This is a genomic window from Streptomyces sp. NRRL F-5126, assembly GCF_000721265.1.
GTDB lineage: Bacteria > Actinomycetota > Actinomycetes > Streptomycetales > Streptomycetaceae > Streptomyces.
The window spans coordinates 1-57671 of the sequence record NZ_JOFZ01000005.1 but is presented as its reverse complement, the minus strand read 5'-3'; the positions used below and the strand labels follow the sequence as shown (position 1 = coordinate 57671).

General features: G+C 72.4%; 42 protein-coding genes (1 of these 42 running past the window's edge). 14 read left to right on the top strand and 28 right to left on the bottom strand.

The features are described 5' to 3' along the window. The 3 genes from IH48_RS0111485 to nrdR all read right to left on the bottom strand — a co-directional run. Positions 1 to 508, bottom strand: the beginning of a protein-coding gene (locus tag IH48_RS0111485) for a tyrosine-type recombinase/integrase (RefSeq protein WP_030902560.1). 620 nt of this gene lie to the left of the window's left edge; 508 of the gene's 1128 nt are visible here — the first part of the coding sequence; its start codon is at positions 506 to 508; the stop codon falls past the left edge of the window. Between the two features lie 176 nt (positions 509 to 684). Next, positions 685 to 3588 carry a vitamin B12-dependent ribonucleotide reductase gene (locus tag IH48_RS0111480; protein ID WP_030902559.1) on the bottom strand — a complete coding sequence of 968 codons (2904 nt, stop codon included), beginning with the start codon at positions 3586 to 3588 and terminating at the stop codon, positions 685 to 687. Between the two features lie 148 nt (positions 3589 to 3736). Next, entirely contained in the window at positions 3737 to 4255 is a 519-nt protein-coding gene (gene nrdR, locus IH48_RS0111475) for a transcriptional regulator NrdR (RefSeq protein ID WP_030902558.1), read from the bottom strand. A gap of 467 nt (positions 4256 to 4722) precedes the next feature. Here nrdR and lexA point away from each other — a divergent pair, with 467 nt between their 5' ends. Next, a complete protein-coding gene (gene lexA, locus IH48_RS0111470) occupies positions 4723 to 5511 on the top strand; it encodes a transcriptional repressor LexA (RefSeq protein WP_030902556.1) in 789 nt (262 codons plus the stop codon). A gap of 164 nt (positions 5512 to 5675) precedes the next feature. On the opposite strand, the gene IH48_RS0111465 is transcribed toward lexA, so the two are convergent. The 5 genes from IH48_RS0111465 to IH48_RS0111445 all read right to left on the bottom strand — a co-directional run bounded on the left by IH48_RS0111465 (position 5676) and on the right by IH48_RS0111445 (position 13613). Beyond that, positions 5676 to 7646, bottom strand: coding sequence for an ATP-dependent DNA helicase (locus IH48_RS0111465; RefSeq protein WP_030902555.1), 1971 nt, complete (start codon positions 7644 to 7646; stop codon positions 5676 to 5678). 38 nt (positions 7647 to 7684) lie between these two features. After that, the gene (locus IH48_RS0111460) at positions 7685 to 9631 is read right to left on the bottom strand and encodes an IucA/IucC family protein (RefSeq protein ID WP_078849638.1); all 1947 of its coding nucleotides are present in this window, start codon (positions 9629 to 9631) and stop codon (positions 7685 to 7687) included. A gap of 133 nt (positions 9632 to 9764) precedes the next feature. After that, positions 9765 to 10475 carry a GNAT family N-acetyltransferase gene (locus IH48_RS0111455; protein ID WP_234434229.1) on the bottom strand — a complete coding sequence of 237 codons (711 nt, stop codon included), beginning with the start codon at positions 10473 to 10475 and terminating at the stop codon, positions 9765 to 9767. After that, positions 10370 to 12214 (bottom strand): IucA/IucC family protein, encoded by a 1845-nt coding sequence (locus IH48_RS0111450; protein ID WP_030902549.1) that lies wholly within the window; start codon positions 12212 to 12214, stop codon positions 10370 to 10372. Before IH48_RS0111450 ends, IH48_RS0111455 begins: the two co-directional genes overlap by 106 nt. Positions 12215 to 12245: 31 nt before the next feature. Beyond that, the gene (locus tag IH48_RS0111445) at positions 12246 to 13613 is read right to left on the bottom strand and encodes a diaminobutyrate--2-oxoglutarate transaminase family protein (protein WP_030902546.1); all 1368 of its coding nucleotides are present in this window, start codon (positions 13611 to 13613) and stop codon (positions 12246 to 12248) included. A gap of 262 nt (positions 13614 to 13875) precedes the next feature. On the opposite strand from IH48_RS0111445, the gene IH48_RS0111440 reads away from it, so the two are divergent. After that, positions 13876 to 15072, top strand: a complete 1197-nt coding sequence (locus tag IH48_RS0111440; RefSeq protein WP_420705472.1) for a trypsin-like serine peptidase — start codon at positions 13876 to 13878, stop codon at positions 15070 to 15072. A 346-nt stretch (positions 15073 to 15418) separates the two neighbouring features. On the opposite strand, the gene hflX is transcribed toward IH48_RS0111440, so the two are convergent. The 6 genes from hflX to miaA form a co-directional block, all read right to left on the bottom strand. Continuing rightward, on the bottom strand, positions 15419 to 16927 hold the full coding sequence (gene hflX, locus IH48_RS0111435; RefSeq protein WP_030902540.1) for a GTPase HflX: 1509 nt from the start codon (positions 16925 to 16927) through the stop codon (positions 15419 to 15421). Positions 16928 to 17053: 126 nt separating this feature from the next. Further along, positions 17054 to 18607 carry a M1 family metallopeptidase gene (locus tag IH48_RS0111430; RefSeq protein WP_078849637.1) on the bottom strand — a complete coding sequence of 518 codons (1554 nt, stop codon included), beginning with the start codon at positions 18605 to 18607 and terminating at the stop codon, positions 17054 to 17056. Positions 18608 to 18733: 126 nt separating this feature from the next. Continuing rightward, positions 18734 to 20827, bottom strand: coding sequence for a RelA/SpoT family protein (locus tag IH48_RS0111425; protein ID WP_030902536.1), 2094 nt, complete (start codon positions 20825 to 20827; stop codon positions 18734 to 18736). Between the two features lie 152 nt (positions 20828 to 20979). Continuing rightward, positions 20980 to 21858: a diaminopimelate epimerase gene (gene dapF, locus IH48_RS0111420; protein ID WP_030902535.1), complete on the bottom strand. Its 879-nt coding sequence runs from the start codon at positions 21856 to 21858 to the stop codon at positions 20980 to 20982. A gap of 57 nt (positions 21859 to 21915) precedes the next feature. Beyond that, on the bottom strand, positions 21916 to 22467 hold the full coding sequence (locus IH48_RS0111415; RefSeq protein WP_030902534.1) for a hypothetical protein: 552 nt from the start codon (positions 22465 to 22467) through the stop codon (positions 21916 to 21918). 107 nt (positions 22468 to 22574) lie between these two features. Beyond that, entirely contained in the window at positions 22575 to 23513 is a 939-nt protein-coding gene (gene miaA / locus IH48_RS0111410; RefSeq protein ID WP_030902533.1) for a tRNA (adenosine(37)-N6)-dimethylallyltransferase MiaA, read from the bottom strand. Positions 23514 to 23636: 123 nt separating this feature from the next. Here miaA and IH48_RS0111405 point away from each other — a divergent pair, with 123 nt between their 5' ends. Further along, positions 23637 to 23876, top strand: a complete 240-nt coding sequence (locus tag IH48_RS0111405; protein ID WP_030902532.1) for an antitoxin — start codon at positions 23637 to 23639, stop codon at positions 23874 to 23876. Between the two features lie 337 nt (positions 23877 to 24213). Here IH48_RS0111405 and miaB read toward each other — a convergent pair whose 3' ends face one another. Beyond that, positions 24214 to 25722, bottom strand: a complete 1509-nt coding sequence (miaB, locus tag IH48_RS0111400) for a tRNA (N6-isopentenyl adenosine(37)-C2)-methylthiotransferase MiaB (protein WP_078849635.1) — start codon at positions 25720 to 25722, stop codon at positions 24214 to 24216. A 199-nt stretch (positions 25723 to 25921) separates the two neighbouring features. Between miaB and IH48_RS0111395 the strand changes: the two genes are divergently transcribed. From IH48_RS0111395 to IH48_RS0111380, 5 genes are all read left to right on the top strand, one after another. Continuing rightward, on the top strand, positions 25922 to 26704 hold the full coding sequence (locus IH48_RS0111395) for an amino acid ABC transporter ATP-binding protein (RefSeq protein ID WP_030902529.1): 783 nt from the start codon (positions 25922 to 25924) through the stop codon (positions 26702 to 26704). 223 nt (positions 26705 to 26927) lie between these two features. Continuing rightward, positions 26928 to 28532 (top strand): FAD-dependent monooxygenase, encoded by a 1605-nt coding sequence (locus tag IH48_RS0111390; RefSeq protein ID WP_030902527.1) that lies wholly within the window; start codon positions 26928 to 26930, stop codon positions 28530 to 28532. Between the two features lie 32 nt (positions 28533 to 28564). After that, positions 28565 to 28651 (top strand): putative leader peptide, encoded by an 87-nt coding sequence (locus IH48_RS37620; protein ID WP_372449243.1) that lies wholly within the window; start codon positions 28565 to 28567, stop codon positions 28649 to 28651. 115 nt (positions 28652 to 28766) lie between these two features. After that, entirely contained in the window at positions 28767 to 29339 is a 573-nt protein-coding gene (locus tag IH48_RS0111385; protein WP_030902526.1) for a cysteine dioxygenase, read from the top strand. After that, positions 29336 to 29731 carry a rhodanese-like domain-containing protein gene (locus tag IH48_RS0111380; RefSeq protein ID WP_030902525.1) on the top strand — a complete coding sequence of 132 codons (396 nt, stop codon included), beginning with the start codon at positions 29336 to 29338 and terminating at the stop codon, positions 29729 to 29731. The genes IH48_RS0111385 and IH48_RS0111380 overlap by 4 nt, the downstream gene beginning before the upstream one ends. Positions 29732 to 29774: 43 nt before the next feature. On the opposite strand, the gene recX is transcribed toward IH48_RS0111380, so the two are convergent. Together recX and recA are read right to left on the bottom strand one after the other, a co-directional pair. Next, positions 29775 to 30395 carry a recombination regulator RecX gene (gene recX, locus IH48_RS0111375; RefSeq protein WP_030902523.1) on the bottom strand — a complete coding sequence of 207 codons (621 nt, stop codon included), beginning with the start codon at positions 30393 to 30395 and terminating at the stop codon, positions 29775 to 29777. Positions 30396 to 30401: 6 nt separating this feature from the next. Further along, entirely contained in the window at positions 30402 to 31550 is a 1149-nt protein-coding gene (recA, locus tag IH48_RS0111370; protein ID WP_030902521.1) for a recombinase RecA, read from the bottom strand. Between the two features lie 129 nt (positions 31551 to 31679). Between recA and IH48_RS0111365 the strand changes: the two genes are divergently transcribed. Continuing rightward, on the top strand, positions 31680 to 32552 hold the full coding sequence (locus IH48_RS0111365) for an oxidoreductase (RefSeq protein ID WP_030902519.1): 873 nt from the start codon (positions 31680 to 31682) through the stop codon (positions 32550 to 32552). An 82-nt stretch (positions 32553 to 32634) separates the two neighbouring features. Then, positions 32635 to 32943 carry a hypothetical protein gene (locus tag IH48_RS36980; RefSeq protein ID WP_037841703.1) on the top strand — a complete coding sequence of 103 codons (309 nt, stop codon included), beginning with the start codon at positions 32635 to 32637 and terminating at the stop codon, positions 32941 to 32943. 95 nt (positions 32944 to 33038) lie between these two features. On the opposite strand, the gene IH48_RS0111355 is transcribed toward IH48_RS36980, so the two are convergent. Further along, positions 33039 to 33233, bottom strand: a complete 195-nt coding sequence (locus IH48_RS0111355; RefSeq protein WP_030902515.1) for a DUF3046 domain-containing protein — start codon at positions 33231 to 33233, stop codon at positions 33039 to 33041. Between the two features lie 63 nt (positions 33234 to 33296). On the opposite strand from IH48_RS0111355, the gene IH48_RS0111350 reads away from it, so the two are divergent. Together IH48_RS0111350 and IH48_RS0111345 are read left to right on the top strand one after the other, a co-directional pair. Next, positions 33297 to 37925 (top strand): ATP-dependent helicase, encoded by a 4629-nt coding sequence (locus IH48_RS0111350; protein ID WP_030902513.1) that lies wholly within the window; start codon positions 33297 to 33299, stop codon positions 37923 to 37925. Between the two features lie 4 nt (positions 37926 to 37929). Continuing rightward, on the top strand, positions 37930 to 38688 hold the full coding sequence (locus IH48_RS0111345; protein WP_030902511.1) for an Fpg/Nei family DNA glycosylase: 759 nt from the start codon (positions 37930 to 37932) through the stop codon (positions 38686 to 38688). Positions 38689 to 38704: 16 nt separating this feature from the next. On the opposite strand, the gene IH48_RS0111340 is transcribed toward IH48_RS0111345, so the two are convergent. The 9 genes from IH48_RS0111340 to IH48_RS0111300 form a co-directional block, all read right to left on the bottom strand. Next, positions 38705 to 39184, bottom strand: coding sequence for a Dps family protein (locus IH48_RS0111340; RefSeq protein WP_030902508.1), 480 nt, complete (start codon positions 39182 to 39184; stop codon positions 38705 to 38707). Between the two features lie 102 nt (positions 39185 to 39286). Beyond that, positions 39287 to 39670 carry a helix-turn-helix domain-containing protein gene (locus IH48_RS0111335; protein ID WP_030902506.1) on the bottom strand — a complete coding sequence of 128 codons (384 nt, stop codon included), beginning with the start codon at positions 39668 to 39670 and terminating at the stop codon, positions 39287 to 39289. 109 nt (positions 39671 to 39779) lie between these two features. Beyond that, positions 39780 to 40310 (bottom strand): CinA family protein, encoded by a 531-nt coding sequence (locus IH48_RS0111330; RefSeq protein WP_030902503.1) that lies wholly within the window; start codon positions 40308 to 40310, stop codon positions 39780 to 39782. Next, entirely contained in the window at positions 40307 to 41008 is a 702-nt protein-coding gene (pgsA, locus tag IH48_RS0111325; protein ID WP_030902500.1) for a CDP-diacylglycerol--glycerol-3-phosphate 3-phosphatidyltransferase, read from the bottom strand. The genes IH48_RS0111330 and pgsA overlap by 4 nt, the downstream gene beginning before the upstream one ends. Next, the gene (gene rimO, locus IH48_RS0111320; protein WP_051839595.1) at positions 41005 to 42519 is read right to left on the bottom strand and encodes a 30S ribosomal protein S12 methylthiotransferase RimO; all 1515 of its coding nucleotides are present in this window, start codon (positions 42517 to 42519) and stop codon (positions 41005 to 41007) included. The genes pgsA and rimO overlap by 4 nt, the downstream gene beginning before the upstream one ends. Positions 42520 to 42628: 109 nt before the next feature. Beyond that, positions 42629 to 43498: a helix-turn-helix domain-containing protein gene (locus IH48_RS0111315; protein WP_030902494.1), complete on the bottom strand. Its 870-nt coding sequence runs from the start codon at positions 43496 to 43498 to the stop codon at positions 42629 to 42631. A gap of 193 nt (positions 43499 to 43691) precedes the next feature. Beyond that, a complete protein-coding gene (locus IH48_RS0111310) occupies positions 43692 to 46586 on the bottom strand; it encodes a DNA translocase FtsK (RefSeq protein ID WP_037841699.1) in 2895 nt (964 codons plus the stop codon). Positions 46587 to 46713: 127 nt separating this feature from the next. Further along, positions 46714 to 47385 (bottom strand): response regulator, encoded by a 672-nt coding sequence (locus IH48_RS0111305; RefSeq protein WP_030902488.1) that lies wholly within the window; start codon positions 47383 to 47385, stop codon positions 46714 to 46716. 296 nt (positions 47386 to 47681) lie between these two features. Further along, a complete protein-coding gene (locus tag IH48_RS0111300; protein ID WP_199809934.1) occupies positions 47682 to 53219 on the bottom strand; it encodes a HAMP domain-containing protein in 5538 nt (1845 codons plus the stop codon). 281 nt (positions 53220 to 53500) lie between these two features. Here IH48_RS0111300 and IH48_RS0111295 point away from each other — a divergent pair, with 281 nt between their 5' ends. Beyond that, on the top strand, positions 53501 to 56149 hold the full coding sequence (locus IH48_RS0111295) for a SpoIIE family protein phosphatase (RefSeq protein WP_037841697.1): 2649 nt from the start codon (positions 53501 to 53503) through the stop codon (positions 56147 to 56149). A gap of 7 nt (positions 56150 to 56156) precedes the next feature. On the opposite strand, the gene IH48_RS0111290 is transcribed toward IH48_RS0111295, so the two are convergent. Then, the gene (locus IH48_RS0111290) at positions 56157 to 56501 is read right to left on the bottom strand and encodes a winged helix-turn-helix transcriptional regulator (RefSeq protein ID WP_051839658.1); all 345 of its coding nucleotides are present in this window, start codon (positions 56499 to 56501) and stop codon (positions 56157 to 56159) included. Between the two features lie 187 nt (positions 56502 to 56688). Between IH48_RS0111290 and IH48_RS0111285 the strand changes: the two genes are divergently transcribed. After that, on the top strand, positions 56689 to 57570 hold the full coding sequence (locus tag IH48_RS0111285) for an SDR family oxidoreductase (RefSeq protein ID WP_030902477.1): 882 nt from the start codon (positions 56689 to 56691) through the stop codon (positions 57568 to 57570). The last annotated feature ends 101 nt before the right edge of the window (positions 57571 to 57671 follow it).

The window sequence follows — 57671 nt, the reverse complement described above, 5'->3', positions numbered from 1 at the left end:
CGTCGACGGCGTCGAAGAGGGCCTGGACCTCGTCGTAGGTGAGCGGCCTTCGGCCCGGCTGGCCTTCATGCTCCAGAACGTGGGCGACCCGGTTGTCCTCGTGGAAGATCTGCTGCGGGACCTGCCCGAACCGTTCTAGGCACTCAGCCGCCCAGCCGTACCGGCGGTCGGTGATGAAGTCCATGAACAAGGCCAAGGTGGTCTCGTAACCGCGGCCCGTTGACATGACGATCGGCTGCTTGCGGTTCGGTGACCGCAGGTGCGCTATGAACGCCTCGCCGTCGGCGGGGCTCCAGTTCCACGGGTACTCGTTGGTGAAGCCCACCAGCCGCCGGACCAGAGACACCCGCGGCTTGATCGTCCCTTCCTCACTCAGGAACCGGGTGCGCTGCTGACGTTCCCAGCCCTGAAGCATCGCTTCCAACATCGCACCCGCCGGATCGAGGTGAACGACTCCGTCGACGAGTTCGAGGCGCACGGAACCGGCCAAACCGGTTGCTTCGCTCACTCATGCCTCCGTTGCATCAAGTGCAACATTGTTGAGGCTCTCCCGGCCGACCGCAACCACCTCGGCAGTAGACAGTGAGGGTGATCCGGAAAAGATCCGGATCACCCTCACTACCAGGCACTATGCAGTTTCGGCGGTCGTGCCGAATGCTGCATCAGCTGCAACTTGGCCCAAAATCAGCTGCAGCCGCTCGTCGAGCCGCAGCCCTCGCAGATGTAGCAGGAGCCCGCGCGCTGCATCTTCGTGCCGCAGGAGAAGCAGAGCGGCGCGTCCGCGCTGATGCCCAGCTGCATCTCCACCAGCTCGGCCGAGGTGTGGGCCTCCTGCGGCGCCGGGGCCGCCGACGCGGCGGCCGCCGTGGCCGGGGAGACCACCGCCTTGAGTCCGGTGTCCTCGCCGCGCGGCGCCGACTGCGCCGGCGCGTCGACATCCACATCGCTCTCGGCGGGCTCGTACGAGCCGGTGTCGAGGTGGCGCTTGCGCTCCTCGGCCGAGTGGATCCCGAGCGCCGAGCGCGTCTCGAACGGCAGGAAGTCCAGCGCGAGGCGGCGGAAGATGTAGTCGACGATGGACTGCGCCATCCGCACGTCCGGGTCGTCCGTCATGCCGGCGGGCTCGAAGCGCATGTTGGTGAACTTCGAGACGTACGTCTCCAGCGGCACGCCGTACTGGAGGCCGACGGAGACCGCGATCGAGAAGGCGTCCATCATGCCGGCGAGGGTCGAGCCCTGCTTCGACATCTTCAGGAAGACCTCGCCGAGACCGTCGTCCGGGTAGGAGTTGGCCGTCATGTAGCCCTCGGCGCCACCGACCGTGAAGGACGTCGTCAGGCCGGGACGGCCCTTCGGCAGGCGCTTGCGCACCGGCCGGTACTCGATGACCTTCTCGACCGTCCCGCGGATGGCGTCCTCCGCCTTGGCGGTGACCTCGGCCTTCTCCTTCTCCTTCTTCTTCGCGGAGAGGGGCTGGCCGACCTTGCAGTTGTCGCGGTAGATGGCGAGCGCCTTCACGCCCATCTTCCACGCCTCGAAGTAGATCTCCTCGACCTCTTCGACGCTCGCGGACTCCGGCATGTTGACCGTCTTCGACAGCGCCCCCGAGATCCACGGCTGGATCGCGGCCATCATGCGGACGTGGCCCATCGCGGAGATGGAGCGATCGCCCATGGCGCAGTCGAACACCTCGTAGTGCTCCGGGCGCAGGCCGGGCGCGTCGACCACGTTGCCGTTCTCGGCGATGTGGGCGACGACCGCCTCGATCTGCTCCTCCTGGTAGCCGAGGCGGCGCAGCGCCTGCGGCACCGTGCCGTTGACGATCTGCATGGACCCGCCGCCGACCAGCTTCTTGAACTTGACGAGGGCGAGGTCGGGCTCGAGTCCTGTGGTGTCGCAGGACATCGCGAGGCCGATGGTGCCGGTCGGCGCGATGACCGACGCCTGCGCGTTGCGGAAGCCGTTCTTCTCGCCGAGGCGCTGCACGTCCTGCCAGGCCTCGGTGGCCGCGGCCCAGATCGGCGTGTCGAGGTCGTCCATGCGGGTCGCCACGGCGTTGGCGTCGGCGTGCTGCTTCATGACGCGCTTGTGCGCGGAGGCGTTGCGCGCGTAGCCGTCGTACGGGCCGACCACGGCGGCCAGCTCGGCGGAGCGCCGGTAGGCGGTACCCGTCATCAGCGAGGTGACGGCGCCGGCGAGCGCGCGGCCGCCGTCGGAGTCGTACGCGTGGCCCGTGGCCATCAGCATGGCGCCGAGGTTGGCGTAGCCGATGCCGAGCTGGCGGAAGGCGCGGGTGTTCTCGCCGATCTTCTGCGTGGGGAAGTCCGCGAAGCAGATCGAGATGTCCATCGCGGTGATGACCAGCTCGACGACCTTGGCGAACCGCTCGGACTCGAAGGACTGGTTGCCCTTGCCGTCGTCCTTGAGGAACTTCATCAGGTTCAGGGAGGCGAGGTTGCAGGACGTGTTGTCCAGGTGCATGTACTCGCTGCACGGGTTCGAGCCGTTGATCCGGCCGGACTCGGGGCACGTGTGCCAGTGGTTGATCGTGTCGTCGTACTGGATCCCGGGGTCGGCGCAGGCCCACGCGGCCTCCGCCATCTTCCGGAACAGCGACTTCGCGTCGACCTCCTCGATGACCTCGCCGGTCATGCGGGCCTTGAGGCCGAACTTGGAGCCGGCCTCGACGGCCTTCATGAACTCGTCGTTGACCCGGACCGAGTTGTTCGCGTTCTGGTACTGGACGGACGCGATGTCGTCGCCGCCGAGGTCCATGTCGAAGCCCGCGTCGCGCAGGGCGCGGATCTTCTCCTCCTCGGTGACCTTGGTCTTGATGAAGTCCTCGATGTCGGGGTGGTCGACGTCCAGGATGACCATCTTGGCCGCGCGGCGCGTGGCGCCGCCCGACTTGATGGTGCCGGCGGAGGCGTCCGCGCCGCGCATGAAGGAGACGGGGCCCGAGGCGTTGCCGCCGGAGGAGAGGAGCTCCTTGGAGGAGCGGATGCGGGAGAGGTTCAGGCCGGCGCCCGAGCCGCCCTTGAAGATCATCCCCTCTTCCTTGTACCAGTCGAGGATCGAGTCCATGGAGTCGTCCACGGACAGGATGAAGCAGGCTGAGACCTGCTGCGGCTGGGGCGTGCCGACGTTGAACCAGACCGGGGAGTTGAAGCTGAAGATCTGGTGCAGGAGGGCGTGGGCGAGCTCGTGCTCGAAGATCTCCGCGTCAGCCGGGGAGGCGAAGTACCGGTGGTCCTCGCCGGCCTTGCGGTACGTCTTCACGATCCGGTCGATCAGCTGCTTGAGGCCGGTCTCGCGCTGCGGGGTGCCGAGGGCTCCGCGGAAGTACTTGCTGGTGACGATGTTGACCGCGTTGAGCGACCAGAAGTCGGGGAACTCGACGCCGCGCTGCTCGAAGTTGACCGAGCCGTCGCGCCAGTTGGTCATGACGACGTCGCGGCGCTCCCACGCGACCTCGTCGTAGGGGTGGACGCCGGGCGTGGTGTGGACGCGCTCGATCCGCAGTCCCTTGCCGGCCTTCGCTCCCTTGGACCGGGAACCCCGTGCCTGGCCACTCGTCGTCTCTGTCATGCCGCCTCCCATATACGTACAAAAACACTCGCGCATGCCGTGCTGTTCCACGGCCGCGGGCACATGTGTGTCACCTCGGGCACCGCTTGGGGCGCCCGGGGCAAGTCCTCGGCCTCGGGGTTCCGCCGGGCCCCGGGGCCCGGCCGCGTCAGCCGGCGGCCGTGCCGGCGGGTTCGGGGGCCTCGACTCCCCCGTCGGCGCCGGCCTCGCCGTCCTCGGCGGGCGGCCGCTCGCGCAGTTCCGCGATGGCCGACTCGAAGTCCTCAAGCGAGTCGAACGCCCGGTAGACGGACGCGAACCGCAGGTACGCGACGAGGTCGAGCTCCCGCAGCGGGCCGAGTATGGCGAGGCCCACGTCGTGGGTGGACAGCTCGGCGCTGCCGGTGGCGCGCAGCTGCTCCTCGACCCGCTGGCCGAGCTGCGCCAGCGCGTCCTCGGTGACCGGGCGGCCCTGGCACGCCTTGCGCACCCCGGTGATGACCTTGGTGCGACTGAAGGGCTCCGTCACGCCGCTGCGCTTGATCACCATCAGTGACGCGGTCTCCACCGTCGTGAACCTCCGAGAGCACTCGGGGCACTGGCGGCGGCGCCTGATGGCCGTCCCGTCGTCGGTCGTCCGGCTGTCGACGACCCGGCTGTCGGGATGCCTGCAGAAGGGACAGTGCACGCTTCCCACTCCTCCCTCACCGCACGGCTGTATGGCTTCACGACGGCCGCACGACGGCCCCTGAGAAGCTGCCCCCAGCATAGCCGCACCACAATCTGTGGGCCATGGGGACTACCCAACCACTACATGTGGGGGATGGTTCGCACATTCCGTTCCCGCGTGTCGCATGCCCGAAGGGCGTGGAGACCGAACCGGGACCGCTCGGGCACTCGGGCCGGGCATGAGAGTACGTGACGCGGGCGGCGCCCCGGGCGCCGGGGGACGGCGGCCGGACGGCCGACGGTACGGTGTCGTCACGCGGCGCCCGCCGCCGGGCGGCTCCACACATCACCGGACGTGTCCATACACCCGAGCCAGGGGCTCAGGCCGTGCAGTTCGGACTTTTTCACTCGAACGTGTGTTTGGCGCAACCTTTCGAAAGCCACTACCGTTGTGCAGCAGGGAGAACACACCTGAGAGGGGCCGATGTGACCACGACCGCCGACAGCGCCGCCATCACCGCGCAGGACCGCTCCGCGCGCCGGTTCGAGCCGGTGCAGGCCGTGACGGACGCCGTCACCACGGACCAGGAGGGGCTCGCGAAGGCCAGGTCGCTGCCCGGCCGGCCCCCCGGCATCAGGGCCGACTCCACGGGGCTCACGGACCGGCAGCGCCGGGTCATCGAGGTCATCCGCGACTCGGTGCAGCGGCGCGGCTACCCGCCGTCCATGCGGGAGATCGGCCAGGCGGTCGGCCTGTCGAGCACGTCGTCCGTCGCGCACCAGCTGATGGCGCTCGAACGCAAGGGCTTCCTGCGCCGCGACCCGCACCGGCCCCGCGCCTACGAGGTCCGCGCCTCCGACCAGCCCACCGCGCAGCAGGCGGACACCACGGGCAAGCCTGCCGCCTCGTACGTGCCGCTGGTCGGGCGGATCGCGGCCGGTGGCCCCATCCTCGCCGAGGAGTCCGTCGAGGACGTGTTCCCGCTCCCCCGCCAACTGGTCGGCGACGGAGAGCTGTTCGTCCTCAAGGTCGTCGGTGACTCGATGATCGAGGCGGCCATCTGCGACGGCGACTGGGTGACCGTACGGCGTCAGCCCGTCGCGGAGAACGGCGACATCGTGGCCGCGATGCTGGACGGCGAGGCGACCGTGAAGCGCTTCCGGCGCGAGGACGGGCACGTGTGGCTGCTGCCGCACAACGCGGCCTACCAGCCGATCCCCGGCGACGAGGCGACGATCCTCGGCAAGGTGGTCGCGGTCCTGCGCCGCGTCTGATCGCCTGCCCGGGCCGCGTGCTGCACGGCGGCCATCCGTGCGCGTCATACCCGGACGGGCGGGCCGCTCGGCGGCCGTCGCCGCAGCCCAGCGGCCCGGCCCGAGCGCGCCCGCGCCAGCCCGTTGGGCTGCGCCCGTATGCCAGAGAGCCCTGGCCGGCCGGCCTACTTGCCTTCCGCCCTGGCCGCCGCGTCGATCGCGGCCAGTGACTTTCGGGCCTGGTTCCTGTCCGTCGTGTACCAGAAGTCGGGGAGCGAGGCCCTCAGGTAGCTCCCGTAGCGCGCCGTCGCCAGCCGCGGATCCAGCACCGCGACCACCCCGCGGTCCTCCGTGGCCCTGACGAGGCGCCCGGCGCCCTGGGCCATCAGCAGGGCCGCGTGCGTGGCCGCCACGGCCATGAAGCCGTTGCCGCCGCCCTCCTCCACCGCCTTCTGGCGCGCGCTCATCAGCGGGTCGTCGGGGCGGGGGAACGGGATCCTGTCCATGACCACGAGCTGCGAGGACGGCCCCGGCACGTCCACTCCCTGCCACAGCGACAGCGTGCCGAACAGGCACGTGCGCGGATCGGCCGCAAACCCCTTGATCAGCTCGCCGAGGGTCTCCTCGCCCTGCAGCAGGATCGGCACGTCCAGCCGCCCGCGCAGCTCCTCGGCCGCCGCCCGTGCCGCGCGCATCGAGGAGAAGAGTCCCAGCGTGCGCCCGCCGGCCGCCTCCACAAGATCGGCCAGCTCGTCCATCATGTCGCCGCGCGAACCCTCACGGCCCGGCGTGTTCAGATGGCGGGCCACGTAGAGGATGCCCTGCTTGGGGTAGTCGAACGGCGATCCCACGTCGACGCCCTTCCACTGCGGCACCTCGTCCCCGCCGGTGCCCTCCGCCGCGAGGCCGAGCGAAGCCCCCACCCCGTTGAAGTCGCCGCCGAGCTTCAGCGTGGCCGACGTCAGCGTCACCGAACGGTCGGCGAACAGCTTCTCCCTGAGCAGACCGGACACCGACAGCGGCGCCACGCGCAGCGAAGCGCCGAACCGGTCGTGGCGCTCGTACCAGACGACATCCCACTCCGAGCCGTTCGCGATCCGCTCCGCGACCCCGTGCACCGACTCGACCGACGCCATGGCCTGCTTGCGCACGACGTCCTCGTCCTGCACGGACCTGTCGCGGGTGTTGCCGAGCGCCGTGATCACCGTGCGGGCCGCGTCCCGCAGCGCCATCAGCGCGTACGCCAGGTCTTCCGGGATCTCTTCGAGGCGCCCGGGCAACGCCAGCTCCATGAGCCGCTCGAACGTCTCCGCGGCCGTCTGCAGCGCGTCCGCCGCCTTCTCGTCCACCAGCTTGGCCGCACGGCGCACCGCGCGGTTCACCTGCCCGGGGGTCAGCTCGCCCGTGGCCGCGCCCGTCACCCGGGAGACCAGCTCGTGCGCCTCGTCCACGATCAGCACCTCGTGCTGCGGCAGGACGGGCGCGCCCTCGATCGCGTCGATGGCGAGCAGCGCGTGGTTGGTCACCACCACGTCGGCCAGCTTCGCCCGCTCGCGCGCCAACTCGGCGAAGCACTCCTGCCCGTACGCGCACTTCGTGGCGCCCAGGCACTCACGGGACGAGACCGACACCTGCGCCCAGGCGCGGTCGGACACCCCGGGCGTCAGGGCGTCGCGGTCGCCCGTCTCCGTCTCGTCGGCCCAGTCGCGCATGCGCAGCAGGTCCTGGCCCAGCCTGCTGGTCGGCTCGGCGGCCTCGAACTGGTCGAACAGGCCGTCCTCCTCGTCCTGCGGCATGCCCTCGTGCAGCCGGTGCAGGCAGAGGTAGTTGCTTCGGCCCTTGAGCATCGCGAACTCGGGACGGCGGCGCAGCAGCGGGTGCAGCGCCTCGACCATGCGCGGCAGGTCCCGTTCTGCGAGCTGCCGCTGCAGCGCGAGCGTCGCCGTGGCCACCACGACGCGCTCCCCGTGCGCCAGGGCCGGCACGAGGTAGCCGAGGGACTTTCCGGTGCCGGTGCCGGCCTGGACCAGCAGGTGGGACGGGGTGTCGATGGCCTCGGCCACGGCCTCGGCCATGGCGACCTGGCCTGGCCTCTCCACACCGCCGACGGCGGTGACGGCGGCGTGGAGGAGCTCGGGGAGTGATGGCTTCGTCATAGCGCGACCACCCTACGGCCGGCGACTGACAACGGCGCTCACGCCCCGGGCGGCCGGTGCGCGGCGAGCGGGTTCTCGACGGTTCCGTGCACGGCGGCGTGCGGCCGTTCCGCCCGGTCGCGGTAGCCGTCGAGGTGGAGGCGGTTGCGGTTGAGGCAGAGTCGCTCGATACGCGGGGTGAGCAGGTCGAACGCTTCGAAGCGGTCCTTGAGTTCGGGGAAGCGTGCCTGGTGGCGCAGGATCTCCGCCCGTACGAGTGACCAGAACTCTCTCTCGGGAACACCCAGTTGCTCCTCGCACAGCGGGGCGAGGTAGCGGAAGACGCCCACGAAGAGGCCGGAGTGGATGAACTGGATGAGGAAACCCGGGTCCTCGCTCAGCAGGACGTCCCTGACCTCGGCCGGCATCGACTCGTGTTCCGGCAGCGGTACGGAGCTGATGTTGACGTCGTCCACGAAGTCCTTGATCGCGAGCCGCACCGGCACGTCGTGCTCGTCGAAGACGACGATCGTGTTCTCGCCGTGCGGTGAGAACACGGTCCCGTAGCGGTAGAGGAAGTGCAGCAGCGGCGGGAGCAGCGCGGCGAACAGCCGGGCCAGCCAGCGCGCGGGCTCGAGCCCCGAGCGTGCGACGAGCTCCGCCGTCAGGGCACGCCCCGCCGGGTCGGTGTGCAGGAGGGCCGCGAGCGTGCGGGCGCGCTCGCCGGGGTCGAGGCTGGTCAGCAGGGGCTGCCGCCAGATCGCTCCGAGCAGCTCCTTGTACTGGTAGGGGGCTTCGGGGAGCCGGTCGTAGAGCGGGTGCCGCACGGTCACGGACGCGACCTCCCCCTGGAGGATCACGCGGGTCTCGTCGCGCAGGAACGGGTCGGCGTCGCGCAGGCCGAGCACCCAGGAGGTGACGGCGGGCGCGGCGAGCGTGCGCCGGGTGGGCAGGCCGCGCCACACGAGGGTGTTGAGGATGGACAGCGGCAGCTTCACGGTGTGGCGGTCGGGGCGGTCGATGTTGAGGAACGTGCGGATGGACTGCTGCGGCAGGCGCAGGTCGCCGTCGGACGGCAGTGGCACGATGGATCCGTCGGCGATCGCGGGCGCGTAGAGCGGGACCAGTACCTCGTCCCACTGCCAGGGGTGGACGGGCAGGTAGAGGTAGCCGGACGGGTCGAGTCCGCGCTGTGCGAGCAGGCCTTCGAACGCGGCGCGCACCTCGGGGTCGAGCTCGGCGGCGTAGAGCCGGCCGGGGTCGGTCAGGCCCCGGCTGCCGCGGTAGTCGGCGAGCCGGGTCGAGACGGCTATCCAGGGCAGCGTGGCGGGGGTGCGGGCCTCGGGGGCCCAGCGGGCGGTGTCGGTCGCGGAGAATCCGACACGGCCCTTGTTGAGGACGATCCACGGGTGGCCCGTCTGGTGGCCCTCCAGTTCGGCGTAGCCCAGGTCGGCGAGTTGGGCCGCGGTCGCCGCGGTGTGGTCGAGGGCCGCGTCGGCGGCGACGGTCGTGGTCAGCTCGCGTATCAGGTGGCCGAGGGTGTCGCCGTCGATGCGCAGGAGGCGGCGGGACAGTACCAGGAAGCGCAACGGGTCGGTGAAGGGCGCGCCGCTCCCGTCCGCGTCGCCCGCGCCCGTCCCGGCCGCGCCCGTCTCGTCCGTGCCTGTCTCGTCCATGCCCGCTTCACCCGCACGCGTCTCGCCCGACCTCGTCATCGATGCCGGGTCGGCCCGCCAGCTGCCGTACGCCCCTCGGCGGGCCCGGAAGTGGAGGCGGGAGCCGTCGTCGAGGGTGAGCGTGTAGTGGCCGCTGTGCCGGCGGCTCTCCACGGGAGCGAGGATCTCCTCGTAGGCGAACTCGCCGACCAGCTTGGCCAGCAGCCGGCGGGACGCCGCCCTCCAGCGGTGCGGGGTGAGTCCCGGCGGTGCGTACAGCGGTGAGTGCGGCAGGGCCGGCGCGGCGAGTGCGGTGGAGTCGCTGGAGTCATGCACGGGCGTCGTCGACATGGGGAGGGCTCCTCGGAGCGGAGGTGGCGGGACCTGGCGGCGGTCCGCCTACGACTGTTCGAATACGGCGGGTCACTTACGGTAGGGCACTGGCGGTGTCAGGGGCCCTGTCGGGGCCTTCGCTGTGATGGGTTCAGAGGAGTCGGCGCAGTGCGCGGTCCCGGATCATGAGCGCGGCTCGTTTGCCGGGCAGGTCCACCTCCGCGCTGAAGCGGAAACCCGCGCTCAGAAATGCTGACACGGACGGCGTGTTCTCCAGGTCAGGTTCGGCAAGTACGCGCGTGCACCGGGGCCGATGGTCGAGAATGTGGTCCGACACTGCCCGCAGGAGGGCGGAGCCCACGCCCCTCCCCCGGTCGGCCGCGCCGCCCACCAGGACGTGGACGCCGGTGTCGTGGGGCCTCGCCGGGTAGTGGCGGGCCAGCGGGTCGAGGTCGGCCCGGTAGACCTCGAAGTAGCTCATCGGCACGCCGTCGAGGACGCCGAGGCAGGGGATGCTGCGCCCGTCGCCGCGCAGTTGCGCCTCGAGATGGGCGGCGGTGACGGACGCGGGCCCCGCGAGCTCCCAGAAAGCCGCCACCGCCGGGTCGTTCATCCAGCCGGTGATCAGGGCGAGGTCGCGTTCCTGGCGCACGGGCACCAGCCGCAGGACGCCTGCGGAGCAGGGGACGGGCCCCCAGCCGTGCAGGCCGTCGAGCAGGCCGTCGTCGAGCGTCATGGCAGCGCTCTCCTCCCGTGTCACGGCCTCAGCGGGTTCGTGATCGTGACGTAGACGGACTGCGTGTCGACAGGACCGACGAGCTCGTCCAGGCCGTGCAGCCGCGTGAGCAGGTTGGCCTTGCAGCGCAGCACGGGCGCGGCGAGCAACTGCCCGGGCAGCGGGGATCCCGACGCGGCGGCGTCCGCGAGGAACCGGCGGAAGGCCGCGATGAGCACCTGCTCGCCGACCAGGCGCTGCGAGCCGAACGCGCCGATGAGGCCGAGGACGTTGTTGATGCCGAGGTAGTACGCGAACCTCTCGTCGGTGACCTCGTCGGAGACGAAGGTGTCGGAGGCGGCGCCGATGCCGGGCAGCCTGCGCTCCAGGGCCTCGCGGTGCGAGGCGCGGAAGTAGTAGCCCTGGTTGTCGCGGTAGCGGCCGCCGATGGGCCAGCCGTCGGCGTCGAGGTGGACGAGGGTGTTCTGCTGGTGCGCCTCCAGGGCGATGCCCGCCTGTCCGTCCAGCCAGAGGATCGGCCTGACCACGTGGTGGAGGTAGCGCAGGAACCACTCGGCGGCGACGGCGGGCCCGGGTCTTCCCGTGCGGACGGCGAGCCGCGCGACGATGTCCGCGAGCCGCGAATACGTCGTGCCGTGTCCCGGGTACGGGCGTGGCGCGGTCAGTCCGGCCACGCAGACGGCGTCGTCCGCGGGCCCGAACGGGTTGTGCCGCAGGATCACGTCGAGGCCGGGCACGGGCTCGCCGTCCGCGCCGTCGACGGCGAGCCACGCGGGGTCGCGGACGATGTCGAAGCCGGGGTGCGCGGCACGCCACTGCCTGCCGAGCCCGGTGCGCAGCAGCCGGTGCACCTCGACGCCGCGGCGCAGCTCCTTGCGCAGGTTCTCGCGGCGCGAGTTGGTGATGCGCACGCCGAGGGACAGCTTGAGCATGGCGGGGGCACCCGGCCTGTGCACCGTGCGGACGGAGGAGGTGGGGTGCCAGGGGTCGCCGTGCGGCCCCAGGTCGTGCACGAGCCCGGCGTCGGCGAGCCGGGCGAATGCCGGACGGTGCGCCATGTCGCGTGCCTGCCACGGGTGAAGCGGCAGCGGGACGGTGCCGGCGGGCAGCGGGACGCGGCCGAGCAGGCGTCCGGCGAGCCGTTCGGCTGTCACCGGCCTGCCCTGCTCCGTCCAGGCGGAGTCGGCGGCGAGGACCGAGCGGTCGACGGCCACCCAGTGCAGGGCGAACGAGCCGCCGAGCTCGGGCGAGTAGCGCAGGGCCTCGGCCTCCGAGAGCCCCTGCCTGCTCTTGGGCGTGGGGTGCATGGGGTGGCCGAGCACCAGCGACTGCTCGGCGGCGAGGAACGGGTCGGCGCCGGGCGCCGGTTCGGGGCGGTGGCGGCGGTGGGCGAGGAAGAGTGCGGTGTGGCGGGCGGAGTCGGCGACCATGGCGACCAGGTCCGTGCCCTGGTTGCGGCCGGACTCCCGGCCGAGCAGCGCTGCGACGGTGACGGCGTCGGCCGGCGGCGCGTGGTGCGGCGCGCCGTCGAGGAAGGCAGGACCGAAGCGGTGCCAGCCGGTCGGCGACCAGTAGTCGACGGGCACGCGCAGCGCGGTGCCGCTCATCGGCAGCGGCAGCCGCAGCACCTCGCCGTCCGGCGGCTGGATGTCGTTCTCCCTGACCCAGCAGCGCAGCAGGTTCTCCACGGCCGCCGATTCGGCGGCGCGGTGCGCGTCGGGGTGGTCGAGCGGGTCGGGGCGACGTGCCCCGCCCGTCCGTCCGGCGTGCGGGTGCCGCTCTCCACCGCCGTGCTGGCGGGGCACCATGACGGACTCGGGGGCGTGGGGCGCCACCGGCAGGTCGGACGGGGGGGTGGGGTTCACGGGTCTTCCTTTGCGGTTCCTGGGTGCGGGGTCAGTGCGACCGTCCTGCGGACGCGAGTGCGGCACGCTCGGCGGCGGCCAGCGCGTCGGCGAACCGGTCGAGCACCGCCTCTGCCTGTTCGTCGGTGAGGATCAGCGGCGGCAGCAGCCGCACGACCGCGCCGTCACGGCCGCCGAGTTCCACGATGAGCCCCCGGTCGAGGCAGGCGCTCCGCACCGCGCACGCGAGCGGCGCGTCCGCGGGCGCGGGGCGCTCGCCGGCTTCGGCCGCCGGGGCGACGATCTCCACGCCGATCATCAGCCCGCGGCCGCGCACGTCGCCGACGCACGGGTGCTCGGCGGACAGGGCCCGGAGGCGGGCGAGCATGCGGGCGCCGAGCAGCGCGGCCCGCTCGGCGAGGCCGTTCTCCCGCACGAAGGCGAGGGTGGCGGTGCCCGCGGCCATCGCGAGCTGGTTGCCGCGGAACGTGCCGGCGTGCGCTCCGGGGCGCCACACGTCGAGATCCTCGTGGTAGACGATCACGGCGAGCGGGAGCGACCCTCCGACGGCCTTCGAGAGCACCATCACGTCGGGGACGATGCCACTGTGCTGCACGGCCCAGAAGCTACCGGTCCTGCCGACGCCTGTCTGCACCTCGTCGGCGATGAGCGGCACCGAACGGTCCGCGGTGATCTTCCGCATCCGGCGCAGCCACGGGTCGGGAGCGGGCAGCACGCCGCCCTCGCCCTGCACGGGTTCCACGATCATCGCGGCCGGCCGCGGCACGCCGCCCCTGGGATCGTCGAGGAGGCTCTCCGTCCAGCGCGCCGCCGTCTCGGCGCCCCGCTCGCCGCCGAGGCCGAACGGGCAGCGGTAGTCCTGCGGGAAGGGCAGGCGGGTGACCCGTACGTCGCGCGCGCCGCCGGACACGGCCAGCGCCCCCTCCGTCATGCCGTGGTACGCGCCGGTGAACGCGAGAACGCCCTCGCGGCCCGTCGCGGTGCGCGCCAGTTTCAGCGCGGCCTCGACCGCGTCGGTGCCGGCCGGCCCGCAGAACTGGATCCGCGCGTGCGCGGCGAGTTCGGCCGGCAGGGTGGCGAACAGCTCGGTGACGAAAGCGTCCTTGACGGGCGTGGCCAGGTCGAGCACGTGCAGCGGCGCCCCGGAGTCGAGGACCTTCCTGATGGCTTCGAGCACCACGGGGTGGTTGTGGCCGAGCGCGAGCGTGCCGGCTCCGGAGAGGCAGTCGAGGTAGCGCCGGCCGTCGGCGCCCTCGACGGTGAGGCCGCGTGCCCGCACCGGCACGATCGGCAGGGACCGCGCGTAGGTACGGGCGGCGGACTCGCGCTGCGACTGGCGCCTGAGGATGCCCTCGTGCGCCACGGTCGCCGCCGCAGGGGCTGTCTTGGTCACGGCCACGTCTCCCGGTCCTCCCGCTGTCGCCATGCCCGGCACGCCGTGGCGTGCCGGGCGCCGGGGCTCGGCGGCGGGCGCCGGCCGTGTCCCCCGCACGTACCAACGACGCCGGGTGCGGAGGATCACGGGTGGCGGGAAGATCCCTGGCCTGCGCGCGTGGCGCAGAACCGCGCACCTGCCGTGCGGCGTGTCCCTCGGCAACGGCATAGTGGGGCCGTTCCGCGCGCAGCGCTGCGCGTGCACGTACCTTCCAGGGGGAGCCCAGATGTCACCGACCCGTCACATGCCCGCAGTTCGCATGGTGGCCGCGACAGCCGCCGCGGCGGCTCTCGCGCTGAGCGCGACCGCGTGCGGGCCGAGCGGCGGAGGTGACGCGGGCGCGGCGCCGTCCGCGTCGGCGACCGCGACGCCCGAGCCCGGGTTCTCCGTCCCGGACGACCTCAAGGACAAGCTGAAGCAGCACGGGTTCGACCTCGACAAGTGGAAGCACGGCGCGTGGAAGAACTGGGACAAGGACCAGTGGCTGCGCCAGGCGCAGGACTTCGTCAATCCGATCATCAAAGGTCTGTGGGACCCGGATCGCATGCGCAAGGCCGACAGGACGGCGGAGCAGCCGATGCGGGCGCACGACCTCTCGGGCGACCAGGGCGTCACCGATCCCGAGCCCGCGCCCGTGGCCGCGCGGCAGGCGGCGACGCCTTACGCGGGCAGCGTCCCGGTGGAGGGCAAGCTGTTCTTCGACGGCCCGCAGGGCTCGATGGTCTGCTCGGCCACGGTGGTCACGGACCCGGCGCACCCCGGCAGGTCGAACATGGTGTGGACGGCGGGCCACTGCGTGCATGCCGGCAAGGAGGGCGGCTGGTACCGCAACATCGCCTTCGTCCCCTCGTACAACAACAAGGGCCTGACGGCGTCCCTGCTGCGCGGGGCGAGCGAGAAGGAGATCGCCCCGTACGGGGTCTGGTGGGCGGACTGGGCGGAAACCTCGCCGCAGTGGATCTCCGAGGGCGCCGAGACCGGCGGGCAGGGCTCGCCCTACGACTACGCCGTGCTGCACGTGAGGCCGGAGAGCGGCGCCACCGGCAAGTCGCTCCAGGAGACGGTGGGCGCGGCCATGCCCGTGGACTTCAACGCCCCGGCGGTGCCCGACATCGCGAGTATCACGGCCAACGGCTACCCCGCGGCACCGCCGTTCGACGGCCAGCGGCTCTACCAGTGCCAGGACAGGCCGGGACGGCTCTCGCTCGACCGGTCGGCGCCGACGGAGTACCGGATCGGCTGCACGATGACCGGCGGCGCGTCGGGCGGCGGCTGGTTCGCGAAGGGCGACGACGGAAAGCCCGCGCTGGTGTCGAACACGTCGATCGGCCCGGTGAAGGCGGGCTGGCTGGCGGGGCCGCGCCTCGGCAAGGTCGCCGAGGGCGTCTACGAGGGCGTCAGCAAGAAGTTCGCCTCGCGATAGCGGTCGCAGCGGGCCGCGCCCGTGGGCGCGGGTCCCGCGCGGGGCGCCGCCCGCCCGGCCGGGGCGCGGGCGGGGCGGGGCCAGGCCCCGGGGGGCGTGGTGAGCCGCGCTGTTCGTGCCCGCGTCACGCCCGGCAGCGGCGACGGCTCCGCACCCGTGGGCGCGGACGCCGCGCTCGCACGGCCGGTACGGCGCGTCCGCCTCGCCCGTGGGCTCATCGGTGGGCGGCCGGTGCACGTGTGCTTCCCCATGGGCACGCCGCACGGGGGCGCGCACGCCCGCAGGGCCGTACCCCGACTCGATCGGGGTACGGCCCTGCGGTTTCGGCCTTGCGGCGGGGCCGCCGTCAGAGAGCGCCGGCAGGCGTGTACGGCGAGAGCGCCGCCGCGAGCTCCTCATGGACGCGCGCCTTGAGCAGCGTGCCCTCCGGGGTGTGCTCCTCGGACAGCACCTCGCCCTCCGCGTGCACCCTGGAGACCAGCGCGCCCTGCGTGTACGGGACGAGCACCTCGACCTCCACCTCCGGCCGCGGCAGCTCGGCGTCGATCAGCGCGAGCAGCTCGGCGATGCCCTCGCCCGTGCGCGCCGACACGGCGATCGCGTTGCGCTCGGCCGCCAGCAGCCGGTGCAGGACCAGCGGGTCCGCCGCGTCCGCCTTGTTGACGACGACGATCTCGCGCACGTCCTTCGCTCCGACGTCGTGCACGACCTCGCGCACCGCGGCGAGCTGCTCCTCGGGCACCGGATGCGATCCGTCGACCACGTGGAGGATCAGGTCGCTGTCGCCCACCTCCTCCATCGTGGAGCGGAACGCCTCCACGAGGTGGTGCGGCAGGTGGCGGACGAATCCGACCGTGTCCGCGAGGGTGTAGAGCCGCCCGCTGGGCGTCTCGGCACGGCGCACCGTCGGGTCGAGTGTCGCGAACAGCGCGTTCTCCACCAGGACACCCGCCCCGGTGAGGCGGTTGAGCAGGGACGACTTGCCGGCGTTGGTGTAGCCCGCGATGGCGACGGACGGCACGCGGTGGCGCCTGCGCTCCTGGCGCTTGATCTCGCGGCCGGTCTTCATGGCCGCGATCTCCCGGCGCATCTTCGCCATCTTCTCGCGGATCCTGCGCCGGTCCGTCTCGATCTTGGTCTCACCGGGGCCGCGCGTGGCCATGCCGCCGCTGCCGCCGCCGCCCATCTGCCGGGACAGCGACTGGCCCCAGCCGCGCAGCCTCGGCAGCATGTACTGCATCTGGGCGAGCGCGACCTGCGCCTTGCCCTCACGCGACTTGGCGTGCTGCGCGAAGATGTCGAGGATCAGCGCCGTCCTGTCGACGACCTTGACCTTGACGACGTCCTCCAGGTGGATCAGCTGGCCGGGGCTCAGCTCACCGTCGCAGACCACCGTGTCGGCGCCGCTGTCGAGGACGATGTCCCGCAGCTCCTGCGCCTTGCCCGAGCCGATGTACGTCGCCGGGTCCGGCTTGTCACGCCGCTGCACCACACCGTCGAGGACGAGCGCTCCCGCGGTCTCGGACAGCGCGGCCAGCTCCGCGAGGGAGTTCTCCGCGTCCTCCAGCGTGCCGGACGTCCAGACGCCGACCAGCACCACGCGCTCCAGGCGCAGCTGCCGGTACTCGACCTCGGTGACGTCCTCCAGCTCGGTGGACAGGCCCACCACGCGCCGGAGTGCGGCGCGCTCGGACCGGTCGAGCTGGTCGCCGTCGCGGGCCTCGTCGGTCCGATGGCTCCAGGCGACGTCCTCCTCCATCAGGGCGTCGGCCCGAAGGCTGTCGGTGCGCGGGTCGGCCGGGCGGCCCGCCGCGGGGTGCTGCGCGTCCTGGGGGAAGGGAGAAGAGGAGGTCATTGGGTCCTTACGTCGTCGGAATGCCGCATACGTACGGCGTCGAACAGGTCAACGCCCTGCCGGACGGATTGATTCCCCCGGACATGTTCGATGGTGGCACGCCGCGCCCGCGCCGTCACCCGTGTTTCACGCACCGCCACGCACGGCGGACGCCTTGTCTCCGTGTGCGGCGGGCGCGGAGGACGTGGCGTCGGGATGCGCCGGCTTCTTCGCCGTGGGCCGCGCCGTGTGCTGGGCGGGCGCGGCGCTGTGCCAGTCGGGGTGTCCCGGCATCGGAGGCGTCTTCTTGCCGTACAGCCAGCCGTGGAAGAAGGCCGTCAGGTCCCGGCCCGCGTCACGGGAGGCCAGGGCGGTGAAGTCGGCCGAGGAGGCCGAGGAGTCGCGGTTCTCGCGCACCCAGTCGCGCTCGATGCGGGAGAACGTCGCGGCGCCGACCTCCTGGCGCAGGGCGTAGAGCACCAGCGCGCTGCCGTCGTAGACGACGGGCCGGAAGATGCTGATCGGCTTCCCCGGCACGGGAGCCTTGGGCGCGGCGGGCGGCCCGCCGGCCGCGCGCCAGGCGTCGGAGCTTGTGTACGCGTCGTGCATGCGCTGGGCGAAGTCCGGGCCGCCGTGCTCCTGCGCGTAGGTGCCCTCGTACCAGGTGGCGTGGCCCTCGTTGAGCCAGACGTCGGACCAGCGGTGCGGGGAGACGCTGTCGCCGAACCACTGGTGCGCGAGCTCGTGCACCAGCAGGGAGTCGACGTACCACGACGGGTAGCCGCCGCCGGCGGCGAACAGGGAGCGTTCGAAGAGCGACAGGGTCTGCGTCTCCAGCTCGAACCCGGTGTTCGCGCCGGCGATCAGGACGCCGTAGTCGGAGAACGGGTAGCGGCCGACGCGCTGCTCCATCCACTGGATCATGTCCGGTGTCTTGGCGAGCCACGGGCCGAGCCGCTTCCTGTCGGCGGCGGGCACCACGCTGCGCACGGGCAGGCCGTGCGGTCCTGTGCTCCTGACGACGGCGGACGTGCCGATGGAGACCTGCGCGAGTTCGGTGGCCATGGGGTGCCTGGTGCGGTAGGTCCAGGTGGTGTCCGCGCCCTCGGTGCTCTCGCCGGTCTCCTCGCCGTTCGCCACGACGGTGAGCTTCTTGGGCGCGGAGACGTGGAAGGTGAAGTAGGCCTTGTCGGAGGGGTGGTCGTTGCAGGGGAAGACGCGGTGTGCGGCGTTCGCCTGGTTGGCCATCACCAGCCCGTCCGTGGTGCGGATCCAGCCGCCCGCGCTGTTGTCGCCGCGTGGGTCGCTGGTGTGGTGGACGGTGACCTCCATCGGGTCGCCCTCGGGGACGACGTCGTGCGGCGTGACCACGAGGTCCTCGCCCGCCGTGGCGAAGGCCGCGGGCCTTCCGTCGACCGTCACGGACCGTACGGTGCCGTGGGTGAAGTCGAGGTTGAAGCGGTCGAGCCTGCGGGTCGCCGTCGCGTCGATGGTGGTGGTCGCGTCGAGCGGCTTGTCGTTGTCGCCCGTGTACGTCAGGCCGATGTCGTAACTGCCCACGTCGTAGCCGGGGTTGCCGAGGTAGGGGAAGAGGCGGTCGCCGATGCCGAGCGGGGAGGGAGCGGGCAGGGCGGCGGCGACGAGGGTGGCCGACGCGGTGGCGAGCAGCGCGGCACGCAGACGGCGTGAGGTGAGGAGCATGCCCCACCGCTACCAGGGGACGGCGGGCGGTCGGGGGCGGCGCGCGCCCCTCTCAGCCGAACGGGTTCGGCCGCGGGCCGGATGCGGACGCGCGTGCGGTGGGCGTGCCGCCGTGCGAGCGGGGCGTCACGCCTGCGCGGGTTGCTGGGCCCGGCTCACGTCGTACACGCCCGGCACCTCGCGCATGGCGCTCATCAGCCCGGGCAGCAGCGCGGCGTCGGCGAGCTGGACGGTGTAGGTGTGGCGTACGCGCTGCCTGCTGGGCGGTTCGACGGTGGCGGAGATGATCGCGGCGCCCGCGGTGGACATGGCGTCCGTGAGGTCGGCCATGAGCCGGGGCCGGCCGAACGACTCGGCGCGCAGCGTCACCTGGCAGCCGGCGGTGTCGCCCGCGGCCCAGCTGACCGGCACGGGAGAGCGTTTGGACTGGCTCATCCTGCGGGCCGCGGGGCACTCGGCGCGGTGCACGGTGACGGTGCCGCCCCGTACCTGGAAGGCGGTGATGTCGTCGGGCGGCACGGGCGTGCAGCAGCCCGCGAGCCGTACCTGGGCGTCGGGCCGTTCCGTGACGACGCCCGCCGTGGTGCGCGGCCCCGCCGAGACCGCGGCGGGCGGGCGGGGCGATGCGTCGGGCAGCGCCGCAGCGTCGGGGTGCGCGGCGAGCCAGCCGGTGATCGAGATGCGCGCCGAGGGCGTGCGGGCGTGCTCGAGCCATTCGGGCGAGGGCCCCGAGGTGGTGTCGTGGGCGAGGAGGGCCTGGACGGTGTCGCCGTCGTTCAGCACGGTGCCGAGGGCGACGAGGCGGCCGTTGACGCGCGCGCCGAGACATCGGTGGGCGGCCTCGCCGTACTGGGCGTAGGCGGCGTCCACGCAGGTGGCGCCCGCCGGCAGGCCGAGCATGCCGCCCTCGGCGCGGAATACGGTGATCTCGCGGTCCTGTGCCAGGTCGGCGCGGAGCGTCTTCCAGAACGTGTCGGGGTCGGGCGCGGACTCCTGCCACTCCAGCAGGCGGGAGAGCCAGCCGGGCCGCGTCGGGTCGGCGCGCTCGCCGTCCGGCGTGTCGCCGCCGTCGCCCGCGGCGGGCGCCGGCGCGTACGGGTTGCCGAGGGCGACGACCCCGGCCTCCGCCACCTTGTGCATCTGGTGGGTGCGGATCAGGACCTCGGCGACCGACCCGTCGGGCGCCGCGACCGCGGTGTGCAGCGACTGGTACAGGTTGAACTTGGGGGCGGCGACGAAGTCCTTGAACTCGGAGATCACCGGCGTGAAGCAGGTGTGCAGCTCGCCGAGTACGCCGTAGCAGTCGGCGTCCTCGGCGACGAGTACGAGGAGCCTGCCGAAGTCCGTGGCGCGCATCTCGCCGCGTTTGACACTGGCACGGTGCACCGAGACCAGGTGGCGCGGCCTGACGAGGACCTCGGCCGTGAGGTCCGCCTCGCGCAGGACCCGGCGCACGTCCTGCGCGATCGACGCGAGCGCGTCGCCCGCGGAGGCGTTCTCCGCGATGAGGGCGCGGGCCCTCGCCGCGTCCTCACGGCACAGGATGGCGAAGACCAGGTCCTCGAGCTCGGACTTGATCGCCTGCACCCCGAGCCGCTCGGCGAGGGGCACGAGCACGTCCCTGGTGACCTTGGCGATCCGCTCCTGCTTCTCCGGGCGCATCACGCCGAGCGTGCGCATGTTGTGCAACCGGTCGGCGAGTTTGATCGACATCACGCGTACGTCGTTGCCCGTGGCGACGAGCATTTTGCGGAACGTCTCCGGCTCCGCCGCCGCCCCGTAGTCGACCTTCTCCAGCTTGGTCACGCCGTCGACGAGGTAGCGGACCTCCTCGCCGAACTCGCGGCCCACCTGGTCGAGGGTGACGTCGGTGTCCTCGACCGTGTCGTGCAGGATCGCGGCGGTCAGCGTGGTGGTCTCCGCGCCGAGTTCGGCGAGGATCAGCGTGACGGCGAGCGGGTGGGTGATGTACGGCTCACCGCTCTTACGGTACTGGCCGCGGTGCGAGGCCTCGGCCAGCACGTACGCGCGGTGCAGGACCGCCATGTCGGCGTCGGGGAAGTGCGCCCTGTGCGCCTCGGCCACATGCCCTATGGCGTCGGGCAGCCTGTCGCGTGACGCGGGCCCCAGCAGGGCCGCCCTGCCCAGCCGGCGGAGGTCGATACGGGGCAGGCCGCGCCTGCGGCCGTGGACACCAGGGCTGGTGGCCTCTGCACTCATGGGCAACCTCCGGGCAGGATCGACCGGCGGTACGAGGGACAGGGGTGCGCCCTCGGGGCCGGTGCTTGATGCTATCGAGCCCACAACGTGGACCGGACCCGCACTCGTTCAGCGTGAAACGGATCACCCGTTCAAGCGAACGCCTGCATGTTTCAACCGAAGGCCGTTTCGAGCCATTCCGTGGTGATCACTCCCTCGGCGACGATCACGGCGGGACCCGTCATCTCGATCTCCCCGTCGGGCTGCTGCGTGATCACCAGCCGGCCGCCCGGCAGGTCCACCGTGTACGTGACGGGCGTGCCGCTCGCGGCCGGGTCGGCGCCGTCCCTGAGGGCCGCGGCCACGGCGACGGCGCACGCGCCCGTGCCGCACGACCGGGTCTCGCCCGAGCCGCGCTCGTGCACGCGCAGGGCGACGTGGCGGGGCCCGCGGTCGACGACGAACTCGACGTTGACCCCGTCCGGGTAGACCTCGGCCGGGGCGAACGGCGGCGGGGCGAGCAGGTCGCCCGCGTGCGCCAGGTCGTCGACGAACGCGACGGCATGCGGGTTGCCCATGTTGACGTTGTACGCGGGCCACGTCCTCGCGCCCACCGTGACGTCCACCGCGCCCTCCGGCAGTGCGGCGCGGCCCATGTGCACCGTGACGTCGCCGTCCTTGGCGACGTGCACGCGCTTCACGCCGCCCCGCGTGGCGACGGCGAGATCGCCCGCGCGCACGTGCCCGGCCCGCTGGAGGTACCGGGCGAAGACGCGGACGCCGTTGCCGCACATCTCGGCGACCGAGCCGTCGCTGTTGCGGTAGTCCATGAACCACTCGGCCTCGGCGGCCATCCCGCGCCCTTCGGGGTGGGCGGCGGACCGCACGACGTGCAGCACGCCGTCCCCGCCGACCCCGGCCCTGCGGTCGCAGAGTGCGGCCACGAGGCGCGGCGGCAGGTCGAGCGCGTTGTCCGGGTCGGGAACGATCACGAAGTCGTTCTCCGTGCCGTGTCCCTTGAGATACGCCAGGGGCGTGGTCGGTGCCGTCACGTGTCCATCGTAGGATCCTGCGCCGGCAACCCGCGATGCCGGCCTCGGAAGGCCTGCTCAGCGCAGCCGCGCGACCCGCCAGACCGCGAGTGCCACGATCACCGCGGCGATCGCGACGTACAGCGCGACGAAGCGCCAGTCGGCCCGCTCGCCGGAGGACTTGGAGGGCAGGCCGGGCCACGTGTAGCCGACCTTGCGGGCGGCCGTCATGCCCCATCCCGCGGCGCAGCAGCCGAGCAGCAGGCCGAGCATCGCGATCACGGAACCGCCGTCGCCCGTGCCGAACGCGAGGGGGAAGGCGAACATCAGGGAGCCGACGCCCGCGAGCACGACGATGGGTGCGATCTGCCAGATGCGGAACCTGCCCTGCGGCCTGAGCTCCACCTCGACCTCGGGCGTGGCGGGCTCGGACTCCGGGTCGTCCTCGGGGCCGTCGGACGCGAGACCGTCGGGCGTCAGGCCCTGCCCTGGGCCGTCGGCGCTGAGGCCGGGCGGCACCGCATGGGCGGGTCCAGGGGACTGGCCCGGGACGGGCACGGGCGCGTCGTCACCGGACGGCTCGGGCGCGTTCCGCGTCGCCGACTGGGGATCGCGAGGGCCGGCCTCCATCGCCACGCGCCCTCCCAACTCGGACTCCACGGGTGGATCGATGCTCGATGATGGCACGGCCCCAGGCCCGGAAATGGCGCCCGGAGCGTCCCGATGCCATCACGTGATCAGGCTGTGACCGCCCGTTCGACCAACGTGAGAGCCCGCCGCCGCAGTTCCTCCGCGGCACCCTCCGCGCCCGCGAGCCAGTGCACGCGCGGGTCCCTCCTGAACCAGGAGTCCTGGCGCCTCGCGAAGCGCTTGGTGGCACGGACGGTCTCGGCGCGCGCCTCGTCCTGCGTGCAGGTGCCCGCGAGGGCTGCGAGCACCTGCTGGTAGCCGAGCGCGCGCGACGCCGTGCGCCCGTCGCGCAGCCCGCGCGCCTCGAGCGCGCGCACCTCCTCGACGAGCCCCGCCTCCCACATGCGGTCGACGCGGAGCGCGATGCGCGCGTCGAGCTCGGGCCGCTCGACGTCGACGCCGATCTGCACGGTGTCGTAGACGGCTTCGTGTCCTGGGAGGTTGGCGGTGAAGGGCCTGCCGGTGATCTCGATCACCTCAAGGGCCCTGACGACGCGTCGGCCGTTGCTCGGCAGGATGGCGCGCGCCGCCGCGGGGTCCGCCGCGGCGAGGCGCGCGTGCAGCGCGCCCGAGCCGCGCATCGTCAGCTCGGACTCCAGGCGCGCACGCACCTGGGGGTCGGTGCCGGGGAAGTCGAGCGCGTCGATCACGCCCCGCACGTACAGCCCGGAGCCGCCCACGAGGACGGGTACGCGGCCGGCGGCGCGCAGGCGGTCGATCTCGGCGCGCGCGAGGCGCTGGTACTCGGCGACGCTCGCGGTCTCGGTGACGTCCCAGATGTCCAGCAGGTGGTGCGGCACACCGCCGCGTTCCTCCTCGGTCAGCTTGGCCGTGCCGATGTCCATGCCGCGATACAGCTGCATGGAGTCGGCGTTGACCACTTCGCCGCCCAGTTCGCGGGCGAGATGAACGCCCAGATCGGACTTGCCGGCCGCGGTGGGACCGACGACGGCGATGACCCGTGGTGCGGGAGCTGCGCTTGTCACCGCCCCAGTCTCGCAAATCCGGCGGGCCGTGCGGGACCCCGTCCCGTCCGTGCACGGCACGCCTGTCCGCCGTACCCTGTGTACAGGTATGAGGTGGTCCGCGACTCTTCGGGAAGGTGCCGCATGGGCTTCAGGGAATCGCTCAGGGCGCGGCTCGCGCCGGCGCGGGACAAGGTCTCCGACCTGGCGTCGCAGCACGGCGACCGCATCGGCCAGGGACTCGACAAGGCAGCGCGCGCGGTCGACGAGAGGACCCACGGCAAGTACAGCGAGCGCATCGACGCGGGCAGGGGCAAGGCGAAGGGCGCCATCGACCGCATGTCCCAGCAGGGCGGCGACGGCGGCGGCACGCCGCACGCCTGATCGGTGCCGGGCGCGTCCCCGCCGCGAGGCGGACCGCGCACGGCGCGCGCTGAGCAGCGCCCGGAGACAGCCGGGGCGCCCTGCCATCGGGCCGCGACGATGCAGCCGACGCCGCAGGGCGCCTCGTCGTACGGCGGCCTGCCTCGCGGGGCCCGCGCCCTCGGCAGCCCCGCGAGGGCGTCAAGGCGCTCCCCGCGCACGTCGGCTCGCGAGCCGAGCGCCGAGTCGGCGGGGGCGCGGCGGCGTGCTGCGCGGCCGGCGCACCGGCAAGCGAGACGTCGAACCCTTCGGCCCGCATCCCGCGCGCGGCGTCGCGGTGGGTGCGGCCTGCTCGCCGTCAGCCGGCCGCGCAGCCCTCCGCCGCGGGGAACGGGGCCGGCACGCCGATGCCGGGCAGGCCCAGCATGACGCCCTGGGGCGCGGCCTGCTCCGCGGTGCGGCGCTCCCATGCGTCGCCCGCCCTGGTGCGCCGCACGCGCGTGACGGGGCCCTGCGCCAGCAGGTGGTGCGGGGCGGCATAGCTGATGTCCACGGTGACCATGTCGCCGGGCCGCACGTCCTCGTCCGGCCTGGTGAAGTGGACGAGGCGGTTGTCGGCGGCGCGGCCCGAGAGGCGGTGGGTCTCGCCGTCCTTGCGGCCCTCGCCCTCGGCGACCATGACCTCCAGGGTGCGGCCGACCTGCTTCTTGTTCTCCTCCCAGGAGATCTCCTCCTGGAGGGCGACCAGGCGCTCGTAGCGCTCCTGAACGGTCGCCTTGGGGATCTGTCCCTCCATGTCGGCCGCCGGTGTGCCGGGCCGCTTGGAGTACTGGAAGGTGAACGCCTGCGCGAACCGTGCCTCGCGCACGACGTGCAGCGTCTGCTCGAAGTCCTCCTCGGTCTCGCCGGGGAAGCCCACGATGATGTCCGTGGAGATCGCGGCGTGCGGGATCGCGGCCCGCACCTTCTCGATGATGCCGAGGTAGCGGTCCTGCCGGTACGAGCGGCGCATCGCGCGCAGCACCGCGTCCGAGCCCGACTGGAGAGGCATGTGCAGCTGCGGCATCACGTTCGGCGTCTCGGCCATCGCCGTGATCACGTCGTCGGTGAAGTCGCGCGGGTGGGGCGAGGTGAAGCGGACTCGTTCCAGGCCCTCGATCGCGCCGCACGCGCGCAGCAGTTTCGAGAACGCCTGCCGGTCGCCGATGTCGGACCCGTAGGCGTTGACGTTCTGGCCGAGCAGGGTGATCTCGGAGACACCCTCGCCGACCAGCGCCTCGATCTCGGCGAGGATGTCGCCCGGCCTGCGGTCCTTCTCCTTGCCGCGCAGCGCGGGCACGATGCAGAAGGTGCAGGTGTTGTTGCAGCCGACGGAGACGGACACCCACGCGGCGTACGCGGACTCGCGGCGGGTGGGCAGCGTGGAGGGGAAGGCCTCCAGCGACTCGGCGATCTCGACCTGCGCCTCCTCCTGGACGCGCGCGCGTTCCAGGAGGACGGGCAGCTTGCCGATGTTGTGCGTGCCGAAGACGACGTCGACCCAGGGCGCCTTCTTCAGGATCGTGTCGCGGTCCTTCTGCGCGAGGCAGCCGCCGACGGCGATCTGCATGCCGGGCCTGCGTGTCTTCGCGGGGGCGAGGCGGCCGAGGTTGCCGTAGAGCTTGTTGTCGGCGTTCTCCCGGACGGCGCACGTGTTGAACACGACGACATCCGCCTCCTCCTCGCCCTCGGGTGCGCGCACGTAGCCCGCGCCCTCAAGCAGCCCCGAGAGCCGTTCCGAGTCGTGGACGTTCATCTGACACCCGTAGGTGCGAATCGCATAGCTTCGGTTGACGCCCACGGTCTGGCTCGGGTCACTGCTGCTCATGCGCACAAGGGTAGGCGCTGGGCGCGGGGTGCCGGTCCGCGCCGGCTCCGGCCCGGCGCCGACGACGCCTCCCTCCCCTGTTCGAGTGAATTCTGGCGCATTGTGGTGGACGGTTCCCCGCCACCCGCGGCCGGTGCCCGAGGACGCTTCCCCGGTACTGTCCACACTGTCCACGGGGCCGGGAGGACGGAGCACGGCGATGACCGGAGTGCCGGCGGCCTCGCGGCCGCGGCGGGCGGTGCGTGGAGACGGCCTGGTGGTGCTGAACCACGTGGACAAGCACTACGGTCCACTGCACGTGCTGAAGGACGTCGACCTGACCGTCGCGCGCGGTGAGGTGGTCGCGGTGATCGGGCCCTCGGGCGCGGGCAAGTCCACTCTGTGCCGCACGATCAACCGCCTGGAGGCGATCGACTCGGGGTCGGTCAGCATCGACGGCCACCCCCTGCCCGAGGGGGGCAGGGAGCTCGCGAGGCTCAGGGCCGACGTGGGCATGGTCTTCCAGTCGTTCAACCTCTTCACGCACAAGACCGTGCTGGAGAACCTGACGTTCGGCCAGATCAGGGTGCGCGGGGTGAGCCCCGGGGCGGCTCAGGAGAAGGCGCGGCTGCTGCTCGACCGCGTGGGCGTCGGCGTGCCGTACGACACGTACCCGGCACGGCTCTCCGGCGGCCAGCAGCAGCGCGTCGCCATCGCGCGCGCCCTCGCGATGGACCCCAAGGTCATGCTCTTCGACGAGCCGACGTCGGCGCTCGACCCGGAGATGACGGGCGAGGTGCTCGACGTCATGCGGCAGTTGGCGCGGGACGGCATGACGATGATCGTCGTCACGCACGAGATGGGCTTCGCGCGGTACGCGGCGGACCGGGTCGTCTTCATGGCGGACGGCCGGATCGTCGAGGAGGCCGCGGCCGACGCCTTCTTCGCCGCGCCGCGCAGCGACCGCGCGAAGGACTTCCTCTCCAAGGTCCTGCGCCACTGACGGCAGCGGGCTCGCCACGCGACGACCTCCCCGCCCGGTCGGCGACGGGGCGGGTGAGACACGGGTGACGGAGTGTCACCCGAGGGTCTGGCCGACGCCGTACGCGCCGCCGAGGCCGTCGCTTGACGCGGGAACCCCGAGTCGGTTGCATGCGTTCTGTGATCACGCACCGGACGGCTGCCGCCATTGACCGCACGACCGCACGGGCCCGAGGGGCGGCCCCGTGGACCCGGTGATCGTCGTCGGCGCCGGCCCCGTGGGGCTCACTCTGGCCCTGGCCCTGGCGGCCCAGGAGGTCCCCTCCGTGGTCCTCGACGAGAGCGGGGGCGAGGACGAGCGGCGCGCGGCGCGCACGGTCGTGCTCAGGCCGGACACCGCGGCGCTGGCGGCCCGGCTCGGCTGCACCACGCTCGGTGACGAGGGCGCCAGATGGGACGGCTGGCGGCTGATGCGGCGCAAGCAGCCGGTGCGCCGGCTGCCGCTCTCCGTCGAGGGGTTCCCGTCGCCCCTGCACATCGCGCAGCACGCGCTCGGCCGCGGGCTGCGCGAGGCCATCGGGAAGACGTCCCTCGTGAAGGTCGTCACGAACAGCCGCCTGGACTCTTTGGAACAGGACCGCGACGGCGTCACCGCCCATATCAAGGGCCCGGGCACGGCCTACTGGCGCGGCAGCTACCTGGTGGGGTGCGACGGCGCGAGGTCCACGGTGCGCAAGCTGCTCGGCGTACGGTTCCCCGGCCGCACGGCGGTGGAGCGGTACGCGGTGGCCGCGCTGCGCGCCGAGCTGCCGTGGCCGCGCGAGGCGGTGCTCCACCGGCAGCCGCCGTGGCGCACCGGCGGCGAGGAGGTCGCCGCACGGCCGCTGCCCGGCGGCGCCTGGCGGCTCGACTGGCTGCTGCCGGCCCGCGGCGACCTGGTCACGCCGGACGCGCTGGTGACTCGCGTGCGTGAGGCGCTGGGGGGCTGGTGCGGCGAGACGCCGCCCTACGAACTGCTCGACACCGGCGTCCACACCCTGCACCACCGGCTCGCGCAGCGGTGGCGCGCCGATCGCGCGTTCCTCGCGGGCGACGCGGCGCACCTCCTCGGCGCGGCCGGAACGCAAGGCCTCGACGAGGGCATCAGGGACGTCGACAACCTCGCGTGGAAGCTGGCACTCGCGTGGCACCACGGCGCGACGGAGACACTTCTCGCGAGCTACCAGGCCGAGCGGCGCACGGCGGTCGCCGCACGGCTGCGCGCCGCGGACCAGTCGCTGCCGATACTGCGCGGTGGCGGTGGCCTGCGCGGCCTGCTGCCCGGATCCGCCGGCGGACGCGACACGCTGCTCGCGGACGGGCACCTGGGCCAGGGGCCGCTGGGCGCGCCTCCCGCATACCCGAACTCGCCGCTCGCCGCGGAGCACGGGCAGGGCGCGGCCTCGGTCGGCACGGCGGTGGGCGCACCGGTCACGGACGTCCGGGTGACCACACCCGAGGGCACCGCGGGAAGGCTGCGCGACCGGCTGGGCCGTGGCAGGCTGCTGGTCGTGCTGGTGGCGCCCGGCACGGCGGTGTGGGACAGGCGGCACTGGCTGAAGGCCGGCGTGATGCCGCGCCTCGCCGCCGCAGTCGAGGAGCTGCCGGCGGACGCCGAGCTGCTGGTGGCGGAGGGCTACCCGGGGGCGTCCGCGCACGACGTGCTGCTCGTGCGCCCCGACGGCCATCTCGTCGCGGCGTTCGGCGGCGTGCACCCGCGGGAGCTGCGCGCGGCGGCGGACGCGGCTCGTGGCGGTGCTCCCTCAAGTGCCGCCACGAGCGCCGGGGACCGCACCGCGAACGTCAATTGACCCGGGTCCGCCCCCGTGGTGTACTCCGCAACATGACCGGCACCCGCGTACACCTGTGGCGGAGGGTCCACATGGACCTCGTCCGCTACGCGGGCTGCGTGTGTCGCCCGTCCCGCTGATTCGCCTTCTCATTTCCTCCGCGCACCTCAGCCGCGCCGCGCCCTGCCCTGTTCCGGCCGGGCGCCCGGGCGCGGCGGCCGCGCGTACCCGCGAACCACGTCAGGACGGCGCTCCATGTCTGTTTCCGCTTCATCCCTCCCCGCTCGCCCGCACGATCCCGCTTCCGACGAGTCCTCGCTGCCCGCTCGGCCGGGCGGGCCCTCTCCCGCTGAGCTGCTGGCCTTCGCCCGGGCCGCGGCCGGCGACGCGGGGCTCGTCGCGTCCCTGCCCCTCGACCCGGAGGACCGTACGTGGCTGCGCCTGGAAGGTCCCGGCGGCAGCGAGGCGTGGCTGATCGGGTGGCCGCCCGGCACGGGCACCGGATGGCACGACCACGGAGGGTCGTACGGCGCTTTCGCCACGGCGGCGGGGGCGCTGACGGAGGATTCGCTCGCGGCCCGGCTGCCCACCGAGGGGTGGAAGACGCTGGAACTCGCCGAGGGCGTGGACCGGCACCGCGTCCTCGGGACGGGCGACGCGCGGGCGTTCGGCGAACACCATGTGCACGAGGTGCGCAACGTCTCGGATGAGCGCCATTCCGTCTCGGTCCACGCGTATTATCCGCCGTTGCCGCTGATGCGCCGTTACAGCAGAACGGGACCGGTGCTGCGGCTCGAAGAGGTCGAACTTCCCCAGGAGTGGCGATGAGTGAGCCCACGCGCCCGGCCCGCGTCGAGGACGTGCTGGCGGGCGCCCGCATCGGCCTCGACAGGCTCGGGCCACGCGCCGCGCAGCGGGCCGCGGAGAACGGCGCGCTGCTCGTGGACATCCGCTACCAGCTGCAGCGCGAGCGGGACGGCGTGATCCCGGGGGCGGTGCTGATCGAGCGCAACGAGCTGGAGTGGCGCCTGGACCCGCAGGGCAGCCACAAGATCCCGGAGGCGACGGACCACGGCCGCCGGGTCGTGGTGATCTGCAACGAGGGCTACGCGTCGTCGCTGGCCGCGGCGTCACTGCGCCAACTGGGCCTGCACCGGGCGACGGACCTGGAGGGCGGCTTCCAGGCCTGGCGCGCGGAGGGGCTCCCGGTCGGACGGTGACCGGGGCGGTCATGCCCGGGCCGGTGGCCCGCACCCGGACGGGTCAGTCCGGGAAGACCTCGTCCAGGCCCCCGGTTTCCTCGCCCTCTTCCTCCAGTGCCTGCCGCACCACCCGGAGTGCCAGGCCCTGGCCGTACCCCTTGCGCGCCAGCACGCCGACGATACGGCGCAGCCTGCGGTCGCGGTCCATGCCGCGCGTCGTACGCAGCTTGGCCGCGACCAGCTCGCGTGCCGTGGCCTCCTCGCGCTCCGCGTCCAGCTGCCCGACTGCCTCGTCGATCACCGCGGACTCGACACCCTTCGTCCGCAGTTCCCTGGCGAGCGCGCGGCGGGCGAGGCCGCGGCCGTGATGGCGCGACTCCACCCATGCGTCCGCGAACGCGGCATCGTTGATCAGCCCCACGTCCTCGAAGCGGGAGAGCACCTCTTCCGCCACGTCGTCGGGGATCTCCCGCTTGCGCAGTGCGTCCGCCAACTGCTTGCGCGTCCGTGGCATGCCGGTGAGCAGGCGCAGGCAGATGGCACGCGCCCGCTCGGCCGGGTCCTGGGGCGGCAGCTCCTGCCCGGCCCTCGACGGGTCGGAGCTGCCGCCCGGCCTTGCTGTCCGTCCCCGCTTCCCGGCCCTTGGCCCGGCTCCGGTACGGGAAGGCTCCTCCTCGGGCACGGACGGCTAGTTCTTGCCGGCGGCGGCCTTGGCCGCCTTGGCCTTGCCCGTGGACGCGGTCGCCGGGACCGCCGCGGCGGGCGCGGGCACCGCCTTGGCGCCTTCGGCCGCCGGGGCGGGCGTGCCGTCAGCCGTGGTCTCGCTCGCCGCCTCCTCGGGCCTGACGCCGACGCCCAGCTTCTCGAGGATCTTCTTCTCGATCTCGTTCGCCAGGTCGGGGTTGTCCTTCAGGAAGTTGCGCGCGTTCTCCTTGCCCTGGCCGAGCTGGTCGCCCTCGTACGTGTACCAGGCGCCGGCCTTGCGCACGAAGCCGTGCTCCACGCCCATGTCGATCAGGCCGCCCTCGCGGCTGATGCCCTGCCCGTAGAGGATGTCGAACTCGGCCTGCTTGAAGGGGGGCGCGACCTTGTTCTTGACCACCTTGACGCGCGTGCGGTTGCCGACGGCCTCCGTGCCGTCCTTCAGGGTCTCGATGCGCCGGATGTCGAGACGCACCGACGCGTAGAACTTGAGCGCGCGGCCACCCGTCGTGGTCTCCGGGGAGCCGAACATGACGCCGATCTTCTCGCGGAGCTGGTTGATGAAGATGGCCGTCGTCTTCGACTGGTTGAGCGCGCTGGTGATCTTCCGCAGCGCCTGGCTCATCAACCGGGCCTGGAGGCCCACGTGCGAGTCGCCCATCTCGCCCTCGATCTCCGCGCGCGGTACGAGCGCGGCGACGGAGTCGATGACGATCAGGTCGAGCGCGCCGGAGCGGACCAGCATGTCCACGATTTCCAGCGCCTGCTCGCCGTTGTCCGGCTGGGAGAGGATCAGGTTGTCGATGTCGACGCCGAGCTTCTTCGCGTACTCGGGGTCGAGCGCGTGCTCCGCGTCCACGAAGGCCACCGCTCCGCCCGCGCGCTGGGCGTTCGCCACCGCGTGCAGCGTGAGGGTCGTCTTGCCGGAGGACTCGGGGCCGTACACCTCCACCACGCGCCCGCGGGGCAGCCCGCCGACGCCGAGGGCGACATCCAGCGCGGTCGACCCCGTGGGGATGACCTCGACCGGCTCGTTCGGCCGCTCGCCCAGGCGCATCACCGCGCCCTTGCCGAACTGCCGCTCAATCTGCGCGAGCGCGGCGTCCAGCGCCTTCTCGCGGTCCGTACCTGCCATGGGTTCCACCCGATTTGCTTGAGTCGATCGCTTCACGTCAATGACGCTATCGCCTGCCACTGACAATGGGCCCGCCACGCCTCCCACCCTCGTTCCCCCGACCCTCATGAGAATGGATGTTCGATTTTGATGTCAAGCGCACCACGCGGCACGGACACCACCTTCGCCCTCGGCGGCACCCTCACCGTTCCGCGCCTCGGCTTCGGCGCGATGCAGCTTCCAGGACCCGTGGGCGGGCCCGCTCGCTCCCCCGCGCAGTCGGCGGCCGTCGCCCGGCGCGCGGTGGAGCTCGGCGCCCTCCACATCGACACCGCCGCCTTCTACTTCTCGGCCGGCGGCGTCCGCGCCAACGACATCCTGCGCCGCGCCCTCCACCCCTACCCGGAGGGCCTGTCCATCGCCACCAAGGTCGGTCCCCTCCGCAATGAGGACGGCGAGATGGTCGGCGAGGCGGGCCCCGGCCAGTTGCGCGCCGCGGTGCGGCAGAACCTCAAGGACTTGGGCCTGGACGCCCTCGACCTGGTCTACCTGCGGGTGGGCAGGCTCAGCGGGTCCAACGGCGCCCCGCTCGGCGAGCGTTTCGCCGCGCTCTCGCGGCTGCGCGACGAGGGCCTGATCCGGCACCTGGGCGTGAGCAACGTGACGGCCGCGCAGCTCGCCGAGGCCCGGGCCATCGCGCCTGTGGCCGCCGTGCAGAACCGCTACGGCGTGCTCGACCAGGACGACGACGCACTGGTCGACACGTGCGCGGCCGCCGGCATCGCTTTCGTGCCGTTCTTCGCGCTCGGCGGCTCGGGCGGCTCCCTCTCCGACGCGGCCCTGCGCAAGGTCGCGGAGCGGCACGGCGCCACGGAGCACCAGGTCGCGATCGCCTGGGGACTGGCGCGCTCGCCCTCCGTCGTGCAGATCCCGGGCACCGCCTCGCTCGCACACCTGGAGGAGAACATGGCCTCGGCGCAGCTCTCGCTGACCGAGGAGGACATGGCGCTGCTCGCCGCCTGACCCGCGTGGATGCGGCGCCCGACACGCAGGGGCAGACTGCGAGAGCGGGCGACTCGGCGGGTACCGCCCGGAGGAGGCAGCCATGGCCAGGCATGGAGCTCTCGTACCGGCCCGCATACCGGCCGTCGTATCGGCACTCGTACTCGGCGGCGCCTGGTGGTGGGCGGTGGCACGGCTGGTGCTCGCGCCCGAGCACGCGGAGACGGTGGTGAAGGCGGTCGTCGTGGGCGGCTGGGGGCTGAGCCTGCTGCCGATCCATGTGGCGTCCAGGGCGGCGCTCGCGGCCGAGGCGGCGGAGCGGGCCCGGCGCAGGCGGCGGAAGCGGGAGAGGGAGAGGGAACAGGGCGGCGGCCGGCCGTACGGCGGGCACGACGAGGCCGATTTCCTCTGAGCCCCGCGGACGTACGCGAGCCCCGCGTACGTCCGCGGGGCTCACCCGAACGGCCCACGGCGGCGCGGCGACCCCGCGCAGGGCCAGGGGGCCACTCAGCGCCGCTCGGCCGGTACCCCCATGACCTCGCAGACCACGCGCCAGACGTCCTTCGCGTCCCAGCCGTCGGCCAGGGCCTCGTGCACCGTACGGCCGCCCAGCCCGGCCATCACGTGGTCGCGTGCGAAGGAGTCGGCGTACGCGGGGCCGAAGTGCTCGGCCATGCGCTCCCAGAAAATCGTCAACCGCATGCGCCCAGTATCCCGCCCACCGAGTGCCGCCTCGTTGTCAGTGGCGGGGTGCACGATGGGGGCATGGCAGGCAGCGTGCTCGACTCCTTCTCCCCCGCGACCCGCGGCTGGTTCTCAGGGGCGTTCTCCGCACCCACCGCGGCGCAGGAGGGGGCCTGGCGCGCCATCGGCGAGGGCTCGGACGTGCTGGTCGTGGCGCCCACGGGCTCGGGCAAGACGCTCGCCGCGTTCCTCGCCGCGCTGGACGGGCTCGCCTCGGTGCCACCTCCGGCCGAGGCGAAAAAGCGGTGCCGGGTGCTGTACGTGTCGCCGCTCAAGGCGCTCGCGGTCGACGTGGAGCGCAATCTGCGCAGCCCGCTCACGGGCATCAGGCAGGAGTCGGCCCGGCTCGGGCTGTCCGAGCCGGACGTCCGGGTGGGCATCCGCTCGGGCGACACCCCCGCCGCGGAGCGCCGCGCCTTCGCCACGCGGCCGCCGGACATCCTGATCACGACGCCCGAGTCGCTCTTCCTGATGCTGACGTCGTCCGCGCGCGACGCGCTGGCGGGCGTCGAGACCGTGATCCTCGACGAGGTGCACGCGGTGGCGGGCACGAAGCGCGGCGCGCACCTCGCGCTGTCGCTGGAGCGGCTCGACGAGCTGCTGCCGCGCCCCGCGCGCAGGATCGGCCTGTCGGCGACGGTCAGGCCCGTCGAGGAGGTGGCGCGCTTCCTCTCGCCGCAGCGCCGCGTGGAGATCGTGCAGCCGCCGTCGGGCAAGGAGTTCGACCTGTCGGTGGTCGTGCCCGTGGAGGACCTCGGCGAGCTCGGCGGCTCGCCCGCCGCGGACGGCGGCGCCGGGGCCGGCGGAGAGAAGCCGTCGATCTGGCCGCATGTGGAGGAGCGCATCGCCGACCTCGTGCAGGCCCACAGGTCGACGATCGTCTTCGCCAACTCGCGGCGGCTCGCCGAGCGCCTGTGCAACCGGCTGAACGAGATCGCCTACGAGCGCGCCACGGGCGAGGCGCTGCCCGCCGACCACTCCCCCGCCGAGGTCATGGCGCAGGCCGGGGCCGCCCAGGGCGCCCCCGCGCTGCTGGCACGCGCGCACCACGGCTCGGTGTCCAAGGAGCAGCGCGCGCAGGTCGAGGAGGACCTGAAGGCGGGCAGGCTTCCGGCAGTGGTGGCGACGTCAAGCCTGGAGCTCGGCATCGACATGGGCTCGGTCGACCTCGTCGTGCAGGTCGAGTCCCCGCCGTCGGTGGCGTCCGGCCTGCAGCGCGTGGGGCGGGCCGGCCACCAGGTGGGAGCGGTGTCGACCGGCGTGGTCTTCCCCAAGTACCGCGGCGACCTCGTGCAGGCGGCGGTCGTGACGGAGCGGATGCGGGAGGGCGCCATCGAGGCGCTGCGCGTACCGGCGAACCCGCTGGACGTGCTCGCGCAGCAGCTCGTCGCCATGGTCGCGCTCGACACCCGGCAGGTGGACGACCTGCTGGCGACGGTGCGCAGGGCGGCGCCGTTCGCCGCCCTGCCCGAGTCGGCGTTCACGGGAGTGCTCGACATGCTGGCGGGCCGTTATCCGTCGGACGCGTTCGCCGAGCTGCGCCCCCGGGTGGTGTGGGACCGCGTGGCGGGCACGGTGACGGGCAGGCCGGGCGCGCAGCGCCTGGCCGTCACCTCGGGCGGCACGATCCCCGACCGCGGCCTGTTCGGCGTGTTCCTCGCGGGCGCCGACCCGAAGAAGGGCGGCGGCCGGGTCGGCGAGCTGGACGAGGAGATGGTCTACGAGTCGCGCGTCGGGGACGTCTTCACGCTGGGCACGACCTCGTGGCGCATCGAGGACATCACCCGCGACCGCGTCCTGGTCACCCCCGCACCCGGCACGCCGGGGCGGCTGCCGTTCTGGAAGGGGGACCAGCTCGGCAGGCCGCTCGAGCTGGGGCGGGCCGTGGGGGCCTTCCTGCGCGAGGTCGGCGCGCTGTCCGAGGAGGACGCGCGCCTGCGGCTGATGACGGCCGGCCTCGACACGTGGGCCGCCGGGAATGTCCTGTCGTACCTGGACGAGCAGCGAAAGGCGTGCGGGCACGTCCCCGACGACCGCACGATCGTCGTGGAGCGGTTCAGGGACGAGCTGGGCGACTGGCGCGTCGTGGTGCACTCGCCGTTCGGCGCGCAGGTGCACGCACCGTGGGCCCTCGCCCTGTCGTCCCGCCTCGCCGAGCGCTACGGCATGGACGCGCAGGTGATGCACGCGGACGACGGCATCGTGCTGCGGCTGCCCGACGCCGACCTCATGGGGTTCGACCTGCTCGACGCCGAGCCCGCCGCGTCCGAGGCGTCGTACGACAGCGAGCAGCCGCCGGTGGGCGCGGGTGATGTCACGTTCGACGCGGGCGACGTGCGCGGCGTCGTCACGGAGCAGGTGGGCGGCTCCGCGCTGTTCGCGTCCCGGTTCCGCGAGTGCGCGGCGCGCGCGCTGCTGCTGCCGCGCCGCAGCCCCGGCAGGCGCACGCCACTGTGGCAGCAGCGCCAGCGTGCCTCCCAGCTGCTCCAGGTGGCGAGCGAGTTCGGGTCCTTCCCCATCGTTCTCGAAGCGGTGCGCGAGTGCCTACAGGACGTGTTCGACGTGCCGGGCCTCACGGAGCTGATGGGCGACATCGAGGCGCGCAGGGTGCGGCTCGTCGAGGTCACCACGGTTGAGCCGTCCCCGTTCGCACGTTCCCTGCTGTTCGGCTACGTCGCGCAGTTCCTGTACGAGGGCGACTCGCCGCTCGCCGAACGCCGGGCCGCGGCGCTGTCACTCGACTCGCGGCTGCTTGCGGAGCTGCTGGGCCAGGCGGAGCTGCGGGAGCTCCTCGACCCCGCGGTGCTGGCCGAGCTGGAGCGCGAGCTCCAGTGGCTGACGGACGACCGGCGGGTCAAGGACGCCGAAGGAGTGGCGGACCTGCTGCGCGTGCTCGGCCCGCTCACGGCCTCGGAGCTGGCGGAGCGCGGCTCCGAGGCGGACTGGGCCGGACAGCTGGCGGCGCACCGCCGCGCCATCGAGGTCCGGATCGGCGGCGCGGAGCACTGGGCCGCCGTCGAGGACGCGGGCCGGCTGAGGGACGCACTGGGCACGGCGCTGCCCGTCGGCGTGCCCGAGGCGTTCATGGAGCCGGTCAAGGACCCCCTGGGCGATCTGCTCGCGCGCTACGCCCGCACCCATGGCCCCTTCACGTCGGCGCAGGCCGCCGCCCGGTTCGGCCTCGGCACGGCCGTCACGGACGGCGCGCTGCACCGGCTCGCGGCGGCAGGCAAGGTCGTGCAGGGCGAGTTCCATCCCGAGGGCATCGGCCAGGAGTGGTGCGACGCGACGGTGCTGCGCAGGCTGCGCCGCCGCTCGCTGGCCGCGCTGCGCGAGGAGCTCGAACCGGTCGCGCCGACGGCGCTCGCGTCCTTCCTGCCGCAGTGGCAGCACCTGGGGGCGCACCGGCTGCACGGCATCGACGGCCTGGCCCGCACCGTCGAGCAGCTGCAGGGCGCCGCCGTGCCGGCGTCCGCGCTCGAGCGGCTGGTCCTGTCCTCGCGGGTCTCCGGTTACGCCCCGGCGATGCTGGACGAGCTGACCACCACGGGGGAGGTGCTGTGGGCGGGCGCGGGCGCCCTGCCGGGCAAGGACGGCTGGGTGTCGCTGTACCTCGCCGACACCGCGCCGCTGCTGCTGCCTCCGCCGCACCCGCTGGAGCTCACCGCGGTGCACGAGTCCGTGCTGACCGCCCTGAGCGGGGGCTACGGCCTGTTCTTCCGGCAGATAGCGGAGCAGGTCCGCGCGACGACGCACCCCGACGCCACGGACCCGCAGCTCGCGGACGCCGTCTGGGACCTCGCCTGGTCGGGGCGGCTCACCAACGACACGCTCGCGCCGCTGCGCTCCTACCTCGGCTCGGGGCGTACGGCGGGGGCGACGGCGCACCGTGCCCGCAGGTCCGTCCCCCGGGGCCGGTACGGTTCACCGGCGGCCGCCGCGAGGACCGCTTCGCGTGCCGGCCCGCCGACGGTCAGCGGCCGCTGGTCGCTGCTGCCGGGCCGGGAGCCGGACGCGACGCATCGCGCACACGCGCTGGCCCGCGCCCTGCTGGACCGGCATGGCGTCGTGACGCGCGGGGCGGTCGCGGCCGAGGGTGTCGAGGGCGGGTTCTCCGCCGTGTACCGGGTGCTTTCCGCGTTCGAGGACAGCGGCCAGGCGCGCCGCGGCTACGTGGTCGAAGGCCTTGGCGCAGCGCAGTTCGCCATGGACGGCGCCGTGGACCGGGTACGCGCGGCGGCCACGGCGCGTGAGCGGGCGGCGGCGCACCCGCGACCGCAGGCGGTCGTCCTCGCCGCGGCCGACCCCGCCAACGCGTACGGCGCCGCGCTGCCGTGGCCCGAGCCTCCGGAGGATGCGAGCCACAAGCCCGGCAGGAAGGCGGGCTCCCTCGTCGTGCTGGTCGACGGGGAGCTGACGCTGTACGTGGAGCGTGGCGGCAAGACCCTGCTGTCCTGGGCCGCCGACCCGGAAGGACCCGGGTTCGCCGCGGCGGCCGGCGCACTCGCGTCCGCGGCCGCGGCAGGGGCGCTCGGCACGATCACCGTGGAGCGGGCGAACGGCGCCGCCGCGCTGACGTCACCGCTGGGAGCGGCGCTCGAGGCCGCCGGGTTCCACGCGACGCCGCGCGGGCTGCGGCTGAGGGCGTGAAGCCGTGCCCGAGGGAGACACCGTGTGGCGTGCGGCGCGGATGCTGCACGCGGCGCTGGCGGGCAAGGCGCTGGTGCGCTGGGACCTGCGGGTGCCCAGGTTCGCCACGTCCGACCTGGTGGGCCGGGCCGTGCTCGACGTCACCCCGCGCGGAAAGCACCTGCTGACGCGCGTCGAGGGCGGCCTGACGCTCCACACGCACCTCGGCATGGACGGCGCCTGGCGGGTGTACGAGGGCGACCGCCGCTGGGGTGGTGGACCCTCCCACGAGATCCGCGCGGTCGTCGGCTCCGTCGACCGTACGGCGGTCGGCTACCGGCTCAAGGTGGTGGAACTGCTGCGCACCGCCGAGGAGGACCGCGCCGTGGGCCATCTGGGCCCCGATCTGCTCGGGCCCGGCTGGGACGGCGAAGCGGCGCTGGGGAACCTGCTCGCCGACCCGGCACGCCCGGTGGGCGAGGCACTGCTCGACCAGCGCAATCTCGCGGGCGTCGGCAACATCTTCAAGTCCGAGACGTGTTTCGTGGCGCGCGCGAATCCTTGGAGTCCGATCGGCGAGGTCGCCGGACCCGGGCGGCTCGTCGTCGCGGCGAAGCGGCTGCTGGAGATCAACAAGAAGCTTCCGAGCGGCAGCCGCCGCCTGCACGTGTACGGCCGCAGGAACCTCCCGTGCCCGCGGTGCGGGACCCCTGTCCGCAGGGACGTGCAGGCGGAGCGCCCCACCTACTGGTGCCCCCGCTGCCAGCCGGGCCCCACCGGCTGAGCGGCGGGTACGCCCGTCAGCCGCCTGACGCGCTCTCCGCCTGGAACATCCAGCTGTGCTTCTCCAGGTCGCCGGTGACCTGGATCAGCAGATCCTGCGTGATCGGGTCCGGCTCGTCCGTCACCTCGACGCGTTCACGCATCCGGGTGATGACCGCCTGCAGCGCGTCCACCATGGTCTGCACGGCGTCGGCGTCCTTGATCCAGCCGCTCTTGACCTCGCTGATGGCGCTCTGCGCCGCGACGGTCGCCGCGCGGCCGTCCGGTGTCACGCCGATCGCGGACGCGCGTTCCGCGACCGTGTCCTGGTGGGCACGGGCCGACGTGACGACCTCGTCGAGTTGCAGATGGATGGAGCGGAAGCGCGGGCCCACCACGTTCCAGTGGACCTGCTTCGCCGTCAGACCGAGGTCGACGAGGTCGGCGAGCGCTCCTTGCAGGGCCTCACCCACCACCTTGAGATCCGCCTCGGAAAGGGAACTCTTCACGACCGACATATGACCTCCAGTTCCGAACGGGCGTCCGGGGACGGCGAAGCCCCCGGCCTGTACTCGTTTCGGGTACCTGCCGGGGGCTCGCCTCAAACCCGTGGAATCCGATCAGGCGGCGACGACGTCGACCGCCTCCGTGGGCGCCTTGATCGTGACACGTTCCGTCGGCACCTTCGGCACCGAGGTCACGGCGAGGGAGCCCAGCATCGGACGTACTGGCACGGGTACCGGCTCGTCGGCGGTCGCCGACGCGGCCAGCTCGGCCAGCGACAGTTCGTCGCTCACTTCCCGCATGAGTTCGGACATCCGTACGTCAAGCGCGTCGCAGATCGCGGAGAGCAGCTCGGAAGAAGCCTCCTTCTGCCCCCGCTCCACCTCGGAGAGATAGCCGAGCGAGACTCGGGCGGACGAGGAGACTTCGCGCAGAGTACGGCCCTGGCGTTGGCGCTGCCGACGCAGCACGTCACCAAGCAGGCGACGGAGCAGAATCATCGGTGGCTCCCTCCTCGGACCGTGTAGCCGCATCCTTCACGCCCCACCGTACCGCCTGGGGACGCGGCCGTGCGGGGAGCGATGTCGTGTTCACTCAGGGCTGCAAACATCAAGTCCCCCCGTTTTCTTCCGTATCCTGTGCCCGCTCGTTTCCCGGCAGTTCCCCGAGGAGCAGAGCGAGAGCGCCGCGGACGGTCTCTTTACGAATGTCCGCACGGCCGCCGTTCAATCGCAGCGACCGCACTTTGTCCTCGCCGCCGGGCCCGGCGATCGCCACGTGAACGGTCCCGACGGGCTGCCCGTCCTGCGGTTCGGGGCCCGCCACGCCCGTCGTCGCCACCCCCCAGTCGGCGCCGAGCGCCCGGCGCACCCCTGCGGCCATGGCGCGGGCCACATCGGGGTCCACGGCGCCGCGCTCGTCGAGCAGTCGCCCGTCGACGCCCAGCACGTCGCGCTTCAGGTCGGTCGCGTACGCCGTCACGGAGCCGCGGAAGGCCCGGGAGGCGCCGGGCACGGAGGTGACCTCCGCCGCCACGAGCCCACCGGTGAGGGACTCCGCGGCCGCGAGGCTCGCGCCGAGCTCCGTCAGCCGTGCGACGACCGCTGCCGCGGCGCCGCCCGCTCCGGGGTCCGCGGTCACCGCCGCGGCCCCGTCGCGCCCGTCCCGGGCCCCGCCTCCGCGGAGGCCGCCGCGCGCTGCGCGGCGAGCCCCTTGCGCCGCAGCACGACCGCCTGGCGCACATAGTCGAGGCCGGTGACCACCGTCAGCACGACGGCGACCGCCATCACCCAGAAGCGGAAGGTGCCCCACCAGTCCGTCAGCGCCAGCACGTACATGCCGACGGCCGTGCCCTGCGCGAGCGTCTTCATCTTGCCGCCGCGGCTGGCCGCGATCACCCCGTGTCTGATCACCCAGAACCGCATCAGCGTGATGCCGAGCTCCCTCGCGAGGATGACGGCGGTGACCCACCACGGAAGGTCGCCGAGCGACGACAGGCAGATCAGCGCCGCTCCCATGATCGCCTTGTCGGCGATGGGGTCGGCGATCTTCCCGAAGTCGGTGACGAGGTTGTACGTGCGCGCCAGATGGCCGTCGAAGACGTCGGTGATCATGGCGACGGCGAACGCCGCCCACGCCCAGGCGCGCCAGACGGGGTCGTAGCCGCCGTTCTGCAGCATGAGCACCACGAAGGCCGGGACGAGCAGCAGCCGGACCATGGTCAGCAGGTTCGCCACGTTCCACAGGCTCGCCTCGTCGACGGCCCCGGCCCCCAGCTTCCCCGCGGGCGCCGGCTTGGAGCCGGCACCGCCCGTCGCGGACGCCGGGGCTCCCGTCATCTGGCCGCCTCCTCGCCTGCGGGCCGGAGGTGGTCCTCCGGAAGCGCGGTGTGCTCGGCGACGAGGTCGACGCCCCCGCTGCCGGTCACCTTCGCCTCGACCATACGGCCGGGGCGCAGGTCCGCACCCGAGATGAGGACCACCTGGCCGTCGGTCTCCGGCGCCTGATGGGCGGCACGGCCGACGGCCACGGCGCCCTCGACGCCGGTGTCCGCGACGTCGGTGGACTCCACGAGGACCTCGATCGTCTCACCGAGGCGGTCCTGGGCCCGCTGGGACGTCAGTTCCTCAGCCAGGCGCGAGAGATGGGCGAGCCGCTCGGCGACGACGTCCTCGTCGGTCTTGGTGTCGTAGCCCGCGGCCTCCGTGCCGTCCTCGTCGGAGTAGCCGAAGACGCCGATCGCGTCCAGCCGCGCCTCGGTGAGGAACCGTTCAAGCTCGACGAAGTCGGCCTCGGTCTCGCCGGGGAAGCCGACGATGAAGTTGGATCTGACACCCGCCTGCGGCGCCTTGTTCCTGATGGCCTCGAGCAGCCCGAGGAAGCGTTCCGTGTCGCCGAAGCGCCGCATGGCCCGCAGCACGCCGGGCGCCGAGTGCTGGAAGGAGAGGTCGAAGTACGGGGCGACCTTCGGGGTCGAGGTGAGCACGTCGATGAGGTCGGGCCGCATCTCGGCGGGCTGCAGGTAGCTGACCCGGATCCGCTCGATCCCGTCGACTGCGGCCAGCTCGGGCAGCAGGGTCTCAAGCAGCCGGATGTCCCCGAGGTCCTTGCCGTAGGACGTGTTGTTCTCGGAGACGAGCATGACCTCCTTGACGCCCTGCTGCGCCAGCCACCGCGTCTCGCCGAGCACGTCGCTCGGGCGGCGGGAGATGAAGGAGCCGCGGAAGGAGGGGATCGCGCAGAACGAGCATCGGCGGTCGCAGCCGGACGCCAGCTTCACCGACGCGACGGGGCTCGTGTCCAGTCGCCTGCGCAGCGGCGCGCGGGGGCCGGAGGCGGGCGCGATGCCCTCGGGGAGGTCGGCGGGCGCCGGTGCGATGTCGCCGTGGCCCGGCAGCGCGACACCCTCGGCGCTCTGCCGCTCCACGGGGCTGAGCGGCAGCAGCTTGCGCCGGTCGCGGGGCGTGTGCGAGGCGTGGATGCCGCCGCCCAGGATGGTGGACAGGCGGTCGGAGATGTCGGCGTAGTCGTCGAAGCCGAGCACGCCGTCGGCTTCCGGCAGGGCGTCGGCCAGTTCCTTGCCGTACCGCTCGGCCATGCAGCCGACGGCGACGACGGCCTGGGTTCTTCCGTGGTCCTTGAGGTCGTTCGCCTCGAGCAGGGCGTCGACGGAGTCCTTCTTGGCGGCCTCGACGAAACCGCAGGTGTTGACGACGGCCACGTCCGCGTCGGCGGCTTCCTGGACGAGCTCCCAGCCGTCCGCCGCCAGGCGGCCTGCGAGCTCCTCGGAGTCCACCTCGTTACGGGCGCAGCCAAGGGTGACGAGAGCGACGGTGCGGCGATCGGGCATGGGCTCAAGACTACGTTGTCCGGGCGCCGCCCAGCTCGCGCAGGGGTGCCGGCGGCGCCGGGGCCCCGCGCGGCGCCGGATCCCCCGCACGGCGCGGACGGAGGGCTTCTCAGCCGACCGACGGGTCGCCCTGCGTGTAGGAGAGGCGTTCGACCTGGCCGGAGCGGAACTGGTCGTCGACCTTCTTGCCGTTGACGTAGAGCTCTATGGCGCCCGCGTTGCCGAGGATGAGGTCGACGCGCTTGTCGTCCTGGAACGTCTTGGACTGGCCCTTGTCGAGGATGCCGTCGAAGAGCAGCTTGCCGTTGTGCGCCTTCGCGGAGATCCAGCTCTTCGCGTCCACGGCGGACAGCTTCACCGTCACCTTGTCGCGGGGCGCGGCGGCGATGGCGCTGTCCGAGGCGGCGGGGTCGGGCGCCGTCGTCCCCTTCTTCGAGTGGGTGGGACTCGGACTCGACGCGGAGGCGGACGGGCCACCTGCCTCGGTGGCGGCCGTGTCCTTCGACGAGCCGTCCGAGCCGCTGCTGTGGAAGGCGGTGAAGCCGACGAAGCCGGCCACGGCGACGATCGCGGCGACCATGGCCGCCGTCCAGTTGGGCCTGCGCCGCTCCGGCCTGATCCGCTCGGCCTCGAAGAGCGGCGCGGCCGGAGTGGCGGTCGTGGCGGGCCGCCCACCGTGCTCGGTGTCGAACTGCTCGACGAGCGGGCCCGGGTCGATCCCGACCTCGTGCGCGATCATCCTGATGTGCCCTCGGGCGTACACGTCGCCGCCCGAGCGGGTGAAGTCGTCGTTCTCGATCGCGTGCACGATCGGGACGCGGACACGGGTGGCGGCGCTCACGCCCTCGATCGTCAGGCCGGCCGCGATCCGCGCCCGCCTCAGGGCCAGGCCGATCGGGACGCGGTCCTCGGACGCGGGGTGCGGAGCGTTCGGGTCGTCTTCCGGTGAACTGCCGTCAGATGAGTTGCCGATGGACACGGGTGCGCCTTTCGAGCGTGCAGCCACCTGCTGGACGCTCAGTCTAGGGGTGGTGCGAAAGGGTGGGGCAAGCGGGAGGACACACTTGTACGCCGCCGCAACGGGACGACGGCGCGGGATCGGGAGGGCTCGGTGCGCCCTCTCTCCCACCTTGACGTACGGCCGCGGAAAAGGGTTGCCCCGCCACTTGTCTCTAGGAAGACTCCCCCCGGATGACCGACAGCACACCGTCGAGCTCGTCGGCCTTCACAAGAACGTCACGCGCCTTGGACCCCTCGCTCGGCCCGACGATGTTCCTGGACTCCATGAGGTCCATGAGACGGCCCGCCTTCGCGAACCCGACGCGCAGCTTGCGCTGCAGCATCGACGTGGAGCCGAACTGGGTGGAGACGACCAGCTCGGCCGCCTGGCACAGCAGGTCGAGGTCGTCGCCGATGTCCTCGTCGATCTCCTTCTTCTTCTGCGTGCCGACGACCACGTCCTCGCGGAAGACGGGCGCCATCTGGTCCTTGCAGTGCTGGACGACGGCGCCGATCTCCTCCTCGGTGACGAAGGCGCCCTGGAGCCGCGTGGGCTTGTTCGCGCCCATCGGCAGGAACAGGCCGTCGCCCTTGCCGATGAGCTTCTCCGCGCCCGGCTGGTCGAGGATGACGCGGCTGTCGGCGAGCGAGGAGGTCGCGAACGCCAGCCGTGAGGGGACGTTCGCCTTGATCAGGCCGGTGACGACGTCCACGGACGGCCGCTGGGTGGCGAGCACCAGGTGGATGCCGGCCGCGCGCGCCAGCTGGGTGATGCGGACGATCGCGTCCTCGACGTCGCGCGGCGCGACCATCATCAGGTCGGCGAGCTCGTCCACGATCACCAGCAGGTAGGGGTACGGCTGGAGCTCGCGCTCGCTGCCCTCGGGCAGCTTGACCTTGCCGTCGCGCACGGCCCGGTTGAAGTCGTCGATGTGGCGGAAGCCGAACGCGGCGAGGTCGTCGTAGCGCAGATCCATCTCGCGCACCACCCACTGGAGGGCCTCGGCGGCGCGCTTGGGGTTGGTGATGATCGGGGTGATCAGGTGCGGGATGCCCTCGTAGGCGGTGAGCTCGACGCGCTTGGGGTCGACCAGCACGAGCCGCACGTCCTCCGGCGTGGCCCGCATCATGACCGAGGTGATGAGGCAGTTGATGCAGGAGGACTTGCCGGATCCTGTGGCACCCGCGACGAGCATGTGGGGCATCTTCGCCAGGCTGTGCATGACGTAGCCGCCCTCGACGTCCTTGCCGAAGGCCACCAGCATCGGATCGGCGTCGTCGTCGCCCGCGAGCCTGAGCACGTCGCCGAGGTTGACCATCTCCCGGTCGGTGTTGGGGATCTCGATGCCGACGGCGGACTTGCCGGGGATCGGGGAGATGATCCGCACGTCGGGGCTGGCGACCGCGTAGGCGATGTTCTTGGCGAGCGCGGTGATGCGCTCGACCTTCACCGCCTTGCCGAGTTCGACCTCGTAGCGCGTGACGGTCGGGCCGCGGGTGAAGCCGGTCACCGCCGCGTCGACCTTGAACTCCGTGAAGACCGTCGTCAGCGACTGGGCGACGGCGTCGTTCGCCGCGGTGCGCGTCTTGCCCGGACCCCCGCGCTCCAGCAGGTCTATCGACGGGAGCGAATAGGTCACGTCGCCCGCGAGCTGGAGCTGCTCGGCGCGCGGCGGCAGCCCGCCCGCCGGTTCAGGCGAGGGCTTGGTCAGGTCGGCGAAGGCTCCGGGGCGCGGCTTGCCGCCGGCCGGCGGGTTGCTCTCGGCTTCCGAGGGCGTCTCGGAGGCCTTGGTGGCAGCGCCTCGGGCGCCCGGCACGGAGGTGGAGCGCTCGGTGTCCGTGGCGTCCGCGCCGTCCTCCGCCTCGGGGCGGCGCACGCCTCCGGTCACGCCCTGGGTGAGGTCGGCGACCAGCGGGGAGGGCGGCATGCCGTTGAGCACGGCGCCGTCCAGGGCCGCGGCGGCGGCCGCAGCCACGTCGACCGGGTCCATGTGGCGTCCGAACTGCGGCTCGGAGGACGGCCTGCGCGGCTTCTTCCGCTTGGCGAACGCGTCGGCCTCGGCCCGGTCGTGGTCGAAGACGGCGTCGCCGCCGCTCCGGGACGCCCCACCGCGCCTGCTCCGGACAGCGGGCGACGGTGTGTCACGCCACGGTTCGTCGTAGGGCGCGCCGTCACCGTCGTCGCCGTCGTGCCCGGCGTATTCCCCGGCGAGTTCGGCGGCCTCCTCGTCGGTCGGGGCGATGACGCGCAGCCGGATGCCGAGCAGCCTGAGCCGCTGCGGGATGGCGTTGACCGGGGTCGCCGTGACGACGAGCAGCCCGAAGACCGTCAGCAGGAGGAGCACGGGCACGGCGAGCGCGGTGCCCATCGCGAAGATCAGCGGTTCGGACACCGCCCACCCGATGAGCCCTCCCGCGTCCCGCATGGCCTGCATGCCTGCGGTGCGGCCCGGCGCCCCGCAGGCGATGTGGACGAGCCCGAGCACGCCGAGGACGAGGGCGGACAGGCCGATGACGATGCGCCCGTTCGCCTCGGGCCGCTGCGGATAGAGGATCAGCCGTACGGCGATCGCGCCGAGCAGTATCGGCACGAGCAGGTCGAGGCGGCCGAACGCGCCGGTGATGAGCATGGTGACGAGGTCGCCCACGGGGCCCTGGAGGTTGGACCAGGTGCCGGCCGCGACGATCAGCGCGAGCGCGAGCAGCAGCAGGCCGATGCCGTCCTTGCGGTGCGCGGGATCGAGGCCCTTGGCGCCGCGCCCTATGCCCCGCATCGCGCCACCCAGGCCGTGCGCGGTCCCCAGCCATACGGCCTTGACGAGGCGGTAGACCCCGCCGGTGGGCGACGGCGCGGGCCTCGGGGCCGGTTTGGCCGCGGCCTTCTTGGCGGGCGCCTTCTTCGCCGGGGCCTTCTTGGCTGCCGCCTTCTTCGCGGGGGCCGGCTTCTGTGCGGCCTTCCTCGCCGGCGGGGCGGCGGCCTTCTTCGCCGCGCCGGTCGTCCGGGCGGCGCGCGGCTTCGCGGTGCCCGCCGCTCCCTGAGAACCCTTGCCGGACGTACGTGAGGCCATGGTGGTGAGGTTACCGGGACGAAGCGCCGGGGACACCTGTGGCCACTGCTTCACCCGTTCGTGTCGAGACCTGACGCGGCGGGCGCTGATGCCCCGTCAACGGCGCCTGGACGTCCGCGGTGGCGCGTCAGCGCTGCGGCGGGAACATCGGCGCCGACCCGTCGCTGCCGGGGCCGAGCGCGTCCAGCGCGCGGCGCAGCGCGGTGAGTTTGCGCTCCAGGTGCGCGGCGGTGGCGACAGCCGACGCGTCCGCCGCGTCGTCGTCGAGCTGCTTGGACAGCGCCTCGGCCTGCTCCTCGACCGCCGCCAGACGCGCGGACAGTTCGGAAAGCAGCCCGGCGGGCTCCCCGGCCGCCTCGCCGACACCTGCCAGTTGCAGCCGCAACAGCTCGGCCTGCTCCTTGAGCTGGCAGTTCTTCATGTACAGCTCGACGAAGACGGACACCTTCGCCCGCAGCACCCAGGGGTCGAACGGCTTGGAGATGTAGTCGACCGCGCCCGCCGCGTAGCCGCGGAACGTGTGGTGGGGGCCGTGGTTGATGGCCGTGAGGAAGATGATCGGGATGTCGCGGGTGCGTTCACGGCGCTTGATGTGCGCCGCCGTCTCGAACCCGTCCATCCCCGGCATCTGGACATCCAGCAGAATGACCGCGAAATCATCCGTCAGAAGCGCCTTGAGTGCTTCCTCCCCTGACGATGCCCTCACCAGTGTCTGATCGAGCGCGGAGAGGATCGCCTCCAGCGCGAGCAGATTCTCCGGCCGGTCATCGACCAGGAGGATCTTGGCCTTCTGCACCATGGCCACCCGCCCTCCTCCTCGCCCCGGCGACGGCCGCTCCCCGGCACCGGCTCGCGGTCCTGGACCGCGCTCCCCACCAGAGGAAGGCACCCGTGCGCCGTCCGTCCTTGTGCCGGTCATGGTAGCCGCACCCCGCCTGTCGCCACACCCTGTCACCGCTATGTCACGGCGCACTAACATGTAACGCGGCGAGATCGTGGAACGTTCCCGGCACCTCTGTCACACACACCGTGCCACACCCCCCGCGCCACGGCCCCGGGCGCCCCCGGCGGGAGCCTCCCGGGCGGCGCCGCGGCTCACCCCTCCCGCATGTAGTCCGCCATCATGGTCAGCAACTGGTCCGAATCGACCGGTTTCGTCACATAGTCCGATGCACCCGACTCGATGGCCTTCTCCCGGTCTCCCTTCATCGCCTTCGCGGTGAGCGCGATGATCGGCAACCCCGAGAACTGCGGCATCCTGCGGATCGCCGTCGTCGTCTCGTAGCCGTCCATCTCCGGCATCATGATGTCCATCAGCACCACGGTGACGTCGTCGTGCTGCTCCAGCACCTCGATGCCCTCCCGGCCGTTCTCCGCGTAGAGGACGGACAGGCCGTGCGCCTCCAGGACACTGGTGAGGGCGAAGACGTTGCGCACGTCGTCGTCGACGATGAGCACCTTCTCCGCGTTGAAGGACACCGTGGCCCGCACAGCGGCCGCGGCCTGCTCGGCGGAGCCTTCCACGGACCGCGTCTGCTCGGCGGGCTGCACGACCGCAGGCACGTGCTCCGGCCGCTCCTGCGCGCCCTTCGCCCGCGCACCCTTCGCCGGGGCGCTGCTCGCCCGCCCCGCTCCGGCCGCGCCCGGCTGCGGCTGCGCGGCGCCGCCCGAGGGCAGCTCGGGCGCCTGGGTCCGCGCCTCGACCCTCGCGGGCGCCTCCGCCTGGCCGCCGCCGCTCTCGGACGCGGCGCCCTGCGGGGCGTCCCGGTTCGTGTGGGACACCTGCGGGTAGCCCTGCGGCGGCAGTTCGCTCGGGTGCAGCGGCAGGTAGAGGGTGAACGTGGAGCCGCGGCCCGGCTCGCTCGCCGCGTGGATCTCGCCGCCGAGCAGGCGCGCGATCTCCCGGCTGATGGACAGGCCGAGGCCCGTGCCGCCGTACTTGCGGCTCGTGGTGCCGTCGGCCTGCTTGAACGCCTCGAAGATCACCCGCATCTTGCTCGCCGCGATGCCGATACCGGTGTCCGTGACGGAGAAGGCGATCAGGTCGCCGTCCGCCTCACGCAGCGAACCGGCCTCAAGCAACTGCTCCCTGATCGCGACCGGCACGTCGGTGCCCGCGGGCCTGATCACCAACTCCACGGCGCCCGTGTCGGTGAACTTCACCGCGTTCGACAGGAGGTTGCGCAGCACCTGCAGCAGCCGCTGCTCGTCGGTGTGCAGCGTGGCGGGCAGTTCAGGGGAGACCCGAACCGAGAAGTCGAGCCCCTTCTCCGCCGTCAGCGGCCGGAACGTCGCCTCCACGTAGTCGACGAGCTGGACCAGCGCGATCCGCGTCGGGCTGACGTCCATCTTGCCCGCCTCGACCTTCGACAGGTCGAGGATGTCGTTGATGAGCTGGAGCAGGTCGGAGCCGGCCCCGTGGATGGTCTCCGCGAACTCGACCTGCTTGGGCGACAGGTTCGACTCCGCGTTGTCCGCGAGGAGCTTCGCCAGGATCAGCAGCGAGTTCAGCGGCGTGCGCAGCTCGTGCGACATGTTCGCCATGAACTCCGACTTGTAGCGCATGGAGACCGCGAGCTGCTCGGCGCGCTCCTCCAGCACCTGCCGCGCGTCCTCGATCTCGGTGTTCTTGTACTCGATGTCCCGGTTCTGCCGGGCCAGCAGCTCGGCCTTCTCCTCCAGTTCGGCGTTGGACGCCTGCAGCGCCTTCTGCCGGTTCTCCAGCTCGGCCGACCGCTCCCTCAGCTGTTCGGTCAGCTCCTGCGACTGCTTGAGGAGCACGCCCGTCTTGGAGTTCACGCTGATGGTGTTGACGCTGGTCGCGATCATCTCGGCGATCTGCTTGAGGAAGTCGCGCTGGATCTGCGTGAACGGCTGGAACGACGCCAGCTCGATCACGCCGAGCACCTTCCCGTCGAAGATCACCGGCAGCACGATCACGTGGGCGGGCGACGCCTCGCCGAGTCCGGAGGAGATCTTCAGGTAGCCGGGCGGCACGTTGACCTGGATCGTGCGCATCTCCTCGGCCGCCGTGCCGATCAGCCCCTGACCCGGGCGGAACGACGTGGGCATCGAACCGGCCGAATAGCCGTAACTCCCGCGCAGGTACAGCTCGTAGCCGCCGTCCTTGCTCGTGTCGGCGCCCAGATCCGCGGCCGTTCCCGTCTGCATGGCGAGGAAGAACGCGCCGTGCTGCGCGGACACCACAGGCGTCAGCTCGCTCATGATCAGCGAGGCGACGTCGTCCAGGTCGCGCCGCCCCTGCATCAGGCCCGAGATGCGCGCCAGGTTGCCCTTGAGCCAGTCCTGCTCCTCGTTGGCGATCGTGGTGTCCCGCAGGTTGGCGATCATCGTGTTGATGTAGTCCTGCAGATCCTTGATCTCGCCCGCCGCGTCCACGTCGATCTTCACGCCGAGGTCGCCGCGGGTCACCGCCGTCGCCACGTTGGAGATCGCCCGCACCTGGCCGGTGAGGTTGCCCGCCATCTCGTTCACGGATTCCGTCAGGTCGCGCCACGTGCCGTCCGCGGCGCGCACGCGTGCCTGGCCGCCCAGGATGCCCTCCGTGCCCACTTCGCGGGCCACGCGCGTGACCTCGTCGGCGAAGTTCGACAGCTGGTCGACCATCGTGTTGACGGTGTTCTTCAGCTCCTGGATCTCACCGCGCGCGTCGATGTCGATCTTCCGCGTCAGGTCGCCCTTCGCGATCGCCGTGGTGACGGTCGCGATCTGCCGCACCTGACCTGTCAGGTTCGACGCCATCAGGTTCACCGAGTCGGTGAGGTCCTTCCACGTGCCGGACACGCCGGGCACCCGCGCCTGGCCGCCCAGCTCGCCCTCGGTGCCCACCTGCCGGGCGACCCGGGTCACCTCGTCGGCGAACGACGACAGGGTGGTCACCATCGTGTTGACGGTGTCGGCGAGCTCGGCGACCTCGCCGCGCGCCTCGACCGTCACCTTCTTCGTCAGGTCGCCGTGCGCGACCGCCGACGAGACGCGCGAGATGTTGCGCACCTGGCTCGTCAGGTTGTTCGCCATCGTGTTGACGTTGTCGCTGAGGTCCTTCCAGATGCCGACCACGCCACGCACCCTGGCCTGGCCGCCCAGGATGCCCTCCGTGCCCACCTCGCGCGCAACGCGCGTGACCTCGTCGGCGAAGTTCGACAGCTGGTCGACCATCGTGTTGACGGTGGTGACCAGATCGAGGATCTCACCCTTCGCGTCGACCGTGATCTTCTTCGACAGGTCGCCCATCGCGACCGCGGTGGTGACCTCGGCGATGTTGCGGACCTGCGACGTCAGGTTGTTCGCCATGAAGTTGACGGACTGCGTCAGGTCCTTCCACGTGCCGGCGACACCCTTCACCTCGGCCTGTCCGCCCAGCATGCCCTCCGTGCCCACCTCGCGCGCAACGCGCGTGACCTCGTCAGCGAAGCTGGAGAGCTGGTCGACCATCGTGTTCAGCGTCGACTTCAGCTCGAGGATCTCGCCCTTCGCGTCCACGCTGATCTTCTGCGAGAGGTCGCCGCGCGCGACGGCAGTGGCGACCTGGGCGATCGAGCGGACCTGGTCGGTCAGGTTGCCCGCCATACCGTTCACGGAGTCCGTCAGGTCGCGCCAGACGCCCGCGACACCCGGCACCTGCGCCTGACCGCCCAGCCTGCCGTCCGTGCCGACCTCGCGCGCAACGCGCGTCACCTGGTCGGCGAAGGCGGAGAGCTGGTCGACCATCGTGTTGATCGTGTTCTTGAGTTCGAGGATCTCGCCCTTGGCGTCCACCTCGACCTTCTTGGACAGGTCACCGCGCGCCACGGCCGTCGTCACCTGGGCGATCTGGCGCACCTGGTTCGTCAGGTTCCCCGCCATGAAGTTGACGGAGTCCGTCAGCTCCTTCCACGTGCCGGAAACACCCGGCACGCGCGCCTGACCGCCGAGGCGGCCCTCGGAGCCGACGTCCCGCGACATGCGCGTCACCTGGTCGGCGAAGCTGGACAGCTGCGCCACCATCGTGTTGACGGTGTTCTTCAGCTCCAGCATCTCGCCGGCGACCTCGACCTGGACCTTCTGCGACAGATCGCCGTTGGCCACCGCCGTCGTCACCTGCGCGATGTCGCGCACCTGGCCCGTGAGGTTGCGGAACGCGTTGTTGACGGAGTCGGTCAGGTCCTTCCAGGTGCCCGCGGCGCCCGGCACGTGCGCCTGGCCGCCGAGGCGCCCCTCGACGCCGACCTCGCGCGCGACGCGCGTCACCTCGGAGCCGAACGACTGCAGCTGGTCCACCATCGTGTTGACGGTGTTCTTCAGCTCCAGCATCTCGCCGGCCACCTCGACCTCGACCTTCTGCGACAGATCGCCGCTGGCCACCGCTGTCGTCACCTGCGCGATGTCGCGCACCTGCGTGGTCAGGTTCCTGAAGACCGTGTTGACGGAGTCCGTGAGGTCCTTCCACGTGCCCGCCGCGCCCGGCACCTGCGCCTGGCCGCCGAGCAGCCCCTCGGCGCCGACCTCGCTCGCCACGCGCGTCACCTCGTCGGCGAACGTCCGCAGCGTCTCCGTCATCTGGTTGATCGTGTCGGCGAGCTGCGCCACCTCACCGCGTGCCGTCACCGTCACCTTCCGCGACAGGTCACCGTTGGCGACGGCCGTCGTGACGGACGCGATCCCACGGACCTGGCTGGTCAGGTTGGTCGCCATCGTGTTGACGGAGTCCGTGAGGTCCTTCCACACCCCCGCGACACCCGCGACCTCCGCCTGACCGCCGAGCTCGCCCTCCGTGCCCACCTCACGGGCCACCCTGGTGACCTCGGAGGAGAACGAGGACAGCTGGTCGACCATCGTGTTGACGGTGTTCTTCAGCTGCAGCATCTCGCCGGCGACGTGCACCGTCACCTTGCGCGACAGGTCACCCTTCGCGACAGCCGTCGTCACGAGCGCGATGTCACGCACCTGCGCCGTCAGCCGGTACGCCATCGTGTTGACGGAGTCCGTCAGGTCCTTCCAGGAGCCGGCCATGCCCCGGACCTTCGCCTGACCGCCGAGCTTGCCCTCCGTGCCCACCTCGAGAGCGACGCGCGTCACCTCGTCGGTGAACGCCGACAGCTGGTCGACGAGGTTGTTGACCGTGCGCGCCACCTTCAGGAACTCGCCGCGCAGCGGCCTCTCGGCCGTCGTGCCCTGACCGCCTTCGGCGAGCGACCGCAGCTCCATCCGCTGTGCGAGATCACCCTCGGCGACCGCGGAAAGCACCCTGCCGACCTCGGACACCGGCCGCGCGAGATCGTCGACGAGCGTGTTGGCCGCGTCGATCGCCGAGGCCCATGACCCCTCGCAGGTGCCCGTCTCCAGGCGCTCGGTGAGCTTTCCCTCACGGCCGACCACCCTGCGTACCCGGGCGATCTCACCCGTGAGGTGCAGGTGGCGGTCGGCGACCTCGTTGAACACCGCGGCGATCTCCGCCATGGTGTCGTCGCCGGTCACGGTCAGGCGCCGGCGGAAATTGCCGTCCCGCATCGCGATCAGACCCGTGAGCAGTCTGTTCAGGGCCGCCGAGTCCACCTCGGTCGTCCCGCCGCTCCGGGACCGTCCGCCTTTCGCACGCGCTCGTCCTTCGCGCGCCGCCACGCCAGACTCCACCGTGTCCCTCCCACAGGGGTCGACCGTACTTGTCCGGTCTCTCACCGGAAGCCTGCCCAGTGTTTCACCATGCTGGAACCAGGCGATAACAGTTCGGCAGCTTCCTTCAGCGTCGCATCCCGCGCCACGTCCCCGAAGGACGGAATCCGGGCGGACCGGCATCCACCAAGGCAGCGAAGGTAAGTAACCTTGGCGGCGGCTGTCCACCCGTCCCGGTCCGCCCGGCAAGGGGCGGTGTGACGAGTACTACGACCGGGTAGCGGGAGGGGCGGGGCCGTTTCATGGCGGAGCCTGACGTGCAAACGCGTACGAGGAGTTCTGTGATCACCGCGCGGGCGGCTGCCACCTTCGACCCCGAAGGCCGGTCCGTCGCGGCCGCGCGGGCCTTCGTGCGCGACACGCTCCAGGGCTGGGGCTGCTCCGATGTCGTCGACGACGCGGTAGTCCTGACCAGCGAACTCGTCACCAACGCCGTCATCCACGCGGGCACGGCGGCCGACGTGCGCTGCCTGCGCACGGAGCAGGGCGTGCGGGTCGAGGTCGCCGACCGCTACCCGGAGCGCGAGGTGCCCGTGCAGGCCACGGGCCATGCGATCGGCAACCTGGACAGCGAGCACGGCAGGGGGCTGCTGCTGTGCGCCGCGCTGGCCTCCCGCTGGGGCGTCGAGTACACCCCCTCGTACAAGCAGGTCTGGTTCCAGCTGGACATGCCGGAACGGCCCGTCGGCACCCGCTCCGCCGGCCCCCTGCTGCCCACAGCGCTGCTGCCCACCGCCGACGACCGGGTACGCGTCGCGGTCGTCCAGGTCGACGAGTCGGCCATCGTCGAGGGCTGGAACGAGGACGCAGAGGCACTCTTCGGCTACACCGCGGAGCAGACCGTCGGCAAGCCGCTCTCCGACCTCGCGGCCTGGCCGCACACCCCCGGCACGAGCATGGGAATCGTCGAGGCCCTGCGGCTGTCTCGCTGGGAGGGCAGCTACGGCATCAGGAACGCCGACGGCAGAGTCATCCCCGTGTACGCCTCCCACCTGCGCGTGCGCGACACCCAGGGCGAGCCGTCCACCGTCTGCCTGCTCGTACGCGACTACGAGCGCGCCGTCATCCAGACCCCGCCGCGCCAGGCCGCCAAGGAGGCGAGCGGCGAGAACCGCACCGCCGACCCGTTCGAGGTCTTCATCGGCTCGCCCGCCCCCGACGACCTCGACGGCCTCCTGCAGCGCACCGTGGAACGCTCGCGCGACATGCTCGAGGGCGACGCGGCATTCCTCCTGCTCGCCACCGACGACGAGACGGAACTCGAGGTGCGCGCCACCACGGGACTGCCCTCCGCGCGCCAGCGGTTCGCGCGCGTGCCCGTCGAAGCCGGCGCCGGACGGTACGGCTCGGCCCGCCTGCCCGCCGTCCACGACGACCTCGCCGCCCTGCCCGGCGCCGTACCCCTCCTCACGGGCACCGGCATGCGTTCCGTCGTGACCGTCCCCCTCAAGGTCGAGGGCCGCCTCACCGGTTCGCTCGGCGTGGCCGCCGAGGCGCCGGGCCGCTACTCCAACGAGCAGGCGCTGCGACTCCAGTTCGCGGCCGACCGGATCGCGCTCGCCGTCGAATCGGCGCGCCTCGGGGAGCTCGAGCGGCTGCGACGCGGCTCGCTGTCGTTCCTCGTGGAGGCGTCCGACCTGCTGGCGGGCACCCTGGACCACAACCAGACGCTCGCTCTCATGTCGCAGATGACGGTCCCCACCCTCGCCACCTGGTGCGCCGTCTACACGATCGCCGACACGTCGTCCGAGCCCGAGCTGTCCTTCGTGCTGCACGAGGACGAAGACCGCATCGACGGCCTGAAGGCGCTGCTGTCCAAGATCAGCCCACCGGAGCCGCTCCCCACCCCGGGCGCCCGGCTGTGGACCGCCCCCGCCGACGCGGCGCACCAGTCGGCGCTGCGCACGTCCATGCGGGAGCTCACGACCGGCTCGTCGGCGGCGGGCTCGGGGGTCGGGCCCTCCCTCGCGACGGCCGCCGCCGTCGGCGGGGAGACGGTCGTCCTGCCGCTCGTCGCACGCAACCGCGTCATCGGCATGCTGACGCTCGGCAAACCGTCCGACGACCACTTCCGCCAGGAGATCCTCGAACTCGCCGAGGACCTGTCCCGCAGGGCGGCACTCGCCCTCGACAACGCGCGCCTGTACTCCGAGCGCACCGCCATCAGCCAGTCACTCCAGCGCAGCCTCCTGCCGCCCGAGTTGCCCGTGATCCCCGGCGTCGAGGTCGAGGTCATCTACCGGGCCGCGGGCGAGGGCAACGAGGTCGGCGGCGACTTCTACGACCTGTTCCCCATCAAGGACGGCGTCTACGGCTTCGCCATCGGGGACGTCTGCGGCACGGGCCCGGAAGCCGCGGCGGTCACGGGCCTCGCACGCCACGCGCTGCGCCTGCTGGCCCGGGAGGGTCTCGGCGGCCCTGCGGTACTCGAGCGGCTCAACGCGGCCATCCTCGACGAGGGCGCGCGCAGCCGGTTCCTCACGCTGCTCTACGGCGAGCTGCGCCCCCAGGAGGACGGCAGCGCGCTGCTCAACGTCGTCTGCGCCGGCCATCCGCTGCCGCTGCGGCTGCGGCAGGACGGCTCCGTCGACCCGGCCGCCGAGCCGCAGACCCTGCTCGGCGTGATGGACGACCTCGACCTGTACGAGCAGACCGTCACGCTCGACCCCGGCGACGTCCTGCTCTGCGTCACCGACGGAGTCACCGAGCGGCGGGAGGGCACGCGCATGCTCGGCGACGACGGCCTGGCCGAGGTGCTCGCCACCTGCACGGGCCTCACGGCGGGCGCGGTCGCCGCACGCATCCTGCGCGCGGTGGAACGGTTCGCCGCCGCGCCGGCCTCGGACGACATGGCCATCCTCGCGCTGCGCGTCCCGGAACCGCAGGCGTGAGGGCGGTTCAGGCCTGCTTCTCCTTGGCCCTGTCGTACGCGGCGCGCGCCTCGACGACGTCCCCGAGGCTCGCCTCCGCCCACCGCGCGAGCGCCCACACCTGATCGGCGGCCTGACGCCCGAGCGGCGTCAGCGAGTAGTCCACGTGCGGGGGGATGACCGGCTTGGCGTCCCGGTTGACGAACCCGTCGCGCTCCAGCGTCTGCAACGTCTGCGCCAGCATCTTCTCGCTCACGCCGCCGACCTCGCGCCGCAGCTCACTGAACCGGAACGACCCCTCCGTCAGTACGGCGAGCACGAGGACACCCCAGCGGCTGGTGACGTGCTCCAGCACGACTCGCGACGGGCACATGAACCGGTTCACGTTCGGCGCTTCCTCGAAGGGCGGCGCGCCCGCAGCGAGGAACTGTGCGACCTCGGACTTTGCACCAACGCTCATGCCAGTACCTTACTTCAAAGTGGGTACTTACGAATCTTCCGGTACCACCCATACGGTAGGCGGGTCGCACTACGTACCGAACGGAAAGAGAACCAACCACATGAGCATCGTGATCACCGGCGCGACCGGACAGCTGGGCCGCCTTGTCGTGGCCGACCTGCTGGCGGCGGGTGTGCCTTCCGGCGACATCACGGCGGTGGCCCGCAGCGAAGGGAAGGCCGAGGACCTGGCAGCGGCCGGCGTGCGGGTGCGTGTCGCGGACTACGACGACCCGGGATCCTTCAAGCCCGTCATCGGGCAGGGCGATCGCGTGCTGCTGATCTCCGGTACGGACATCGGCAGGCGAGCCGGGCAGCACGCGGCCGTGATCGACGCGGCGAAGGAGGCGGGCGCCGCGCAGCTCGCGTACACGGGCGTCTTCGGCGGCCCGGCCGCGGATTTCCTGCTGGCCGCCGACCACCGCGAGACGGAGCAGCTGATCCTCGACTCGGCCGTGCCGTACACGTTCCTGCGGAACGGCTGGTACACGGACGCGCCGTCCTTCACGGCCGATCTGCCGGGCATCCTGGAGCGCGGCGCGATCATCGGCAGTACGACGGAGGGCGCGCGCATCGCCACGGCGCCGCGAACGGACTATGCGGAGGCAGCGGCGCTCGTGCTGCGTGAGGACGGCCATCTGGGCAAGGCGTACGAGCTGAGCGGCGACGTGGCGTGGGCGTTCGACGAGTTCGCCGACGAGGTGTCACGGCAGTCCGGCCGGCGGGTGGTTCACCGTGCGGTGTCCCCGGCGGAGCACAAGGCCGCTCTCGTCGGCGCCGGCCTGCCCGAGGGCTTCGCTGAGGTGCTGGTGGACGTGGACGCGGCGATCAGCCGTGGGTTGCTGGCGGGCACTCCCGGCGATCTGTCCCGTCTCCTCGGGCGCCCGACGACCCCGCTCGCGGACTCGATCGCCGAGGCGCTCGCGCAGGCGGTGGAAAAGTAATCCGGGAAATGCGAAAAGGCCCGCACCAGATGGTGCGGGCCTCCCCGGTCCTGCAACGTATTGTTCGGCGGCGTCCTACTCTCCCACAGGGTCCCCCCTGC

Coding starts and splice junctions, on each gene's coding strand:
- IH48_RS0111480 (WP_030902559.1), bottom strand. CDS start 3,588: ATGACAGAGACGACGAGTGGCCAGGCACGGGGTTCCCGGTCCAAGGGA.
- IH48_RS0111465 (WP_030902555.1), bottom strand. CDS start 7,646: ATGACGAAGCCATCACTCCCCGAGCTCCTCCACGCCGCCGTCACCGCC.
- IH48_RS0111460 (WP_078849638.1), bottom strand. CDS start 9,631: ATGTCGACGACGCCCGTGCATGACTCCAGCGACTCCACCGCACTCGCC.
- IH48_RS0111440 (WP_420705472.1), top strand. CDS start 13,876: ATGTCACCGACCCGTCACATGCCCGCAGTTCGCATGGTGGCCGCGACA.
- hflX (WP_030902540.1), bottom strand. CDS start 16,927: ATGACCTCCTCTTCTCCCTTCCCCCAGGACGCGCAGCACCCCGCGGCG.
- IH48_RS0111430 (WP_078849637.1), bottom strand. CDS start 18,607: ATGCTCCTCACCTCACGCCGTCTGCGTGCCGCGCTGCTCGCCACCGCG.
- IH48_RS0111425 (WP_030902536.1), bottom strand. CDS start 20,827: ATGAGTGCAGAGGCCACCAGCCCTGGTGTCCACGGCCGCAGGCGCGGC.
- IH48_RS0111415 (WP_030902534.1), bottom strand. CDS start 22,467: ATGGAGGCCGGCCCTCGCGATCCCCAGTCGGCGACGCGGAACGCGCCC.
- IH48_RS0111405 (WP_030902532.1), top strand. CDS start 23,637: ATGGGCTTCAGGGAATCGCTCAGGGCGCGGCTCGCGCCGGCGCGGGAC.
- miaB (WP_078849635.1), bottom strand. CDS start 25,722: ATGAGCAGCAGTGACCCGAGCCAGACCGTGGGCGTCAACCGAAGCTAT.
- IH48_RS0111395 (WP_030902529.1), top strand. CDS start 25,922: ATGACCGGAGTGCCGGCGGCCTCGCGGCCGCGGCGGGCGGTGCGTGGA.
- IH48_RS37620 (WP_372449243.1), top strand. CDS start 28,565: ATGACCGGCACCCGCGTACACCTGTGGCGGAGGGTCCACATGGACCTC.
- IH48_RS0111385 (WP_030902526.1), top strand. CDS start 28,767: ATGTCTGTTTCCGCTTCATCCCTCCCCGCTCGCCCGCACGATCCCGCT.
- IH48_RS0111380 (WP_030902525.1), top strand. CDS start 29,336: ATGAGTGAGCCCACGCGCCCGGCCCGCGTCGAGGACGTGCTGGCGGGC.
- recA (WP_030902521.1), bottom strand. CDS start 31,550: ATGGCAGGTACGGACCGCGAGAAGGCGCTGGACGCCGCGCTCGCGCAG.
- IH48_RS0111365 (WP_030902519.1), top strand. CDS start 31,680: ATGTCAAGCGCACCACGCGGCACGGACACCACCTTCGCCCTCGGCGGC.
- IH48_RS36980 (WP_037841703.1), top strand. CDS start 32,635: ATGGCCAGGCATGGAGCTCTCGTACCGGCCCGCATACCGGCCGTCGTA.
- IH48_RS0111355 (WP_030902515.1), bottom strand. CDS start 33,233: ATGCGGTTGACGATTTTCTGGGAGCGCATGGCCGAGCACTTCGGCCCC.
- IH48_RS0111350 (WP_030902513.1), top strand. CDS start 33,297: ATGGCAGGCAGCGTGCTCGACTCCTTCTCCCCCGCGACCCGCGGCTGG.
- IH48_RS0111340 (WP_030902508.1), bottom strand. CDS start 39,184: ATGTCGGTCGTGAAGAGTTCCCTTTCCGAGGCGGATCTCAAGGTGGTG.
- IH48_RS0111335 (WP_030902506.1), bottom strand. CDS start 39,670: ATGATTCTGCTCCGTCGCCTGCTTGGTGACGTGCTGCGTCGGCAGCGC.
- pgsA (WP_030902500.1), bottom strand. CDS start 41,008: ATGACGGGAGCCCCGGCGTCCGCGACGGGCGGTGCCGGCTCCAAGCCG.
- rimO (WP_051839595.1), bottom strand. CDS start 42,519: ATGCCCGATCGCCGCACCGTCGCTCTCGTCACCCTTGGCTGCGCCCGT.
- IH48_RS0111310 (WP_037841699.1), bottom strand. CDS start 46,586: ATGGCCTCACGTACGTCCGGCAAGGGTTCTCAGGGAGCGGCGGGCACC.
- IH48_RS0111305 (WP_030902488.1), bottom strand. CDS start 47,385: ATGGTGCAGAAGGCCAAGATCCTCCTGGTCGATGACCGGCCGGAGAAT.
- IH48_RS0111295 (WP_037841697.1), top strand. CDS start 53,501: ATGGCGGAGCCTGACGTGCAAACGCGTACGAGGAGTTCTGTGATCACC.
- IH48_RS0111290 (WP_051839658.1), bottom strand. CDS start 56,501: ATGTGCCCGTCGCGAGTCGTGCTGGAGCACGTCACCAGCCGCTGGGGT.
- IH48_RS0111285 (WP_030902477.1), top strand. CDS start 56,689: ATGAGCATCGTGATCACCGGCGCGACCGGACAGCTGGGCCGCCTTGTC.